This window comes from Mesorhizobium sp. WSM4313 (genome assembly GCF_002294725.1).
GTDB lineage: Bacteria > Pseudomonadota > Alphaproteobacteria > Rhizobiales > Rhizobiaceae > Mesorhizobium.
Map to the genome: position 1 here is coordinate 167218 of NZ_NSFT01000001.1, position 56944 is coordinate 224161.

The window sequence follows — 56944 nt, forward strand, 5'->3', positions numbered from 1 at the left end:
ACCCTGGCGCTCGGCGTCTTCTTCGCCTCGGCCGTGTTCTTCTTCAACTATTACAATGTGCTGCGCGGCGATATCGGCACGTTCCTCAATGCCTTGCTGACGGTGATCGCCATGGTGTTCTGCGTCAACCGGCTGACCAACGCTGCGCTAGAGCCGCGCCTGCCCAATTGGCGCCTGATCCCGGTCGCGACCGGTTCCGCGCGCTGGCTCGTCGGACTGACGACCGCCATGGCGCTGGTACTCGGGTTCAATTACTTCCTCTCGGTCGTCAACGAGAAGATGGGTTCGCCACTTTCGCTGACGATCGCGAGGGGCGTTGTCGCCAGCATCATCGTCGGCGTCATCCTTGTGCTGATGGGGTTGCTGCGGCCGTTCAGGGCGGCCGACGGCTCATGGCGCCCCTGGCCGGCCTGGCTTCGTTTCATCGCCATCGGGCTCGGGCTGTTCACCATCGCGGCGGCGCTGCTTGGCTATATCGGCCTGGCGCTTTTCGTCTCGTTCCAGGTCGTGGTGACCGGCACGGTGCTGGTGACGGCCTATATCGGCTTCCTGTCGGCACGCGCGATCGGAGAGGAGGGCGGCTTCGCCGACACTTCGGTCGGGCGATGGCTTTCGGAAAACTCCAGCTACGAGGATACCGCCCTCGACCAGCTCGGCCTGGTGGTCAGCATCGCCATCAACCTCATGATCGTGGTGGTGTTCCTGCCGCTGATCCTGTTGATGTGGGGCTTTCAGCCCGGCGATATCGAGGCCTGGGCCTACAAGCTGGCAACCGGCGTCACGATCGGTTCGGTGACCATCTCCTTTCTCGGCATCCTCAGCGGCATCGTCGTATTCGTCATCGGCTATTTCCTGACGCGCTGGTTCCAGGGCTGGCTGGACGGATCGGTGATGGCGCGCGGCAAGGTCGATGCCGGCGTGCGCAACTCGATCCGGCTCGGCGTCGGCTATGCCGGCGTGGCGGTCGCCGGCCTGGTCGGCATCTCGGCGGCGGGCATCGATCTTTCCAATCTGGCGCTGGTTGCCGGCGCGCTTTCGCTGGGTATCGGCTTCGGCCTGCAGAACGTCGTCTCGAATTTCGTTTCGGGCCTGATCCTGCTTGCCGAGCGGCCGTTCAAGGTCGGCGACTGGATCGTGGCGGGCGACGTCAGCGGCACGGTGCGGAAGATCAGCGTGCGTGCCACCGAGATAGAGACCTTCCAGCGGCAGGCGGTGATCCTGCCCAACTCGAACCTCATCAACAATGCGGTCGGCAACTGGACGCATCGCAACAAGCTCGGGCGCATCGACATCAAGGTCGGCGTTGCCTATGGCAGCGACGTCAAACGCGTCCATGCCGTCCTGATGGATATTGCGCGCGCCCATCCGATGGTGCTGAAGAATCCGGAGCCATTCGTTCTGTTCGCGAATTTCGGGGCGGCCGCGCTCGAATTCGAGATCCGCGTGTTCGTCGCCGACATCATGAATGGCAGCGTCGTCCAGAACGATATCCGCTTCGCCATCTTCGATATCTTCGAGCAGGAGCAGATCGAGATACCCTCGACGCCGCGCGCCGTGGTCGAGAGCAAGAAGCACGAAGCCTGGCCGATCGACGACGACAAGATCGAAGCCGAATTCGCGGAGCGCGAGAGGCTGGAGGCGGAAGCCGCGGCCGAGCGGGAACGGCTGGCCAAGATGAAGCGCAAGGGCCGCAAGCCGGACCCCGGCTGAGGTGCGTTGATATTCAGGTGAGGCCGGCCTGCAAATGGCCACACGCTGCGTTCATCCGGCGCCGAAACCGATTGTGGCATGAATGCGGCATTCAGTTGCGGTTCAGGTAACATCTCATATAAGCTTCGATGCAAAGGGCGAGAATGCCTTGCAAATTTGAACAGAGGCGGTGTGCGAAACACCGGAATTGCAATGTGGAAGTCTGTCGTTGCCGCCATCGCTTTGCTGGCCCTGGGCGGTTCGGCTTTCGCCGCCAGCGCGATCAACAGGGACGCTCAGACGCGGACCCTGGTCGTGACCGAAGGCGGCGCCAAGAGCGAGCTGACGCTTGCCGCCGGCGAGACGGTGGAGTTCTGCTCGAGCGGCTGCTTCGTCACTCTGCCCAATGGTGACCTCGAAGCCCTGACCGGCTCGGAAACGGTCGAAATCTCGGGCGGCGCGGCCCGCATCAAGTAACTCTCGCCACAGAGAGTGGCGCCGCAGGATTGGCAAAGGCCGGACCGATGTCCGGCCTTTTATCGTTTCCGGTAGCCGACACTTAACGACGATGGCGAAAAACCGGTAGGACAATGCTCTGCAACCGGACGTTTTAACGTTCGCTGCGTCATGACCCGCTATATCCGACCCGAGGACGCCGGCATACGGCGTGGGTTGAGTTGGCGCGTGATCTTTCCGTGATCGGAGTTTTGGGATCCGCGCTCGATCGGGGCAGGGCAATGGACGCGAGGTCGGACAGGAACGCAATTCCGCTTGCGGTCGATCTCGACGGTACGCTGATCGCAACGGACCTTCTGTGGGAAGGCCTGTTCATCCTGCTCAAGAAGAACCCGCTCTATGTCTTTCTCCTGCCACTCTGGCTGATCGGCGGGCCGGCCCGGCTGAAGCAGGAAATCGCCGGCCGCATCGACATTGACCCGGCCTCGCTGCCTTACCGCCAGGATCTGCTTGACCGGCTGCGCGCCGAGCATCGGGAGGGTCGCAAGATCGTGCTGGCGACGGGAACGCCGCGCAAATTCGCGGAGGCGATCGCGGCGCATCTCGGCATTTTCGATCATGTGCTGGCGACCGACGGTCCGCACAACATGACCTCCGGCAGGAAATGCGCGGCACTTGTCGCCGCCTATGGCGATGCGGGCTTCGACTATGCCGGCAACAGCCGCCACGACCTCAAAGTGTTCGATGCAGCGCGCAACGCGCTCGTGGTGGCGCCCGACCGCAGCGCCCGGCGCTGGCAGGCGGCGCATCAAACCGATGCCATGCCCGCACCGAGGCCGGCGCTGAGGACCTACGTCAAGATGCTGCGCATGCATCAGTGGCTGAAGAACGCGCTGATCGCCGTGCCGATGGTGCTGTCGCACGAATATTTCAACCCGAACATGATCTGGGAGTGCCTGCTGGCGTTCGTTTCTTTCAGCGCCGCGGCGTCCGCCATCTATATCCTCAACGACTTCTTCGACTTGGCGCTCGACCGCAAGCATCCGACCAAGCGCAACCGGCCTTTCGCCAGCGGCGCATTGTCGATCCCATTCGGTCTCGGCGCGATCGCCGCGCTGCTTGCGATCGGCATCGCCGCCGGCCTCTTCCTTCCGATCGAATTCCTTGGCGTGCTTGCCGGCTATCTGGTCGTCACCACCGCCTATTCGCTGTCGTTCAAGCGCATGCTTCTGATCGATGTGCTGACGCTCGCGGGCCTCTACACGATCCGCGTGCTGGCGGGCGCGGCCGCCACCGGCGTCGACGTGTCCTTCTGGCTGCTTGCCTTCTCGATCTTCTTCTTCCTGTCGCTGGCGCTGGTGAAGCGCTTCGTCGAGTTGCGCACCACGGCCATCCCGCCCGGCGAGCGCATCGCCGGCCGCGGCTATCGCACCGAGGACCAGGAGATCGTCGCCCAGGCAGGCATGGCGTCGGCTTTCTCCTCGGCGCTGGTCCTGGCGCTCTATATGGACAGCCCGGCGGTGCGCGAGCTCTATCCGCATCCCTGGCTGATATGGCCGCTGGCGCCGATCGTGCTTTACCTGACGATGCGTGTCTGGATCCTCGCCCGCCGCGACGAGATGCATGACGACCCGGTCGTCTTCATCATCCGCGACTGGCGCAGCCAGATCGTCGTCGCCATCGGCGCGGTCTTCCTCGTCGCCGGAGGCTGGTGATGAGGCACGAGCGCTTCGCCAGCTTCGGACTGGCGACGCCGCCGGCGCGCAAGGCGATCCCGGCGGACGAGGCGATCGCCCTGCTTAAGCGCGGCGAGGCGAAGACCGGGTCGCTGCTCGGATACGGCAATGGCCGCTCCTACGGCGACAGTTGCCAGAACGATGCCGGCATGGTGGTCGACATGCGGCCGCTCAACCGCATCCGTTCCTTCAACGCCGAGACCGGCGTGCTCGAGGCCGATGCCGGCACGCTGCTTTGCGATATCATCGCTCATGCCGCGCCCTACGGCTTCTTTCCGGCCGTGGTTCCAGGTACCCAGTTCGTGACGCTGGGCGGCGCGATCGCCAACGACGTCCACGGCAAGAACCATCATCGGCGCGGCACCTTCGGCTGCCATGTCGAGGCTTTGACGCTGCTTCGGTCCGACGGCCGGACCTATCGCTGCTCGCAGACCGACAATGTCCGATTGTTCGGAGCGACGATCGGCGGCATGGGGCTGACCGGGCTTATCCTGTCGGCATCGATCAAGCTGATGCGGGTGCCCTCGCTCGACATAGTGGAAAGGGCGACGCGGTTTCGCGATCTCGGCGAATTCTTCGATCTTGCCGAGGCTGCCGACCAGGCCAACGAATATGCCGTCGCCTGGATCGATCAGCTTGCCAGCGGACATGGGCACGGTCGCGGGCTGTTGTTCACGGGCAACCATGCCGAACACGGCTCGCACGCGGCGGCGCGCGCCGGCAGCCGGTTCTCCGTGCCGGTGCAGCTACCATTCAATGTCCTCAATCGGCCCTTCCTCACCGTCTTCAACGCGGCCTACCGCTGGAAGAAGGGCAAGTCCCAGGCTCCGCACCAGGCAGGCTATCAAGGCTTCTTCTTTCCGCTCGACGGGGTCCGCGACTGGAACCGGCTCTACGGGCCGCGCGGGCTTTTCCAGCACCAAAGCGTGGTGCCGGAGGCGAATGCACGCCGCATCGTGCCCGTGCTGCTCGACGCCGCAAGGCGGGCAGGGCAGGGGTCGTTCCTCACAGTGCTCAAACGCTTCGGCGATGTCCGCTCGCCGGCGCTGCTGTCGTTCCCGGGGCCCGGCTACACGCTGACGCTCGATTTCCCCAACCGGGGCGAAAGGACGTTGCGGCTGCTCGCCGAACTCGACCGCATCGCAGTCGAGGCGGGCGGCGCGGTGAACCCCTACAAGGACGCCCGCATGGGACCTGAGACATTCGCCGCGTCGTTCCCGCAATGGCAGCAGCTGGAGGCGCTTCGCGACCCTGCTTTTCTGTCGAGCTTCTGGATACGGACGGCAAAAAGACTGGATGCAACGAAAGGTGTTTTTGAAGCCGAAGAATAGATAAAGGTCAGATAAATCATGGTGAATGAAAGGTTATACCGTGATTTACTCAAAGCATCGTCGAAGCTTCACGAAATCTTTGTGGATTTGTAATAGGACCGCCCAAGAGGCGGGGTGGCAACAATGAAATACATAATATTCATTATCTTCACGGTCATGACCAATGCCGCAGCGCAGCTGATGCTGAAGCAGGGCATGATGTCGATGGGGCCGGTCTCCTTCGAGGGCGTCAATCCGCTCGTCAAGCTCTTGCAGATCGTGTTCAGCCCCTGGGTGTTCCTCGGCCTGTGCACCTTCGTCATCTCGATGGCATCGCATCTCTACGTGCTGTCCAAGGTCGAGCTCAGCTTCGCCTATCCGTTCCTCAGCCTCGCTTATGTCGCCGTGGCGATTTTCGCCTATTTCGTCTTCCGCGAGGACCTCAATGGCTGGCGCATCGCCGGCATCGCCTGCATCTGCGTCGGCACGGTGCTGATCGCGCAAAGTGGCCGGGAAATGGGTGGGCGCGGGCATGAGGACCAGACAGCATCCATCAATCCCGACAAGATCGGCATAAGCGAGATCGTTCGATGAGACATGTGATTTTCGGCGGCGACGGCTTCGTCGGCCGCCACCTTGCCCCCAAGCTCGCCGCCGATGGCGAGACCGTCGTCGTCGCCGATATCGTCAAGAGCGACCTGCCGCATTACCGCTCCATGCGTTTCGTCACCTGCGACGTCACCGATCCGGTCTCGGTCGCGGCGGTCGGCCTCAGGACCGACGACATCGTCTACAATCTATCGGCGAAGATGCTGTCGCCGATCCAGGTGCGCGCCAAGCGGCACGATTTCTTCTTCCCGGTGAATTTCCACGGCACCGAGAATATCATCCAGGCGATGGACAGGGCCGGCGCGCAGAGGCTCGTCCACTATACGACCGACATGATCTACGGCCACACGGTTATGCTGCCGATGACCGAAGATCATCCGGTGGCGCCGCTCGGCGAGTACGGGCTGTCGAAGCTCAAGACCGAGGAGCTTGCCGCCGAATGGCGCAAGCGCGGCATGTCGATCTCGCTGTTCAGGCCGCGCCTGATCATCGGGCCCGGCCGTCTTGGCATCCTGGAAAAGCTTTTCAAGCTGATCGACTGGAACCTGCCGGTGCCGATGATCGGTTCGGGCCGGAACCCCTACCAGTTCATCTCGGTGTTCGATTGCGCCGAAGCCGCCCGCGCGGCCTGGAAAGCCGGCGTGCCGAACGAGGCCTACAATCTGGGCTCGCTCAATCCGCCGCCAGTCAAAAAACTGCTCGGCGATCTGATCCGCCATGCCGGCTCCAAGTCGATCCTGCTGCCGACGCCCGGCTGGGCGGTCAAGCGCACGCTCGACCTGCTCGACTGGTTGAACATGCCGATCATGGATCCGGAACAGTATCTGATCGCGGACGAGGAATGCGTGCTCGATGTTTCCAAGGCCGAGCGTCAGCTTGGCTGGGTGCCGCAATATCGCGACGAGGACATGCTGATCGCCGCCTACAACGAATATCGCGCCAAGATGGACGGCCACGCCGTCGCCACCAGACAGGTTCCCGCCGAATAGAGCGCGAAGGGGAGATTTTTCAGATGACCGTCATGGCCAAGCCGGAACATACCGGAACACGCACGCTGGTCGACGCGCCGGCGCTTTCGCCCACAGCAATCGCCAAGCCCGATCTGATCAGCGTCGAGCAGGCCAAGGCGATGGACGTCGCCCGCATCACCGACCTGTTCAAGGCTCATCTCAACCCTGGACAGCTGCATTTCATGAAGCTGCTCGGCTTTCACAAGGTCAAGATCGAGCACGCCGAGGGCATGTTCTATATCGACCAGAACGGCCGCAGGATCCTCGATTTCTTCGGCGGCTTCGGCTCGCTGGCCTTCGGCCACAACCACCCGCGCATTTTGGAAGCCCGGAAGAAATTCCAGGAGGAGAAGCGCCAGGAGATCGCCATCGCCTTCATGTCGCAATATGCGGCAGCGCTTGCGCACAACATCGCCAAGTGCTCGCCCGGCGATCTCGACATGGTGTTCCTGGGCTCGTCGGGTTCTGAGGCCATGGAAGCGGCGGTGAAGCTCGCCGAGCGCGCCGCGGGCCCGAAGCGGCCGAAAATCGTCTATGCCGAGAATTCCTTCCACGGCAAGACCAAGGGCGTGCTGGCGATCACCGACGGCCAGCTCTACCGCGCCGATTTCAAGGTCGCAGACAATGTCGTGCGCGTTCCTTTCGCCGACATCGACGCGGTCGAGCGGCTGTTCAAGAGCAATCCGGAGATCGGCGTCATCGTGCTGGAAACCATCCAGGGCGGCGGCGGCATCATCCAGGCGCCCACGGAGTACTGGCAGAAGCTGCGCGCGCTTTGCGACCGCTATGGCGTTCTGTGGGTCGCCGACGAAGTGCAGTGCGGCTATGGCCGCTCGGGCCGCTTCTATGCTTTCGAGCATTACGGCGTGGTGCCGGATGTGACGGCGCTGGCGAAATCGCTGGGCGCCGGCAAGGCGGCGGTCGGGGCGATGATCGCCAGGCGCGACATCTACATGAAGGCCTATGGCACGCCGAAGACGGCGATGATCCACGCCATGGCGACTTTCGGCGGCATGGGCGAGGCCTGCGTCACCGCGATCGAGGGCGTCAACGTGCTCTATGACGAAGGGCTGATCGACAACGCCGCTTCGACGGGCGACTACCTTCTGCAGCGGCTGCAGGCGCTGAAGGAAAAATACCCGAAGATCATCAAGGACGTGCGCGGCAAGGGTTTTATGATCGGGCTTGAGTTCCACGACTTCTCGCAGACCCTGCCGATGGTGCTCAGACCGGTGGTGAGCGTGCTTGACGACAAGCTAAAAGGCTCGCTGTCGGGCTTCGTCGGCTCGCTGCTGTTGCGCGACTATGACGTGCTCGTCGCCTTCACAGAATACAACCGCAACGTCATCCGGCTCGAGCCGCCGCTTATCTGCCAGTCCGAGCATGTCGACCGCTTCGTCGACGCCTTCGACAGCCTGTTGTCGCGCGGCATCGTGGCGATCGTGAAGGACTTCGTGAAAAGCCAGGTCGGTAAATAGAGGCCGCCGAGGATGCTGACCAGGCCGTCCGCTCCGACCAATCCGCTGGAACGATTGACCGGCGCCGGCCTGGCGTGGGGCGAGGGGATTTATGCGCGGTGGGCCGCAACGATCGGGGCGATTGCGTTTTCGCTCTATATCCTGCTGACCGCCGCAACCGCCTGGTTCATGCCCGACGCCAACTGGGACATGCTGCCCTATCTGGCGATCGCCGAGGAAGGCGCCTATCCCGATCCGCAGGCTCTGCACGACTATGCCTACGGCACGGTCAAGGCCGGCGTGGCGGCCGGCGATTACAAGGCGCTGACCGACGACGGCGCCGGCTTCCGCAGCCATATGGCGCAGAATGCCGCCGATTTCCATTCGCTGCTCGGCATGTACCGGATCAAGTTCCTCTATGCCGAAATTCTTTCCGGCCTCAGCCATGTCGTCTCGCCGGTCGAGGCGATGCGGCTGGTGCAGGTGGTTTCCGTGCTTCTGTTCGGCGCCATTACGCTCGCTTGGCTGCGCGCCGCGGACGCGCTGGCGCTGGCGCCTGTCGTCGGCGCCTTGCTGATCATGGCCGATTTCGGCGATGCGGCGCGGGCCTCGACGCCGGACCTTCTGTGCTCGGCACTATTCCTCGGCGGTGTCTTCGCCTATGTGCGCAAGCGCGAGGCGGCGACGGCGGTCCTGCTGTTCCTTGCTTTCCTAGCCAGACCCGACAACATCGTCTTCCTCGCCATTTTTGCGGCGCTGCTCGTCGCTTTCCGTGAGAGGGCATGGGGCGCGCTGGCAGGCTTCGCGGCCTCCTTCATTGCTTATTTCGTCATTTCGCATTGGGCCCAGCATCCCGGCTGGTGGCCGCATCTTTGGTTCTCCCGCATCGAGCAGCATTACAAGATGGACGGGTTCGAACCGCCGTTCTCGGTGACGGCCTATCTCAAGGCCTTCGCCGCCTCGGTGGTGCGTGCCATCAACGTCAACAGCTGGGTCGGCGTGTCGGTTCTGGCACTGGCCGGATGGTACGGCTTGAGCCGCGCCGGTTTCCGGCTCGACCGCCGCGCCGGCATCCTGCTGGCGGCGCTTGTGCTCGGCGTGCTGGCGAAATTCGCCGTCTTCCCGATCCACGACAGCCGCATCTACTTCCCCAATCTTCTGCCGCCCTTCCTGCTGCTTGCCGCGCCGCTGATGGCGCTGTGGGCATCGGCAAGCCAGGGCAGGCACCGCGCCGCGCTGCAGGTCATTCCCGGAGACAAGTCATGAACTCGCTTTCCAGTCTCGCGCGCGTTCTTCTGTCGCTCGGCCTTCCGGCCGGCCTGCTCGATCGCGGCCCCTCTCTGCATGGCACGAAATTCCTCGCCAAGGCGGCGCTTAAGGCACGGTTCGGCGGCAACGGCCGGCCGTTCCAGATGGTCAATGTCGGCGCCTGCGACGGCGCGCTGTTCGACGACGTAACACCCTGGCTGCACCGGATCCCCGGAGCGTGCGCGATGCTGGTCGAGCCGATCCCGTACAATCAGAAGCGGCTGCGCGCCAATTATCCGGATGCCAGCCGCTTCGTCATAGAGCCGGTGGCGGTGACCAGGACCAAGGGCACGATCACGGTCCATACATTCGATGCCGCGGCGCTTGAAGCCGGCACGCTGCCGATCGAGTTCATCGGCTGCTCGTCGGTCACCGACACCAATCTGATGTCGGGCAAGAACGCCTGGGGCGAGGCCGACGGCAATTTCAACAAGTTCGCGCCGCACTTGAAGGATATCGAGGTGCCGTCCGAAACCTTGCAGACTTTGCTCGACCGCAATGGCATCACCCACATTGACGCTTTCCTGGTCGACTGCGAAGGCGCCGACTGGATGGTGTTCGAACAGCTTGACCTTGGCCGCTATCGTCCGGGCATGATCAAGATCGAGGTCGGCGCGCTGCCTGCGGCCGAGATCGGCCAGGTCGTGGTAAAACTGAAGACCGCGGGCTACCAGGTCGGCTTCCAGGCAGAGGACGTTTGGGCATTCGCCTGAGCGTCACCGCATCCGGTGTTGCGCTTGCGCGCCGGGTCGCGCCGTACCTGCGGCGTGTCGCAAACAGGCGGTAGCTCAATCCGCGTCCTCTGCATATTGTGCGCCATTCGAAGGGCGCGCAAACGCGCCCGTCCATCATTCCGGAGTCGCGGGCAATGGCAGAGTTTCCGAAAAAGGCGAAGGTCGTCATCGTCGGCCTGGGCGGTATCGTCGGCGCTTCGGTCGCGCATCATCTGATCGAGCGCGGCTGGGACGACATCGTCGGCATCGACAAGTCGGGCATCCCGACCGATATCGGCTCGACGGCGCACGCCTCGGACTTCTGCTACACGACCAGCCACGACTTCCTGTCCTGCTGGACGACGCTCTACTCGATCGATTTCTACGAGAAGATGGGCCACTACGCCCGCGTCGGCGGCCTCGAAGTGGCGCGTGTCGGCGACGACGCCCGCATGGACGAGATCAAGCGCAAGATCGCCTCGGCAAAATCCTTCGGCACCCGCGCGCGGCTGATCGAGCCGGCCGAGATCAAGGAAAAATTCCCGCTGATCGAGGAACATCTGGTGCAAGGCGGGCTGTGGGATCCGGATGCCGGCCTCGTCATCCCGCGCTCGCAGACGGTTGCCGGCAAGCTTGTCGACCAAGGTGTCGCGGCCGGCAAGCTCCAGGCTTTCGCGAACACCTCGGCCAAGGAGCTGGTCGTCGAGAACGGCCGCATCAAGGCTGTGGTGACGGAACGCGGCACGATCGAGGCCGACTATGTCGTGGTCTGCACCGGCATTTGGGGCCGGCTCACCGCGGCGCTGGTTGGCGAGGACCTGCCGGTCATGCCGATCGACCATCCGCTGACATTCTTCGGCCCCTACAACGAGTTCGCCGGCACCGGCAAGGAGATCGGCTGGCCGCTGCTGCGCGACCAGGGCAACTCTGCCTATATGCGCGACACCGGCGACCCGAAGACCGCCGAGGGCGGCCAGATCGAATGGGGTTATTACGAGGAGACCAATCCGCGTCTGTGCCATCCGCGCGATCTTCTCGAAAAAGACCAGGCGCGGCTCTCGCCGTCGCAGCGCGACCTCGACATGGAGCAGATCATGGCGCCCCTGGAGCGCGCCATGGAGCTGACGCCGATCCTCGGTGAGCTCGGATATAACGAAGGCCATTCCTTCAACGGCCTGCTGCAGGTGACCACCGATGGCGGTCCGTCGATGGGCGAAAGCCAGAAGGTGAGGGGGCTGTGGTATGCCGTCGCCATCTGGGTCAAGGACGGCCCGGGCATGGGCAAGCTGATCGCTGACTGGATGACCGACGGCCGTACCTCGATCGACCATCACGCGATCGACTATTCGCGCTTCTATCCGCACCAGACCAAGGAACAGTTCATCTGGGACCGCTGCACCGAGACGGCGATGAAAGTCTACAATCCGGCGGTGCATCCGCGCGAGCCCTTCTCCAAGGGCCGCAACATCCGCCGCTCGCCGTTCTATGAGCGCGAGAAGGAACTCGGCGGCTATTTCATGGAGTTGGGCGGCTGGGAGCGCGCCCATGGCTACGCGGCCAACGAGCATCTCCTCGAGAAGTATGGCAACCGCGTGCCGGTGCGCGAGAACGAGTGGGACAATCGCCATTTCTGGCGCGTCTCGAACGCCGAGCACCTGGCGATGAGCGATGATTGCGGCATCGTCAACCTGTCGCATTTCTCGATGTATGACATCGAAGGGCCCGACCATGTCGCGTTGCTGGAATGGCTGTGCGCGGCCAAGATCGGCGGCGACAACAATATCGGCAAGGGCATCTACACCCACTTCCTCGACGAGGAGGGCATGGTGCGTGCTGACTTCACGGTGATCCGCATGGCCGATCGCTGCCGCGTGATCGACGGCGCCGACGCCGGCCCGCGCGACTTCCGCTACATGCAGCGCACCGCGCAGGACAAAGGCTTCGACGTCACCGTCACCGACGTGACGGAGAAATACGTCACCATCGGCATCTGGGGACCGAATGCGCGCACGACCCTGCAGAAAGTGGTCGAGGATCCGAACGGGCTGACGCCGGAGAATTTCCCGTTCGCGGCAATCAAGCCGATCCGCATCGGCGGCAAGGACGTCACCGCCTTCCGCATCTCCTATGTCGGCGAGCAGGGCTGGGAATTGCATATGCGCTACGAGGATGGGCTCGCCGTCTGGGACGCGCTGCGCTCCACCGGCGTCATGCCGTTCGGTGTCGAGACCTATGCCAACACGCGCCGCATGGAAAAGAGCCTGCGGCTGCAGAACGCCGATCTGCTTACCGAGTACAATCTGCTTGAGGCCGACCTCGCCCGCCCGAAGGTCAAGGACAACGACTTCTGCGGCAAGGCCAAGCATCTGGAGTATCGCGCCCGCGAGCATCAGCCGGCGATGCTGTGCACGCTGGTAATGACCGACAACAAGGACGCCAAGGGCGTCGCGCGATATCCGGTCGGCACCATGCCGGTCCTCGATCCCGCCACCGGCGAGACGCTGGTCGACGAGCTCGGCCGCCGCTCCTTCACCACTTCGGTCGCCTACGGCCCGACCATCGGCAAGAACATCGCGCTCGCCTATCTGCCCTGGGACTATTGTCAGGAAGGCCGCAAGCTCAACGTGGAATATTTCGGCGAGACCTATCCGGTCGAGGTGGCCGGTGTCGGCTACAAGCCGCTCTACGACCCGGAGAACCTCAAGCCGCGGAGCTGACGACCGGCGCGATAGCGGCAACTGATCGGAAAGCATTGGCCTTCCCTCGGAAGGCCTTCATGCCTGGCTTGATGTGCGCCAGGCCAACAGCTTATGTGGCCCATCAGAGCCCGCGAAAGCCACACGCCCCATGCGCATCCTGTCCGACGCCTTCATTCCCGAACTGCCCAACCGCTACAATGGCAAGGTGCGCGAAAACTACGATCTGCCGGACGGGCGCCGCATCATCATCGCCACCGATCGTCTGAGCGCGTTCGACACGATCCTGGCCTCGATCCCGTTCAAGGGGCAGGTCCTCACCCAGACGGCGCGCTACTGGTTCGAGGAAACAGCCGACATCTGTCCCAATCACGTGCTGGAATATCCCGATCCCAATGTCGTGGTTGGCAGGCGGCTCGACATGCTGCCGGTCGAGATCGTGGTGCGCGGCTATCTGGCGGGGACCACCAGCACCTCGATCCTGACCAAATACAGGAAGGGCGAACGGAGCTTCTACGGTCACACCTTTCCCGATGGGCTGCGCGACAATGAAAAGCTGCCGCAAGCAATCATCACCCCGACCAGCAAGGCCGCCAGCGGCGGCCATGACGAGCCGCTGTCGGAAGCCGAGATCATCGAACAGGGGCTGCTCACGCAGGCGCAGTGGGACACCGTATCGCGTTATGCGCAGCAGCTGTTCGCCCGCGGCCAGCAGCGCGCCGCCGAACGCGGCCTGATCCTGGCCGACACCAAATATGAATTCGGCACCGCGCCGGACGGCGCCATCGTGCTGGCGGACGAAATCCACACGCCCGACAGCAGCCGCTACTGGATCGCGGCGAGCTACGATGAGGCGTTCGAAAGCGGCGGGCGGCCGCAGAGTTTCGACAAGGATTTCATCCGGTCGTGGGTGTCGGCGCGCTGCGATCCCTACACGGATCCGATCCCCAAAATTCCCGACGAGATCGTCAACCAGGCCTCGGCGGTCTATATCCAGGCCTATGAAGCGATCACGGGCGCGAAATTCGTGCCCGACCTTTCCGGTGACAGCGTCCTGGAACGCATCCGTTCGAATCTCGCGCGGTATTTTTGAGCGGTCCCGCGGCGGCGGAATCCGATGCCTGGATTCCCGGCTTTTGCGCGCGGCGATTTTCGCCTAACCTTGCTCCATGTCTGCTTATGCCCGTGCAAGGCATATTTTTTCAGGCAGTGCCGCGCTGGCGCTGGCGCTCTGGCTGACACCGGCAGCTTCTCCCGCCGAGCCCGTCGATGTCGAACTGGTGCTGGCGGTCGATGTTTCGCTCTCGATGTCGCCGGCCGAGCTTGAGATCCAGCGTCATGGTTATGCCGCGGCGCTGACGCATGACAATGTGCTGAAGGCCATCGCCGACGGCGCCTACGGCAAGATCGCGATAACCTATGTCGAGTGGGCAGGCACGACCTGGCAGCGCGTCATCGTGCCGTGGACGGTGATCGCCAATCGCGCCGATGCCGAGAAGGTGGTGGCGCAACTCGATGCCCGTCCGCCCGACAGCGCTCGGCGGACCTCGATTTCCGGCGCGCTGAGCTTCGGCAGTGACCTGTTCCCCGAGAGCGGATTCCAGGGAACCAAGCGCGTCATCGACATCTCCGGCGACGGGCCCAACAATCAGGGCGCGCCGGTCGACCTCACGCGCGACGAGGTGGTCAGGCAAGGCATCACCATCAACGGGCTGCCGTTGATGACGCGCGGCGGTTTCAGCGGCGCCTTCGACGTTGAGAACCTCGACCGCTATTACAGCGACTGCGTCATCGGAGGACCGGGCGCCTTCATGATCCCGGTCAATGACTGGACGCAGTTTCCCGAAGCGATCCGCCGCAAGCTGGTGCTCGAGCTTGCCGGTCCCGCTTCGCTGCAATGGGCGGCGCAAGAGGCGGCGCATCCGCCGGTCGTGCTCGCCGACGACGGGCCGGCCGCGGATTGCCTGGCGGGCGAGAAAATGTGGCGCAACCGCGGCTGGGGCACGCCGTGAGCAATCGAGAAGCCCCTCAACAAGGTCCGCCGGCGGGCGTCGGATTGGACCATCGTCGAGTGCGGCTTCTGCTTCATTGACAAGCCTTTTGGGGTCTGTGAGACAATTCGCGCTCACCGCAAAAAGGGGAACCACAATGGTAAGAACCACCATTTTCGCGGCGGCGCTGACGGCGGCCGCCGTGCTCAGCGCGCCGGCGATGGCGGCGACGTCGCTCACCATCGGCATCAGCGGCTGGACCGGCTTCGCGCCCCTGACCTTGGCCAAGCAGGCCGGGCTTTTCGAAAAGCACGGGCTCAACGTCACACTCAAGAAAGTGCCGCAGGCGAGCCGTCCGCTGGCCATCGCCAGCGGCGACCTGCAATGCGCGGCAACCACGGTCGAGACCTGGATGGTGTGGAACGCCAGCGGCGTCACCACCAAGCAGATCTTCCAGCTCGACAAATCCTATGGCGCCGACGGCATCGTCGTGCGCAACGACATCAAGACCGTCGCCGATCTCAAGGGCAAGAACGTCGCCTCGTCCGCGCCTGGAACCTCGCCCTATTTCCTGCTCGCCTGGGTGCTCAACAAGAACGGCATGTCGACCAAGGACGTGACAGTCGTCAACCTGGAGCCGGACGCGGCGGCGCAAGCCTTCCTCGCCGGCCAGAACGATGCCGCCGTCACCTACGAGCCCTTCATCTCAGCCGTGCGCGACAAGGCCGACCAAGGCCACATCCTGGCGACCACGCTCGATTATCCGATGGTGATGGATACCGTCGGCTGCACGCCGGACTTCCTCAAGGCCAATCCCGATGCCGCCAAGGCGCTCGCCGACAGCTATTTCGACGCGCTCGACATGATCAAGAAGGATCCGCAGAAATCCTACGAGATCATGGGAGCCGACGTGAAGCAGTCAGCCAAGGAGTTCGAGGACTCGGCCAAGTACCTGAAATGGGCCGACAAGGCCGAGAACAAGCAGTTCTTCACCAAGGATTTTCAGGACTTTTCCAAGACCGCGGCAGAGCTGCTGCTGCAGATGGGGCTGATCAAGGAAGCGCCGGATGTGTCGACGCTTGCCGACACCAGCGCGATCGCCGACTGATCGCCTGTCGCCCGATCGGCGGTGTCACGCCGCCGATCCTTTCTCTCAAGGACTTTTCCTGATGCTGCGCCCCTTGCATCCCGTTGCGCCGGGCACGCGAACCGTGCTCGGCGTCGCCTTCTTTGTCCTGTTCGTGGCGTTCTGGGCGTGGATCACGCTCGGCGGCCATGTGAACCGGATCTTTCTTGCCGATCCGCTGTCGATGCTGAAGGATGGCTGGCGGCTGCTCGTCGAAGACCGGTTCTGGCTCGATATCCTGATCACTATCTGGCGCGTCTTCGGCGGCTTCGTGCTGGCGTCGATCGTCGCGGTGCCGATCGGCATCGCCATGGGCGCCTGGAAGCCGGTCGAAGCCTTCCTCGAACCGTTCGTGTCCTTTGCGCGCTACCTGCCGGCGTCGGCCTTCATTCCGCTGCTCATCCTGTGGGCCGGCATCGGGGAACTCGAAAAGCTCCTGGTTATCTTCGTCGGCTCGGTGTTCCAAATCATCCTGATCATCGCGGTCAAGGTCGGCGGCACGAGGCGGGATCTTGTCGAAGCCGCCTACACGCTGGGGGCGACCGACAATGGCATCGTCAAGCGCGTCATCATGCCGGCCAACGCGCCGGAGATTGCCGAAACGCTGCGGCTGGTGCTCGGCTGGGCCTGGACCTATGTCATCGTCGCCGAGCTGATCGGCTCCTCGTCTGGCATCGGCTACATGATCATCAACAGCCAGTCGCGGCTGGCGACGGGTCAGATCATCTTCGGCATTATCGTCATCGGGCTGATCGGGCTGTTGTCCGATTTCGCCTTCAAGGCGCTCAACCGCTGGCTCTATCCATGGAGCCTGGCGTGAGCAAGCTTCTGATCGAAGGCGTCTCGCGGACCTTTGCCGGGGTCAGGGGCGGGGTGCCGGTGCAGGCGCTGCAGCCGGTTGAGCTGTCTGTCTCGGCGAATGATTTCATCACTATCCTGGGACCGTCGGGCTGCGGGAAGTCGACGCTGCTGAGGATCGTCGCCGGGCTGGAGGCGCCGAGCACCGGCCGCGTGCTGCTCGACGGCAAGGCGGTCACAAGGCCGGGGCCGGACCGCGGCATGGTGTTCCAGTCCTACACGCTGTTTCCCTGGCTGACGGTCGCCGAGAACATCGGTTTCGGCCTGCGCGAGCAAGGCAGGCCCGAGCGTGAGCGCAACGAAGTCGTCGCCTCCTATATCGATCTCGTCGGTCTGAAGGGTTTCGAGAACCATTGGCCGAAGCAGCTGTCGGGCGGCATGCAGCAGCGCACGGCGATCGCGCGCGCCTTGGCCAACGATCCCGCGATCCTGCTGCTCGACGAGCCGTTCGGCGCGCTGGACAACCAGACGCGCGGACTGATGCAGGAACTGCTGCTCGGTATCTGGGAGCGGCGCAAGAAGACGGTGCTGTTTGTCACCCACGACATCGAGGAGGCGATCTTCATGGCGTCGCGGGTGATCGTGATGAGCGCACGGCCCGGCCGCATCAAGTCGGATGTCCCGGTCGACCTGCCGCATCCGCGGCACTACACGCTGAAGACCAGCCCGGAATTTTCCGCGCTGAAGGCGCAGCTCACCGAAGACATCCGCATCGAAGCGATGCGGACCGCGCAGACGCAGTCCGCCTAGACGACTTCGCCTCTGCCTCCTTAAGCTGCCAGCAACTGCTTGCGGTCGACGCGCTCCTGCTGCGGCGAGCGGGCGTAGAGCTCGCGGTAGCATTTGGAGAAATGCGAGGCGGAGACGAAGCCGCAGGCCACCGCCACTTCGACCACCGGCAGCGACGACTGGATGAGCAGGTGCCTGGCGCGGTCGAGTCGGATCTCCAGATAGTAGCGAGCAGGCGAGCGGCCCATCTCGGTGCGGAACAGGCGCTCGATCTGCCGGCGGGAAAGATCGACATGGTCGGCGATCTCGATCAGCGACAGCGGTTCGGCAAGGTTGGCTTCCATCAGCTCGATGATGGTGAGCACCTTGGAATTCTGAACGCCGAGGCGGGCGCGCAGCGGCAGGCGCTGGCGATCGGTCGGGCTGCGCACGCGGTCGGTCAGCACCTGCTCGCAGACGCGGTTGACGAGGCTTTCGTCGAAATCGTCGCCGATCAGCTTCAGCATCATGTCGAGCGCGGCGGTGCCGCCGGCGCAGGTATAGACGTTCTGGTCGACCTCGAAGAGGTCGGCAAAGACATTGGCCTTCGGGAATGCCTCGGAAAAGCCCGGCAGGTTTTCCCAATGGATGGCGCAACGCTTGTTGGACAAGAGGCCGGCGGCGGCCAGGATATGCGCGCCGGTGCACAGGCCGCCGACGGCGACGCCGCGATTATACTCCTCGCGCAGCCAGGCGAAGGCCGATTTGTTGTGGTAGCGCTCGACATTGATGCCGCTGCAGACGATCGCCATGTTCGGCCGATCCGGCCCGGCCATCTTCTTGCGCTCTTCCTCGAGCGAGGTGTTGACGGCGCATTCGACGCCGTTCGAAGCGCGCACCGGTTTGCCGTCGATGCTGGCCAGCCGCCAACGATAGGCTTCGTAGCCGAGCATCCGGTTGGCCGAGCGCAGCGGATCGAGCGCCGTCGCAAAGGCGATCATGGTGAAATCGGGAATGAGGAAGAATACAAACGATCTCTTGATCGGATGCTTTACGGCATTCACGGGAAACCTCACGCAGCCATGACGCGAACAGGATGTCGCGAACAGCATAGCGACATCAGGAAAAATCATTCCTGTCAATCGGGTAGGCGGCTAAGTGAAGATTAAATTTGCGACATGGGTCGCAAATGGGCAATTCAGCTGGGCATAAAGCTCCATCGCCCGGGCAATGCAACGTCAACGCACATGAAAACGCCGCCTCGGTTCAACCGGGCGGCGTTGAATTCAGCTTTGGATGCCGATTGCCTCAGGCGACGAAGCCGAGACGGGCAGCATTCATGGCGCCGGTCTGGCCGGGCATGGTCTTGGCGAGACGCTGACGCTCGAGAGCGGTCGTCAGGTTCATTTTGCGGCGGGTGAACAGGCGGGCAAAAAGCTTCATCATCATCTCCATTCGGTTGCTCAGACGGGTCGCCTTCGCTTGATGGAGTGGGGCAGCTCGTTTGCTGGCGTGGATATAGGCTCGCTTCAGCAAAAACTAAATCGCAAAAGCGAAGCGCTTGTTATGAAAAGCGACATCATTTGTGACTTTTTTAGGCGGTGTGCTCAAAATTTCCGATAATTTACAGCGGCTTAATTCGAAAATTAACCCGCTATGCGACTTGTTCATATGCGTCATGCAGCGGCCGCATGGCTGGAAAAGTCATTTGAATGCAAATAAAAAGGCTCTAAACAAACGAAGGCCTGCCGAGCTGATCCGGCAGGCCTTCAGAACTCCATACACACTTGATTACTTCGCTCCGGCCCAGCTTCCAACACCGAGGCGCAAGCCGGTCTTGGCATCGGCGGCTTCCGGCCAGCCGATATCCTTCTGCAGTTCGATCGGCAGGGCATGGATCGCGCGTTCGGTCTGGTAGCGGGCGCGGGCCGCGCTGAATTCGGTCGCAAGCCGACCGATGGACGACAGGATAGACATTTCTTTCTCCTCTATGCGGGCAGGGAGGCGCCCGTCACTGCGTTAAGTCAGGTCTGTTTCAGCTTCATTTCACGTCGATTGCAGGACTGTGTCAGGGTCGTTTCATGGCTGCTTTTGGCAGCATCCTGTATCGATCGAGTTGACTATGCGCCTGGAGTGATGTTCAATCAAACGAAATGGAATGATCGATTGCATCAGAAAAATTGAAGGCAGACTGCCATGAACGCCCCGCTTAATCATCCCTTGCCGCTGCTTGACCTCGATGTGCTGCGCACCTTCGTGGCGATTGCCGAGACCGGCAGCTTTACCACCGCCGCCAATGCGGTGTTCCGCACGCCGTCGGCCGTCTCCATGCAGATCAAGAAGCTGGAGGATATCCTCGGCCGTTCCGTCTTCGCGCGCGACGCGCGTTCGGTGACGCTGACCACGGATGGCGAGATGCTGCTCGGCTATGCGCGCCGGCTGTTGTCGATCAACCGCGAGGTGGTGTCGAAGTTCATCATTCCCGACATTGTCGGCGTGGTGCGGCTCGGTTCCCCGGACGACTATGGCGAGCGCGTGCTGCCGCATGTGCTGAAGCGTTTTGCCCAATCGCATCCCTCGATCGCCGTCGACGTCACCATCGACCAGAGCATCAATCTGCGGCGCCGCATGGACGATCGCGCGCTCGACATCACGCTGCTCACCAATTCCTACAAGACCAGCGCGATCGGCGCGGAGGTGCTTTTGACCGAGCCGATCGTGTGGGCGGGCGCCAAGGGCGGCTGCGCGCATCTGCGCGAACCGCTGCCGGTGTCGCTGTGGGAAGAAGGCTGCGCCTGGCGGGCGGGAGCGCTCGAAGCGCTCGGGCGCGAGGGCCGCAACTACCGCATCGCCTATATGAGCGCACACACGGCCGGCCAGCGCGCCGCGATCATGGCCGACCTCGCGGTGGCGCCGCTGCCGAAGTCCTTCCTCGGCGACGACATGGTCTCGCTGGGCGCCAAGGACGGCATGCCCGAGATCGGCACCTACAATCTTGCCATGGTGGTGGCGCCTGATGCGAGCGCGCCGGTGAAGGCCGTGGCCGACCATATCCGGGCGACGTTCGAAGTGTTCCGGGAAACCGGCAAGTTCTGAGCTATTCGGCCGCGGGCGCGGAGCGGGCTGCAAAAGCTGCTTTCGTTCTGAGTCGAGCGCGGGCTCGGGCTGGCGCCGGAACGCTGAGAAAGTCGACGATGCTGTCGCGAGCGCGGCGCGCCTCGGGCATCTCGATCAGCGGCCAGACGTGGAACATGCCTTCCTCGTAGACCAGGTCGACCTCGACCCCGGCAGCGCGCGCGCGTTCGGCGAAGATGAGATTATCTGGCGTCAGCATGTCGCGTGAACCGGTCAGCAGCAGCGTCTTGGGCAGCACGGACAGGTTGCCGTAGAGCGGGCTGATGTGCCAGTCGGTGCGGTCGAAACCGGCGCTGTAGAGCCGCACCGCTTCCAGCCCACCCGCAATACCCAGCCACGGATCCTGCCGCTCGGCCTCGAAGACTTCGGGATTTGCAAGCGAAACGTCGAGACCGGGCGAGATCAGCACATGGCGCGACGGTGCCGGCAGCCCCTCCTCGGCGGCCATCATGGTCAGCACAACGGCCATGTTGCCGCCGGCGGAATCGCCCATGAAGACGATGTCTTGCGCCTCAGTCTCTTCGAGCATGCGCCGGTAGACGTTGCCGACCATGCCGAACATGTCATGGAAATTGTGCTCCGGCGCGATGGGATAGACCGGCACGGTGATGCCGAAACCGAGACGCTCGGCCATTTCGGCGATCAGCCCCCAATGGTAGGACGTGATCTGAAAGACATAGGCGCCGCCATGCATGTAGAGGATGCGCCGGCTTTCGCCCGCCTTCGGCGCGATCTCATAGACGGGAAAGCCGTCGATCTCGGTCTCGGTGATGTCCAGCCGTGCCCTGAGCAAGGCAGGCGGATGATAGTCCTCGGTCTTGCGGGCGTAGGCGATCCAGCGCTGCAGGTTCTCGGGACTGGAAAACGCCTTCTTGCGGCTGTGCCTGAGAACGAACGAAATGAGATGGCTTTTCAAACTGGGCATGCAGATACACGCGCTTCGGCAGAGCCGACTAAGAGAATTCCCCCGCTCTGCGAAGATTGTACCTCAGTTAAAAATGTCAAGGATCACGCTGGCACATCGGCGTGATCGGATGGTGCCGGTTCTTTGTTTGCGCGATTTCGGGCGGAAGGCTACGGCGAATTGCCGAGCCTAACCGCTGCGCACTTTCCTGGAATTGCTCTAGCGCCGCTTCGACAGCAGCGCCGCGCGCAGTCTGTTGTCGACGTTCGCCGAGGCCGCGTCGCGGCCCAGGCGCTTGCCGAGCAGCTTGCATTTATCGGCGAAGGTCATCAGCGCGGCGTGCCCAGAAGCAGCGCATGAAGGGCTGCCTGAGGGTCGCTCGGCGGCGAGGCCGGCCAGCCGATATCCTTCTGGACATGCGCAGGCAGGCTGTTCAGCGCGCGGATCGCCTTGTTCCTGGCATGAGCCTGCCGGATGGTGACACCGAAGCGGCTGAGATTATCGTACATCGACATTTTCATCTCCCTTTGAAGAACCAGCGGCAGCCGAGGATCTGCTTTCATGCATGTCGTTTCCCAAAAACACTTTTGGGCGACATGCACGTCGGCCGCCGTTCGATGCGCGTTAAATGCGTCCCGCATGTATCGGATCGATTTCGCGAAAACAGCGTTTTGGTTTCCGGATCGCGCGAATCCGGAAACATTTGCATACAAATGAATTGACCATGCCGGCGGGCCCGTTTCGATCCGATAGCTGCCATCGGCGGTTGACAGAGGCGAGCAGCTGCATTGTTATTGTGCAATGCGGCGTGGGGCGTGTGCATCGCAGCATGATGCGATCGGATCAAGGCATCGTGACGAGCATCCATAGTGTCCAATATCTGCGCGGCCTCGCCGCCTGCGCGGTGGTCTTCTTTCATGTCAGCGAGCAGTTCGGCGGTCCGTTCAACGTCGGGGCGGCCGGCGTCGACGTCTTCTTCGTCATCAGCGGCTTCATCATGTGGGTGACGACGACCGCCGGCAGGCCGGCTGATCCTTGGCGCTTCATGGGGCGCCGGATCACCCGCATCGTGCCTCTCTATTGGATCGTCACGCTGCTGACCGCGGCCGGCATCCTGATCAAGCCGCAGTTCTTCTACGGCCATTTCTTCAGCGTCCCGAATTTCGCTGGTTCGCTGTTTTTCCTGCCGGTTCTGCAGGAGAACGCGCTGCATCCCATCGTCATACAAGGTTGGACGCTCTGCTATGAAATGATGTTCTATCTCGTTTTCGCGCTTGTCCTGTTCCTGGGCGAGCGGTGGCGGTTCGGCGTTCTCACCGGCGCGCTTGTCGCCATCGTCGCGCTGCATTTCGTCCTTCCGGCCGGATATGCGCATGCCTTCACCGATCCCGTCGTGATCGAGTTCGCGGCCGGCGTCTTTGTGGGGCGCATGTGGCTCCAGGGCGCCAGGCTGCCGCTCGGGGTGGGACTGGCGATGGCTGGCGCGGGATTTCTTCTGCTTGCGGCCGGCCTACTATTCGATGCCGATTTGCCGCGGGCCTTGCGCTGGGGACTCCCGGCCGCATTGATCGTGGCGGGTGCGGTTTTTGCCGAACGGTCGCGGCCGTTCAAGCCGGCTGCCTTGCCCACATTTCTCGGCGATGCGTCCTATTCGATTTATTTGTGGCATGTCGTGGTCGGCGTCCTGACGACTGGCGTCGTCCTGAGGACCGGCCTGCCGGCAGCGATGCAGCCGGCGACGATCCTGGTCGCCACGCTGGCGCTCTCGGCGATGCTATATCTGATCGTCGAAAAGCCATTGATCAGGCTGCTGCATCCGCAACGTCCCAAGGGCGCCGTCAAGGCAGTCAATGCCGCGGCCGCGGGGGCAGCGGAATGAACTGAAACGTTAGTCCCGACCGCGCCGTGCAGCACGCTCCTCGCGTGAACGCCGGCGTGGGGTAGCGTCACCGGCGGTGCCGTCCTCGCTCATCGCCTTGCGCGGCGGCAGCTTCACCGCGGCCGCCAGTTTCGGGAAGGGGTCGACCTTGTTCGGCAGCGCCATGGCGTAGACGAAGTGCTCCTGGAATTTCGGCTCAAGCGCCGTCTCGATCTTCTCGATCCTGCTCACCGTCTCCTCGATCTCGCGCCGGTAACCGCGATTGAGCAGCGCCATGCGCGCGCCGGCGCCGGCGGCGTTACCGACGGCCTGGACCTTGTCCAAGTCGCAATCCGGGATCAGGCCGAGCACCATGGCGTATTTCGGATCGATGAAAGAGCCGAAGGCACCGGCGAAATGGATGCGGTCGACATGGTCGGTGTGCTGCTTTTCCATCAGAAGCTTGGTGCCGGCATAGAGCGCCGCCTTGGCAAGCTGGATGGCGCGCACGTCGTTCTGGGTGATGGTGATCTTGGGCTCGCCCTCCTTCAGCACGTAGGAGAAGGTGCGGCCGTTGGGCACGATGCGCGGCGAGCGCAGGCCGAGCGATCCGTCGACGACGCCATCCTCCGAGATGATGCCGGCGAGATACATCTCCGCCACCACTTCGATGATGCCGGAGCCGCAGATGCCGGTGACGCCGGTGGCCTGCACGCTGTCGGTGAAGCCCGGCTGATCGGACCACAGTTCCGAGCCGATGACCCGATATTTCGGTTCCAGCGTTTCGGGATCGATGCGAACGCGCTCGATGGCGCCAGGCGCCGCGCGCTGGCCGCCGGAGATCTCCGCGCCTTCGAAAGCCGGGCCGGTCGGGGAGGAGGCTGCCACCACGCGCGTGGAGTTGCCGAGCACGATCTCGGCATTGGTGCCGACGTCGACGATCAGCATCATCTCGTCCTGGCGATGCGGGCCTTCCGACAGGGTGACGGCGGCCGCGTCGGCGCCGACATGGCCGGCAATGCAAGGCAGCATATAGAGGCGCGCGCCCTGGTTGAGCTTCAGGCCGATGTCGGAGGCCTTGATGCGCACCGCGCCGGAGACGGCAAGCGCGAAAGGCGCGCCGCCCAACTCGGTCGGATCGATACCGAGGAACAGATGATGCATGATCGGATTGCCGACAAAGACGGAATCCAGGATGTCGTTGCGCTGGACATTGCCTTCGGCGCAGACCTTGTCGACGAGGCCGGAGATCGCCTCACGCACGGCGACCGTCATGCCTTCGCGACCGTCCGGGTTCATCATCACATAGGAGACGCGGCTCATCAGATCCTCGCCGAAGCGGATCTGCGGATTGGACGTGCCGGAGGACGCAGCAACGCGACCCGACAGCAGCGACACCAGATGCATGGCAATGGTGGTCGAGCCGATGTCGCAGGCAAGGCCGTATGCCTCGTTCTTCAGGCCGGGCCACAGTGCGATGACGCGCGCGATGTCGCTGTCGGCGTCCTTGTGGATGGCGGCGGTGGCGGTCCAGTTGCCCTTGCGCAGAATGCCCTGCACCTGCGGCATGAGATAGAAGTCGAATTCGAGGTTCTTGAAACCCCAGTCCTTCATCAGGGCGATTTTCAATCGGTCGAGGTCGCCGAGGGGCTTGTGCATGTCGGGTTCTTCGATCTCGACATAGCACATGCGGATCGCCGTATCGCGGGCGATCACCCTGGTATCTGCGTCCTTGCGGATGGTCTGGGCGTTGATGACCGTGTCCTGCGGCACGTCGATGACGAGGTCGCCGAGGATCTGCGTCGAGCAGGAGAGGCGACGCCGCTCGGGCAGGCCGCGCACGCGTTCGTAGCGCTCTTCCTTGGCGCCCTTGGGCGAGATGTGGTCGTTGGACGAGACGATCTTGTGCTTGGCGAAATTGCCTTCCTGCACTTCGATCTGGCAGCGGCCGCAGGTGGCGCGGCCGCCGCAAACGCTTTCGACATAGACGCCGAGCTGGCGCGCGGCATCGAGCACCAGCGTTCCGATCGGGAACCGGCCGCGCTTGCCGGACGGCATGAACAGCACGAGCGGATCGGTGATGTTGGGGGGAGGATTCATGCTGGCACGTGTCTCGATGGCAATCGCCGATGCCGTTTAACGGATCGTTTTACTATTGGGCGGAGAGTCCGTTGGTCCAGGGGCCAACCATGTCGGATCTGCTGCTCTCCGCCATCTTCACCGCGTTCACCGTTGTGCGCGTGATCAAGGGCTCGTGGCTGCGCAACCCGCAATATCTCGCCACCGGGATCCTCGGCGCGATCGTCGGCGCGCTGCTGCTGCACGCGTTCTGGCCCGCCTATGATGATGATCTCATCGTCGGCGGCGTTACAGGCATTTTCGGATCGTGGGCGGGAATGGCGTTGTTCGACGCCATATTGGGCGTGGCCTGAACGCAAAGCAGAGCTGTCCGGCCGCATCCACGATGCGATCGGACCAGCCTTGCTTGCGGTGCGGCTCACGATTGCGCGCTTATCCTCTGGCCATGCGGGCTTCGCGGCCGCCGCGGCGCCGGCCGCCATTGCCGTTACCTTCGCCCGGCGCATTGACGGCCGTCGGAGCCGCAACCGCTTGGCCGCCTTCGGCCGGCTTATAATCCTTGTAGGTGCGGATCCAGTTGGTGCAGTTCTCGTCGGTGCCGTTCAGCACATTGGCGCCGCGCACGGCTTCCATTTCCTGCGGACGGACCGGGTTCATGATTGCCGAGGTCATGCCGGCGCCGATCACCATCGGGATGAAAGCGGCGTTGATGCCGTGGCGGTGCGGCAGCCCGAAGGAGATGTTGGAGAGGCCGCAAGTGGTGTTGACCTTGAGCTCTTCGCGCAACCGGCGCAGCAGCGCGAACACCTGGCGGCCGGCATCGCCCAGCGCGCCGATCGGCATCACCAGCGGGTCGACGACGACGTCATGCGCCGGGATGCCGAAATCGGCGCAGCGCTCGACGATCTTCTTGGCGACGGCGAAGCGGACGTCCGGGTCCATCGAGATGCCGGTCTCGTCGTTGGAGATGGCGACGACCGGAACGTTGTATTTCTTGACCAGCGGCAGGATGGCCTCGAGCTTTTCTTCCTCGCCGGTGACGGAGTTGACCAGGGGGCGGCCCTTGGCGACCTTCAGCGCGGCTTCGATCGCGGCGCTGACCGAGCTATCGATCGACAGCGGCAGGTCGACCAGGCCCTGCACGATCTCCAGCGTCTGCACCAGAAGCGCCGGCTCGGTCGCATTGGGGTCGACGGCGGTGACGCCGGCATTGACGTCGAGCATAGTGGCGCCGCAGGCGGCCTGTTCCAGCGCATCCTTGATGACGGTCTCGAAATTGCCGGCCACCATTTCGGCGGCCAGCTTCTTGCGGCCGGTCGGGTTGATGCGCTCGCCGATCACGCAGAAGGGCTGATCGAAGCCGATGACGATTTCTCGGGTCGCCGAGGCGACGATGGTGCGGGTCATGCGATCTCTCCGTCGGGATATAAAGACTTCTTTATATCGTTATCTGATTTGGTTCAAGTGAATGCGTGCCGTCCGCGCTCTTAGGCTCTAGGTTCATGTGTGTCGTTGCCCAAACCGGTTCCCACTTTGGGGCGACATACATCAATGCGCGGTCTTCACCATATCCACCTGGGTTTCGGTAATCTCGTCATGCAGCAGGTGGTCGAGCCGGTCGGCGACCAGCTGGTCGTCGCGGCGGATCTCCCGCTTCCAAGGCTGGCGGCCTTTCAGCACGCCGGATTCATCGACGATCTCGGCGACATATTCTTCTTGGCGATAGGCCATCACATGGATGCCGGCGACGCCCGGGATTTCCTTCACCTCGTTGATGATGTCGATGCAGAGCTGCTTGCCTTCCTTCTTCTGATCCTGCGCGCCCTCCAGCCGCTTGATAACCGCATCGGGGATGTGGATGCCCGGCACGTTGGAGCGGATCCATTTCGCGGTCTTGGCGGAGGCGAGCGGGCCGACACCGCAGAGCAGGAAGAGCTTTTCGGTGTGGCCGAGGTCGCGCGCCTTCTGCATGAAGGTTCTGAACATCGGCACGTCGAAGCAATACTGCGTCTGCGCGAACTGCGCGCCGGCGGCGATCTTCTTGCCGAGGTGGATCGGGCGGAAGTCGTAGGGCGGTGCGAAGGGATTGACCGCGCAACCGAGGAAGACCTGCGGTGGCGTCGTCAGCTTGCGGCCGGACAGGAACTTGCCATTGTCGCGCATGATGCGGATGGTTTCGAGCAGCGACATGGAATCGAGGTCGAATACCGGCTTGGCGCCGGGCTGATCGCCGGCCTGCACGCCGTCGCCGGTGAGGCAGAGCATATTGGCGACGCCCATCGCGGCGCCGCCCAGCACGTCACCCTGGATGGCGATGCGGTTCTTGTCGCGGCAGGCGATCTGCATGATCGGCGCATAGCCCATGCGGGTGAGCAGCGCACAGATGCCGACCGAGGACATGTGGCAGTTCGCGCCCGAGGCATCGACCGCGTTGATGGCGTCGACCCAGCCGTCGAAGATCTTGGCGCGGTTATAGACGTCTTCCGGATCGGCGCTGTCTGGCGGGTTGAGCTCGGTCGTTACCGCGAACTCGCCGCGGCGCAGCACGCGCTCCAGCCGGCCGCGCGACGTGTGGCCGGGCAGGGGCTCGAGCGGCAGGTGGATGCCGGCCGGGTTCTCGTCGATCTGGCGGATGGTCATGCCGAAGCTCCGGGATTCTTGGCCGCTTCGCGCGCGGCGGCGGCCTGCGCGGTCACGCGGAGCCAGGCCGAGGTTTCGCGCAGCGACTGATCGACCGGCTTCTGCACGGTCAGGATCTTGTCGCCATGCACCATGTTGCGCGAGCCTTCCCAGGCCTTGACCCAGACGCAAGGCATGTCCGGCTCGACTTCGCAATTGCCGTTGGCGCGCACGCCGCCGCAAGGGCCGTTGCGAAGCTGCTTCGGGCAATTCATCGGACACGACATGCCGGTGGAGGAGAGCACGCACTGGCCGCACATGCGGCAGTCGAACATGAAGCCCTTGACGCGCTTCTCGATGAATTTCACCGGGGCTTCGACCCGGCTGTAGCCGATGCCCTTCCACAGAGGGTGCAGGAGCAGGAAGGCGTCGGCGAACCGGCCGTAGAACCATTCGAGCAACCGCGAGTGCCGGATGGACCAGAGTCTGACGGCAAAAGTGCGCTGGACGCGCCGCTGCGGCGACACGTCGGCAGGCTTGTAGTCGGATTTCGGCGCTGCCTTCTTGACCAAGGTGGCCTGGGTGACCGCCGGGTGTTGCTCAGACATTTTCTTTCCCGCCAGCCTTGACCAGAGCGACCAGCCGCTCGCGGTCATATTTCGTGTCGAGTTCCTGATAGGCCTTCTCGACCTCGGCCTCGATGTCGTCGCCGACCGGAACCGGGTCGGCCTTGCGCCATTCCGCCAGATAGTCGTCGGTGCCGCCGGCGCCGGTGCGCATGGCGCACATGTCTATCGCCTCAGTGAAGCGCAGCGGCAATTCGCGCTTGGCGTTCTGCCGGCCCTTCTTGACGATGACCTGGGCTGGGATGTCGCGCCAGTAGACGACGATCAGATCGGCCATGAATTCTCAACTCCTCGAAGTCATGGAGCATTGCCGCATGCGTGGTTGAGCCGCTTGTTATGGGACGACGCGCGCGCCTTCAAAAGCGACGCTGGCGATGGCGCAAAGCGAATGCTGAAATCCGTTGCGACTGATCACCAGACGCGCTTGGTCAGGCCGGTCCAGAGATAGAACCAGATCGTCGGGTGATACCATTGCTTCGATGGCAGGCCCGTATCGATCGTTTCCAGTCTGCCGGCCAGCGCATTGCCGACCGCCTCGACGCAGATATCGCGCGAAAAGGCTGCCTGCCGCAGCGCGTAGCTGGCGATCGTATCGCCGGTCTTGGGCCTGCCGCGCACCTGCTTCAGCACGCCGCCGGTGTCGACGCCGGCATCGACCAGGTGAACGGTGGTGCCGAAATTCCCTTGATCGCCGCAGGCCAGCGCCCAGTAGCCGCCATTCATGCCGCGATATTTCGGCGCGGTGCCGGCATGGTAGTTGAGCACCGGGCAAGGCATTCTTGCCAGCGTTTCCTTCGACAACAGCCTGCAGCCGGCAAGCAGCACCACGCCCGGATTGATCCTGGCGACCGCCTCGAGGCATTCGGGCCCGTTGGCGGATGGCACATGGATGATCACCTGACCTTGCCGCGGTTCAGTGTCGAGCTTCTCCTCGGCGATCAGCCTCTCGGCATGACCGGCGAGGAACCGCTTGCCGAGCCTGGTCAGCACCATGGTGCCGAGCTGGCCTATGGCCGAGATCCAGCCCTGACGTCGCGCACGGCGGATGAGCAGGCGCTTTTTGGATTCGGCGGATTCGAGGATGACGCTGACGGGACCGACGCGGTCGGCAATCGCATTGACGATGGCCCAGATATGCGGGCCACCTTCGGTGACGACCACGATCGGTCGCGTATTCGAGTCCGACGCTGCCACGGCACCCACCCGCTTGAAATTGCGCGCATGCTATGCGGAGCAGGTTAATCCTTGGTGTGACGGCGCCGTTTCAACGAGGCAGCAGAGGACGGGTTCAGCGCTTGAATTCCATGATGTCGAGCTTCGATTCGTAATAGGGCGCGGGGAATTCGATGCGCCATTCGCTGGCGCTGTTGCGGAAGGCGTAGCCGACCTGGTCGCTTTCGAGACCGCTGCCATAGGGCTTGGCCTTGTCATCATTGACCGAGAACGAGCCGAGATAGATGGCGCGTTTCTCGCCGTCGTCGAAGAAGCGGCCGGCGGTGCGCTGCGAACCGCTGATCTTGGCGAGGCGCCAACCGGAGCCGTCGTCGGTCACCTTGCACTTGAACCAGCCATAGATGATGAGCGGGCTCAGGCCGCCCACCTTGATGGTGCGGCACTTCCAGTTGCCGGTGAGATCCTTGTCGGAGAAGGCGACGAGGGGCCTGGCGAGCAGTTCGTCCAACTGCTTGACCTCGGACGGATCGCCGGCTTTTGCCGCCTCGAGAGCCGCCTTGCGCGTATCGCCATATTTGTCCAACCGCGCCTTGTCGGCTGCCGTGATCAGCTTCTGCACCTCGCCGTCGGCAAGGGACGGCAAAGTGAGGGCTACGAGACCGAGGGCGGTAAGGAACAGGCGAGGCATCATGAACGTGTTTCCTCAAATCAATTGCTGGAACAAAGTTCTTTCTATCGCTGGCGCACAACTTACCGGTTCGCGCTCACCTGTCATCCGTGCTTTACAGCGTGAGCCAGAGCCGGATGATTTCAGGTCGGGTCGACCTGAAATCTGAATCCGGCTCCAAATCAAAGAGATAGAGCATGATGTCGTCCGAAAACCGCTCCACACTTTTCGGCATCATGCTCTAGAAAATGGCGGTTGATCGATGCGAATCTTGCTCACGGGATCGTCCGGCTGGTTGGGCGGCATGCTCAAGCCGAGGCTTGAAGCGCTCGGCCATGAGGTGGTCGGTCTCGATCCGGTTGCCTCGGCGCGCACGCAAGTCGTCGGCTCGATCGCGGATCGCGATCTTGTCCTGAAGACCGTCCGCGAGAACAGCATCGAAGCCATCATTCACAGTGGGGCGCTGCACAAGCCGAATATCGAGCATCATGAGAACACGGCCTTTATCGCCACGAACGTGCAAGGCACGCTCAATCTGCTCGATGCTGCCGTGGCCTGCGGCGTGCAACGCTTCGTCTTCACCTCGACGACATCGCTCATGATCTCGCAGGCAATCCGCGCCGGCTTCCAGGGCGGCGCGCGTAGGGCCGCCTGGCTGACGGAAGAGATGTCGCCTGAGCCGCGCAACATCTATGGCGTGACGAAACTCTCGGCCGAGCATCTCTGTCGCCTCTACCATATCGAGCATGGACTGCCGGTGGTGGTGCTGCGCACGGCACGCTTCTTTCCCGAGGCGGACGACATGGCGCATGCCATCGAGCAGTCCGATGCCAACACCAAGGCCAACGAGTTGCTGTTCCGGCGACTGACGGTGGAGGATGCGGCGGAAGCCCATGTGGCGGCCCTGGAGAAGGCGCCGAGCCTTGGCTTCGACATCTTCATCATCTCGGCGCCGACGCCGTTCCGGCCGCAGGATTGCGCCGAGCTGATCGCCGACGCGCCGACGGTCGTCGCGCGCTATTTCCCGGATTATTCGAGGCTCTATGCGAGGAAGGGCTGGACGATGTTTTCCTCGATCGACCGCGTCTACGATCCGTCGCGGGCGAGGGAGCGGCTGGGCTTCGTCTGCAGGACCAGCTTCGCCGATGTGCTTGCAGCGCTGGAACAGGCGTGACGGCTAGCCGTCTCGGGCGGCGCCCTGTGCCGTCCGCGCCAGCTCGCCGGTCAGGTCGCCATAGCCGGTCGAGCGGCGCTCATAGGCGAGGCCAAGCATGGCGGCGGCTTTCTCGGCGACCTTGTCGAGCTCCGGATCGTCGGTCTGGGCGAGATAGATCAGCTTCTCGTAATTGCCGAAATAATCCTTGATCAGCTCGGGATGCCGGTCGAGGCCGAGCGGCTTGATGAAGAAGGCCTCGAACTGGCGGCAGAGGAAATCAGTCATGTAGAACGACATCATGTCGTCGTCGGCGACCTTGGCGTAGGCGTCCATGCCCTGGTAGAAGGCAAAGCAGTGCGGCCCGGCCATTCGCTCGACGCCGTGCTTCTGGATGACGCGATCGAGTAGGCCGCCGGTGCCGCAATCGGCATAGCCGACGAAGATGTGCCGGTAGCCTTCCGCCTTGGCCTTCTCGATCGCCTTGTCCATCGCCGGCGCGATGCGGTCCGGATAGAAATGGAACTCGGCCGGCAGGCAGGTCAGATCGAGATGGTCGAGCTTTAGCTGTTGCTTGACGGCCAAAACTTCGCGCGCAATCATCCCGCAGGCGATGACGAGCAGCCTGTCTGTTTGATTCGGTTCCGTTTTTTGCGTCTTGACCAAGTCGAGCCGGCTTTCGCTGCGGGGCTTAATATCTGTCGAGGGAGACACCGTCCATGAAACTGTTACGCATCGCGCCGATCGCCATCCTGGCCTGCGCGCTTGCACTCACGGCCTGCGCCAACACCATCCGGGGCGTCGGCAAGGACGTCAAATCGACGGCAAGGGCGGTCAAAGACACCGTCAACTGATCGGCAGCCTCGCCTATCATCTGGTACAAAAAAGCCGCGCTGCAAGGCGCGGCTTTTCTTGTCGATCCATCCTGATGCCTTGGGTCAGGCGGAAGCGCGAACGTTGTGCTTGCGCTTCATGAAGTCCTTGGCGGTCTCGACCGCCACCGCAGCATCGCGGCAATAGGCGTCGGCGCCGACGGCCTTGCCGAATTCCTCGTTGAGCGGCGCGCCGCCGACCAGCACGACATAGTCGTCGCGGATGCCCTTTTCCTTCATCGTGTCGATCACGACCTTCATATAGGGCATGGTGGTGGTGAGCAGCGCCGACATGCCGATGATGTCGGGCTGGTGCTGCTCGATGGCGTCCAGGTATTTCTCGACGGCGTTGTTGATGCCGAGGTCGATGACGTCGAAGCCGGCGCCTTCCATCATCATGCCGACCAGGTTCTTGCCGATGTCGTGGATGTCGCCCTTGACGGTGCCGATCACCATCTTGCCCTGCTTCGGCGCGCCGGTGGCGGCGAGCAAGGGGCGCAGGATGGCCATGCCGGCCTTCATCGCGTTGGCGGAGAGCAGCACTTCCGGCACGAACAGGATGCCGTCGCGAAAATCCTCGCCGACGATGCGCATGCCTTCGACCAGCGCCTCGGTCAGCACCTTGTAAGGCGCCCAGCCGCGCTCGAGAAGGATGTTGGTGCCTTCCTCGATCTCTTCCTTCAGGCCGTCATACAGGTCGTCGTGCATCTGCTGCACGAGCTCGTCGTCGGAAAGCTCGGAAAGGATGATCTCGTCGTCGGACATTTTCTCGGGCTCCTTGCTGCTCGGAATGACTGCGGCAGCCTAAAAATCAATGCGCCAATACCTAACCCGCGAGGGCAAGCTAGCCATAGCTGATTTGCGACTTCCCGCAAAAGGAAAGCGACTGGAAAGTTGGCGCTTTTCTTGTCGATTTTGCGACAGGCGTTGGCGCTGGCGGGCCGTTTCCAATAGGGTGCATGGTTACGATCCGGCGAGAAGCGGCGGTTACGGGCCGCGAGCCAATCCAGACCAGGTTTTATAGGAAGCACGATCATGAGCGAGAACGCGGCAGTCGACCAGGAAGCGTCAAACGCACGGCGCGGGCGCGGTGCCAGCGGCGGCGCGGCGGCCCGGCGCGCGGCGCGCTCGGGCGGCGGTCCGGGCACACAGCTCACCTATATCAAGCGCAAGATCAATGTCTACGAGGTCCTCAACGAGGAAGGCCTGGCGCTGATCGAGAAGAATACCGACACTGTGCTGGAAGAAATCGGCATCATTTTCCGCGACGACGCCGAGGCGCTGGCGCTTTGGAAGGAAGCGGGCGCCGACGTCAAGGGCGAGCGCGTGCATTTTCCGAAAGGTCTTTGCCGCTCGCTGTTGAAGACCGCGCCTTCGATCTACACCCAGCATGCGCGCAACCCGGAGCGCTCGGTGCAGATAGGCGGCAACGCGACCGTATTCGCACCGGTCTACGGCCCGCCCTTCGTGCGCGACCTCGACGGCAACCGCCGCTACGCGACGATCGAGGATTTCCAGAATTTCGTGAAGCTCGCCTATATGGCGCCCTCGATCCACCATTCGGGCGGCACGGTGTGCGAGCCGGTGGACGTGCCGGTCAACAAGCGCCACCTCGACATGATCTACTCGCATATCCGGTATTCGGATAAACCGTTCATGGGCTCGGTGACGGCTCCGGAACGGGCCGAGGACACGGTGGCGATGGCCAAGCTCGTGTTCGGCGACGACTTCGTCGAGAACAACACGGTGCTGACCAGCCTGATCAACGCCAACTCGCCGATGGTGTTCGACGAGACCATGCTAGGCGCGCTGAAAGTCTATTCGCGCCATAACCAGGCCTGCATCGTCACGCCGTTCATCCTGGCCGGCGCGATGAGCCCGGTAACCGTCGCCGGCACGCTGACGCAGGTGCTGGCCGAAGTGCTCGCCGGCGCTTCGTTCACCCAGCTGATCAGGCCTGGCGCGCCGGTGCTGTTCGGCACCTTCGCCTCGTCGATCTCGATGCAGTCCGGCGCGCCGACCTTCGGCACGCCGGAGCCGTCGCTGGTTTCCTACGGCGCCGCGCAGCTCGCGCGCCGGCTCGGCCTGCCGTTCCGCACCGGCGGCTCCCTCTGCGCCTCGAAGGTCCCGGACGCGCAGGCAGCCTATGAGAGCGCCAACACGCTCAACTCGACGATCCTTGCCGGCACCAATTTCGTCCTGCATTCGGCTGGCTGGCTCGAGGGCGGTCTCGCGTCCTGCTACGAAAAATTCATGATGGATATCGACCAGCTCGGCATGCAGCAGAAGTTTGCCGAAGGTGTCGACCTGTCGGAAAACGGCCAGGCGATGGACGCCATCCGCCAGGTCGGTCCGGGCAGCCACTATCTCGGCTGCGACCACACGCAGGCGAATTTCCAGACGGCCTTCTACCGTTCCAGCATCGCCGACAACAATTCCTACGAGCAGTGGCTGGCCGAAGGCGAGAAGACCGCCCCGCAGCGCGCCAACGAGCTCGCACGCCGCTGGCTGGAAAGCTACGAGGCGCCGCATCTCGATCCGGCCATCGACGAGGCGCTGAAGGACTTCATCGCCAGGAAGAAGGGCTCGATGGCCGACGCCTTCACGTGAAAGGAGCCCGAGTCAGGCCGGGCTAAAGTGGCCGACATCATCCACAAGGAAGTCTGGCGGAGCGCGTTCTCCGACCCGGACCGGAAGGGATGACTTTTTTCCGCGGCACGGTCGAGGAGATTGCGGCCGCACTCGCGGCCAACGGCCTGATTCTCCGCGGCGGTTTCAGCTTCGGTGACGATGAGGTGGCGCCAGCCGGGCCTTCCGGCGCGCCGGCCAAATCCGTGCTGCTTGTCGGACAGGCGGGCGCGGCGCCCTGGCCGCATTTCCAGCGCTGGCGGGAACGACAGGCGAGGGACATCGCCAACCCACTCGACAGTTGGTCGCGCGAGGTGATCGGCGCGGTGGCGAAAGAATTCGGCGCCCGCGCGGTGTCGCCTTCGGACCGGCCCTATCTGCCGTTCCAGAAGTGGGCGATGCGGGCCGAAGGGCTGAAGCCGTCGCCGCTCGGCATCCTCATGCATCCGACCTATGGACTTTGGCATGCCTATCGCGCCGCATTGCTGTTCGAGGACGAGATTTCTCTTCCGGAAGCTCATCAGCCGATTCACCTTTGCGACGCATGCGTCGAAAAACCCTGCCTGAAATGCTGCCCGGTCGGCGCATATTCGGTGGATGGCTTTGCGCACGGGGCGTGCCTGGTGCATGTGCGTGGCACGGATGGTGCGCCCTGCCGCGCCGGCGGCTGCCTCGACCGCAACGCCTGTCCTTACGGCGCTGAGTATCGCTATCCGGCCGATGTCCAGGCTTTCCATATGGCGGCGTTCGCCGGACTGTAGGCATTCTTCCGAACCGCACGGAAACTTGACCGCGATCGAGAGGTTGCGGCTTGCCCTGCCGGGCGGTGCGGATATCTATCGCCTGGCAACCGGCGGAGCGCGCAATGACGAAGCAGGACATCAAGATCAAGACCCTGGACGGCACGGCGAAGGCACGGCTGTTTCGTCCAGCCGCGCCGGCCAAGGCTGGCGTCATACTCTATATGGATATTTTCGGTCCGCGCCCGGCGCTCGACCAGATGGCCGAGCGCCTCGCGGAGCATGGCTATGCCGTGCTGGTGCCCGATCTCTTCTACCGCTATGCGCCCTATGGTCCGTTCGATCCCAAAACCGCCTTTGCCGAGGAAAAGACCAAGGCCCTGCTGTTGATGCTGAGCGGCGGCACGACGCAGGGCATGACCATCCGCGACGGCAGCGCGTTCCTCGATGCTCTGGCCGCCGAGGGGATCGCCGGACCGACTGGCGTCGTCGGCTACTGCATGGGCGGCGCGCGGGCGCTAAACGCGGCGGCGAGCTATCCGGACCGGATCGTTGCCGCGGCAAGCTTCCATGGCGGCAATCTCGCCAGCGACGCGGCCGACAGCCCGCACCGCAAGGCGTCCTCGATCAAGGCGCGCGTCTATGTCGGCGTCGCCGGCGTCGACCGCAGCTTCCCGCCGGAGCAGTCGGCGCGGCTGGCAGAGGCGCTCAGGGTGGCAGAGGTTGACCACGTCATCGAAAACTATGTCGGCGTCGACCACGGCTGGTGCGTCAAGGACCACAGCGTCTATGACGAGGCGGGCGCCGAGAGGCATTGGAAGCGGCTGACGACGTTTTTCAAAGAGACGCTGGGTTAGCCTTCTTTCGCAGATCGCGGAGGGGGCGTCGTGCAGCGCGAGCCTTCGAATGTTCGCGCTGCCCCTCATCCGCCCTTCGGGCACCTTCTCCCCGTGAACGGGCAGAAGGAAATGCGCCTCCGCAAAAAAATCTTTCCATCGCCCCAAGGATTGGCCATTAGCCTTCGTCCAACAGGCAAATGATGGCGATGATGCTGGACGACGGCGAAGCCTCCGATGCCGAACTGATCGGGCGGGCGAGGGGCGGAGACAGGGGTGCTTTCGGCAGATTGCTCGAAAGGCATTACGGCTTCGTCTATCGCGCCGCCTTTCGCTGGTGCGGCCGCAAAGCCGACGCCGAGGACATCGCCCAGGACGTCTGCGTGCGGCTCGGCCGCGCGATCCGCGATTATCAGGGCAGCGGCGCCTTCACGACATGGCTCTATGCCATGACGCTGAACGCTTCGCGCGACATGATGCGCAAGCGCGCCCGCGACACCGCCAAAACCGATGCCTACGGCGCCTATGCGCTGATCGCGGGCGACGCGTCGGCGGAGATCGACGATCCGGCCGAGGCGCTGTGGGCGGCGGTGCGGATGCTGCCCGACAAGCAACGCGACGCGGTGCTGCTGGTCTATGGCGAAGGTCTCAACCACGCGGCGGCGGGCGAGATCATGGCGATCTCGGAGACGACAGTGTCCTGGCACATCCATGAAGCGAAGAAACGGCTGAAGCTGCTGATGCGCTCAGCCGGGGAAGTGTGACCATGGTCGACGACAACGAACTCGAAAGGCTGCGCGATATCGCGGTACCGGCGCCGGACGGCGAGGCGAAGGCGCGCGCGTTCGCCGCCGCGATGCAGGCTTTTGACCTCGACGAAAAAATCTCGCCTGTTCGCCAAGGAACGTTCGCAGGCCTTCGTCTCACGGAGCGAGCAAGAATGCTCTGGAGAGACATCATGCAACGGAAACTCATCGCCACACCGGCCATCACCGCGCTGGTCGCGCTGCCTATCGCCGGCTATGCCGCTTTCGAGATGCTGAAGGACCACCCGCCCGTCGTCGGCGGCAACGGCACGGTCACCGAGACCTTGGCCGACAAGCCGGCGGCGCAGAAGCCTGCGCTGGAACAGCCCGCGATTAACGAGCCGCTGGCAGCGGCGCCGGCCAAGGAGAAGAAGACAGACGCCGACGCCGAGACTCGGGCCAATTCACAAGTGGCGGCGCCGAAGCCGGCGACAGAGGTCGACGGCCTGCTCAAGCAGGAGGCTGCGCCGGAGAGCAAGCGCGCCCTGCAGCCTGCGCCGGCGGAGAGCGGCCAGCTCGCGGCCGGCGACAAGGACGGGTCGTCAAACAGAGTGATCATGTCGATGACACCGCCTAGCGTCGATGAGGCTGAGCGGGCCGACAAGGCGCCGGCAGGCGGCGCGGCCGCCGTTCCGGCGTCTCCGCCCGCCGTTCCGGCGTCTCCGCCCGCCGTCGCCGATTCCAAGCTGATGGTGCAGCCCGCGCCCATGCCGGTCGACCAACTGCAGCCGCAGGAGGAAAACCGCGATCGCGTCGAGAATTTCAAAACCAATCCGGTGCATGAAACAGCCCAGGATCCGGTCTCGACTTTCTCGATCGACGTCGATACCGCCTCCTATTCGTTCGTGCGGCGCTCGCTCAAGGAAGGCAGTCTGCCCGAACCGGACACGGTCCGCGTCGAGGAGATGATCAACTACTTCCCCTATGACTGGAAGGGACCGGATTCGACCAAGACGCCGTTCAACTCGACCGTCACCGTCATGCCGACGCCGTGGAACGAGCATACCAAGCTCATGCATGTCGCGATCAAGGGTTTCGACGTTAAGCCGGCTGAGCAGCCGAAGGCCAATCTGGTCTTCCTGATCGACGTCTCGGGCTCGATGGACGAGCCCGACAAGCTGCCGCTGCTGAAATCCGCCTTCCGCTTGTTGGTGAGCAAGCTGAAGCCAGACGACACCGTCTCGATCGTCACCTATGCCGGCAATGCCGGCACGGTGCTGATGCCGACCAAGGGGGCGGAAAAGCAGAAGATCCTTGCGGCAATCAACAATCTGGCGCCCGGCGGCTCGACGGCCGGCGAAGAAGGCATCCGCGAGGCCTACAAGCTTGCGCAGCAATCCTTCGTCAAGGACGGCGTCAACCGTGTGATGCTTGCCACCGACGGCGACTTCAATGTCGGCCAGACCGATGACGACGACCTCAAGCGGCTGATCGAGAAGGAGCGCAAGACGGGCGTGTTCCTCTCGGTGTTCGGCTTCGGCCGCGGCAATCTGAACGACCAGATGATGCAGATCATCGCGCAGAACGGCAATGGCACGGCGGCCTATATCGACACGCTGGCCGAAGCCGAGAAGGTGCTGGTCGAGGATGCCTCCTCGACGCTGTTCACCATCGCCAAAGACGTCAAGATTCAGGTCGAGTTCAACCCAGCCACGGTCTCCGAATACCGTCTCGTCGGTTATGAGACCCGCGCGCTGAAGCGCGAGGATTTCAACAATGACCGCGTCGATGCCGGCGATATCGGCTCGGGCCATTCGGTGACCGCGGTCTATGAGATCACGCCTAAAGGCAGCGGTGGCGAGCAGGTCGATCCGCTGCGCTACGGCCAGGCCAAGGTCGACAATGGCGGCGTCGCCAATGCCGGCGAATATGCCTTCGTCAAGATCCGCTACAAGCTGCCGGACGAGAACGTCTCGAAGCTCATCACCACGCCGGTGACCGCCGCCAATGAGGTCTCGTCCTTCGATGCGGCCGGCGCCGACCAACGTTTTTCGGTTGCCGTCGCGGCCTTCGGGCAGAAGCTGCGCGACGAGGATCAGACCGCGAATTTCAGCTATGACCGCATCGCAGAGATCGCCAATGCCGCGCGCGGCGCCGATCCATTCGGCTATCGGGCGGAGTTCCTGTCGCTGGTGCGGCTGGCCTCATCGCTGGGCGGCAACAAGTAGGCCATTGCGGATTGAAGGAAAGGCCGGCGGGACAGATCCTGCCGGCCTTTTTTCGATCGTTAAATTGCACGGCTTTTCCGGAACCTCGCCGCAACGAGCTTCTGTTAGTCGGTGCTGACAAGGGTTTGAGGGATCAGCAGTGCATATCACGACAAGGGGGAACGTGAACTCGACGACGGCCAATGCCCCGGTGCGCGGACCGTCCGCTGCTTCAGCGGAAGCCGCGCGAATCAGGAACGATGTCGACGCGGCGCGCAACACAGCGCTTTCGGCCCTCAACAACGACCGTTTTCGCTCGATGCTTGAGCAGATCAGCGACCCCGGCGCATCGAGCGCCCTGATGACGATGGGCGCCGACAACCAGGGCAGTGCCGGCACCGATCTCAATACTGCGCTGTCGCGCTACGCTGAAAACAGCAAGTAGAAAACGTATCAGGCGCGGCTGCGCCGGCGCTCGCGGCGGGCTTCGCTGGTCTCGGCGGTGTTTGCCGTCGCCGCCTTGTTGCGCATCGGGCCGATGCGCTCGACGATCGTCTCGACGGTCGGGCGGGTCGACTTGGTGTGCGCGTCCAGCGCCTTGCGCATGGCAGCAAGGTGCGCGAACGAGGTGCCGCAGCAGCCGCCGACAATCTTGGCGCCGGCATCGACCGCCAGCCGCACATAATCGGACATCAGCTCCGGCGTGCCGGAATAGTGGATCTCCGCGCCGCGGAACTCCGGAATGCCGCAATTGCCCTTGACGATCACGGTCGCATCGGGCTTCGCCTCGGTCATGTCGAGCAGCGACGCCAGGATATCGGAAGCGCCGACGCCGCAATTGGCGCCGACGCCGAGAGGGGCCTGCGACAGGCCATCGGCGACGGCGTGGATATCCTTCGGCAGCAGGCCCATCATGGTGCGGCCGGCCGTGTCGAAGGAACCGGTGTAGGTATAGGGCAGGCCGACCCGGATGGCGGCCTCAGCCGCGGCGCGGATCTCGTCCGGCGCCGACATGGTCTCGATCCAGGCGACTTCGGCGCCGCCGGCCTTCAAGCCCTCGATCTGTTCGGCGAAGGCCTCGACCGCCTCGTCATAGGTCATGGCGCCAAGCGGCACCAGCAATTCGCCGGTCGGGCCGACGGAGCCGGCGACGATCACCTTGCGGCCGGCCTTGTCGGCGACGGAGCGGGCAATCTCGGCGGCGCGCTTGTTCAGCTCGTGGACGCGATCCTGCGCGTGATGCAGCTTCAGCCTGTGGCGAGTGCCGCCGAAGGAGTTGGTGAGAATGATATCGGCGCCGGCGTCGACAAAGTTCTGATGCAGGCTGGCGATGGTCTCGGGCGCCGTCTCATTGAGCAGCTCAGGCGCTTCCCCGGCCTCAAGACCCATCGCGAACAGATTGGTGCCGGTGGCGCCATCGGCCAAAAGCACGCCTTTTTCGGCAAGCAGTGCGTCAATCGGGTTGGTCGCGGTCATGGCCCTGAATTTCCTGCGTGGAATGGCTTTCGCGTTCAAATTTAAATAACGATATAAAGAAGTCTTTATGTCCAGTCAACGAATTTGCGGCCGCGAAAGGCCACGGGTTTCGCTGGAACGATCAGGGGCAGCCAAGATGATATCGATGCGCGCGATCAGGCAGAGCCTGATGGGAAGGACATTGCGGCCAGCTTTTGCGCAAAGCTCGCGGCCTCGTGCGCGTTGATGTCGGCGGCCCGGATCAGGTTGTCGAAATGGCTGGTGAGCGTGCGGATCGGCTGAGTGGCGCTCAACACGATATACATGTCGCCGACATAGATCGCGGCGCGATAGGGGCCAAAGATCGTATAGGGGATCGAATAGCGAATGCGGCCGTCATAGAGGAACAGGCGAAAGGTCGGATAAAGGTCGTCAAGCAGCGCCGCCATGTGCAGCAATTGCTTGCGCCGTTCGGCCTCGGGGAAACGATCCCAGACACCGAGGCCGCGCGCGAAGATCTCCAGCGTGTGGCGCGGCATGCAGACTTCCATGTCGGTCTCCGGCCGACGGTTGTAGTCGATGCGATATTGCGTTTCGCCTGCCTGCGCCTCACGGCTCTTGTTGGCAATGCCGGCCTCATATTCCACCAGTGCCTCGGTCCGCAGAAGGTCGGGAATGCCGGCGGGCACATAGCGGATCTTGGTGCCGGCCGCCTCGGCATGCCATTTGGCCAAAAGCGTACGGTCGAAGCCGTCGGGCGCCTCCTCGATCTCCAGGCTTTCTCTGATTTCGCCGGTGACCCCTTCGTCCTGGCTCAGGCCCAGCAGCCAGTCGAGCGACACTTTGAACTCGGCGGCGATGTTGAGGAGGGTCTCGGCGCGGCGCAGGCGAGTCGAGGCGCCGGAGAGGAGCTGCGACAGCGCCGAACGGTCGATGCCGACCGCCGTCGCAAAGGCCGACTGGTTCAGGTCGGACCGTGTCAAGAGCAATTTCAGGCGCTCCCGAAAGGTCGTCGACAGATCGCGCTTGTCCATCACGCTGCTTCCGTGTCGGAGAGGAAAAATTTGCGCCGGAGCCGTTCTGAACGGGGTTCAGGCGGAAATGAATCCCGATGTTTGTTTACAATGTATAACATATGCCGCCAAAAATGCGCATTCGCAACGGTTTGTGCGCATTGTCGCGTTGATGTAACGGCAGGCTACTGACACAATGTTGTCAGGAATCGAGTTGGTTCCGGCGACTGAGGGCAGTGGTCGAGAGCATGGCAAGCGTGAATACCGGCACGAAAAAGAGACGTAGCAGCACACCGGCTGTCGAATGGCCGACAGTCTCCCTCACACTCTTCTGCTACGGCGCATGGCTCGCCACCGGTTTCCTTGTCTGGCCATCCCATCCGCTTCTGGCGCTTGCCGTCCTGCCCTTTATCCTGGCTCTGCAATCGTCGATCATGCACGAAGTGCTGCACGGTCATCCGACCCGCAACGCCAGGATCAATGAAGCCTTCGTCTTCCTGCCCATCGGCATGGTCTGGCCGTTCCGCCGCTTCAAGACTATCCACCTTCGCCATCATGCAGACGAGCGCCTGACCGATCCGCTCGACGATCCGGAGAGCTACTATCAGGCGCTCTGGATGCATGAGGGCCTGCCGCCGACAATGAAGCTTCTGCTCAAGATCAACAACACCATGGTTGGCCGCCTCGTCCTCGGTCCGTGGTTGTCCTCTGTCGGTTTCTTCATCGACGATGCCAAGCAGATCCTTGCCGGCGACGAAGCGATCCGCAAGGCCTGGGCGCTGCATGCCGTCGGCCTCGCGGTTGTGGCGCCGATCGTCACGTTCGGCTTCGGCATCCCGCTGTGGCTCTATATCCTGGTGCCGGTGTGGCTCGGCCAGTCGCTGATCTCGATCCGCACCTATGCCGAGCACCAGTGGTCGGAGCATCCGGAGGGGCGAACGGTGATCGTCGAGCGCTCGCCGCTCTCCTTCCTGTTCCTGAACAACAATCTGCATTTCGTTCATCACAAGAGCCCGACCATTGCCTGGTACCGGCTGCCGAAGCTCTTTCGCGAGCGCCGCGGGGAATGGCTGCGGATGAACAACGGTTATGCCTATCCGAACTATTTTGCGATGCTGAAAGCCCATGCGTTCAGGGCCAAGGAGCCGATCGTCCATCCGGTGCTGCGGCGCACGCCGGAACCGGGCCGCGCCTTCAAGCCGCGCGTCAGGGCGCGCAATGTCAGCGGACTTGGCACGGCGCCGGTTCCCGCCGAGCCGCCGAAGGAGTAATTCGACTATCCCGCCCCTTTTTTCGCGGCGGAACGCAGGCGCCGAAGGCCGCTTGCTTTTGAAAGCTATTCGACATGAGCAAGTTCGTTGCGGCCCTGCCTATGTATGATTGGTCCGAAGCGCGGGGCGAGGTCGACGCGCAATGGGCGCGGCTCCGTGACGCTTTCCGGCAAAGGGGCATCGATGCGCCGGAGGCGGTCGTGCGCAGCAATCGCGAGCTGCCAGGGGTTCCCGGCGGGATACTCGACGGCGCCGGCAAGCCGATTGCGCCCGACCCGGCGACGCTGCCCCCGGAAGAGTTGGACTTTCACCAGCTCTGGCTGAGCCCGGCGCTGCTCTTCGGGCAAACCTGCTGGGGGCCGATGGAACTCGGCCTTGCGCGGCATGTGCAGGTGATTGCGCAGCCGAGCTACGATGCGTTCGAGGGCGGGCAGGGAGAGCTCTATTCCAGCGCGCTGGTGATGCCGGCGGATGGCGGACCGGGGATTGCCTCGCCCGTGGACGGCAAGGCCCTCATCCCGATCGACCTTCTCCGTGGCAGGCGCTTCACCTTCAACAATCCGGATTCGATGTCCGGGCTGATCGGCCTGCAGCGCGACCTGGAGGCGATGGGCGAAAGCCTGGACATCTTCGCCTCGCGCGGCGAAAGCGGCGGCCACCGGTCGTCGATCGTGGCCGTCGCGGAAGGCAGGGCCGACGTCGCGGCCATCGACTGCGAAAGCTGGGCGCTGGCGCAACGTTTCGAGCCGGCGGCGAGAGGCGTGAAGGTGGTCGGCTGGACGGCGCGGCGCAAGGGCCTGCCCTATATCACCGCCCGAACGACGCCGGAAAAGATCGTTGCCGCGATGCGCGACGCCGTCGCGGCTATCGAAGGCGGATCAGAGCAGCCGCTCGTCCAGCTTGTAGGCTGAAAGCTTCTCGTTGCCGGTTTCGGTGATCAGGATCTGCTCCTCGATCTTGACGCCTTCGCGCCCGCCAAGCCTGCCGATATAGCTTTCGACGCAAAGCACCATGCCGGGTTCGAGCACGCCGTCCGGCGTGTCGTCGGTCCAGTCGCCGGCATGCGGCAGCGTCGGATATTCGTCCGCCAGGCCGACCCCATGATAGAGCACGCCGTAGCGCGTCGGATAGCAGTCGTCCGGCGGCACCGCCGAGCGCTCGACGAGATCGCGAAAGGAGATGCCCGGCCGCATCAGTTCGGTGTTATGAGCGATCTGACCGGCGGCGATGCGGAAGAGGTCGTGCTGCTCGTTCGACGGCTTTCCGTCGCCGCAAAGCCATGTGCGCGAAAGATCGGCGCAGAACCCGTAGGGTCCGATCAGGTCCGTGTCGAAGGCGACGAGGTCGCCATCCTCGATGACGCGCGAGGAGCATTCCTGGAACCAGGGATTGGTGCGCGGTCCCGATGACAAAAGCCGCGTTTCGATCCATTCGCCGCCGCGCGCGATGTTGCCGCGATGCAGTTCCGCCCAGAGCTCGTTTTCGGAGATGCCGGGCTTCAGCGCTGTCTCCATCTCGCCAATCGCCGCCTCGCAGGCGACGATGGCGCGGCGCATGGCGAGGATCTCGTCCGGCGATTTGATGAGGCGCGCATTCTCCATCACCGCCTCGCCATTGCCTATCGCGATGCCGCGGCGGGCGAGTTCCTCAACGCCTTCCGGATTGATGCGGTCGACGGCAATGCGGCGGTTGCCGCCGCCATGCTCGGCAACGAGCTCGGCGATACCGGCACCCCAGCGCCGGACTTTCTGCTCGGTGAGCTCGCCGCTGTAGAGATATATCCACGATACCGCAGGGCGCACCTCGTCGACGACGCCCGAATGGTCGGACAGGTGCTCGCAGGAGAAATAGTCGAACAGCACCACCGGCCCTTCCGCGGCGACGAAACAGTGGCGTGTCGAATTGTGCGCGACCCAGAGCTGCATGTTGGTCGAGTCCGTCGCGTAGCGGATGTTGACCGGGTCGTAGAGCAGGGCGCCGGCATAGTCGCGGCGTTTCAGCTCGGCGCGGATGCGGTCCAGCCGGTATCTGCGCATTTCGGCCAAGTCCGGCGCGGCGACGCCCGCCGTCGCCCACTCGGCTTCGGTAGTCGCGCCGTAGCCCAGCAGATGCTGGTTGAGCGAGGCCGCCTTTTCACGCGAGGCCTCGCGCAGCGCTTCGACCGAGCTTGGCTCGAAGGGCATGATCTTGCGATGGCGGCCGAAGCCTAGCTTGTCCATTCGTCCCACCTGAAGCTTACTGCGCGGGCTTCTTGCGCAGTCTGGTAATCGTGACCTTGCGGGGCGGAAAGCCGAGTGCCTGCGGCACTTCAATTGTGCGGTGGATGGTGTCCATCACGTAGCCGACCTTCGCCAACTCCTCGAAAACCTCCGAGGACGATTCCCTGTCATCGGTAAGCACGAGCACCGCCGGCTCGCGGATCGACCTGGCGAAGTCCGGCGTCTCGTCATCGAGCGCGATGAGGTCGGCATCGACCAGGCGCAGATTGCCGACCCAGAACCAGCTCGAGACCACGGTCTTGACCGGTCCATCGGCGTTGATCTGGTCGTAAAGCGAGCGGTAATCCATGCGCACGATGCTGCCGCGGCTGTCGCCGCCGTGCAGATGCATGTACCAGCTCAGCGGCAGCACCAATATGGCAAGGAGAGCGCTGACGAAGACAATGGTGGCTTGCGTCTTTCGGCCTTTCTGGCCCATGGCGTCGAAGCGCATGGCGAGCGCCGCGGGCAAGAGGATGAAGATCGGTAGCATCCAGCGGTCGCGAAACTGGGTGATGCCGGCCGCCAACACGACTGTGACCATGACCACAAAACCAAGTACGATCGCCCGCCACAACAGCTTTTCCGGCCACCGTACCGGCTGAGGCGGATCCGTCCGTTTTCTTGTCGCCAGGGCGTAGGCGACGGCAAAAATCACGACCGGCAGTCCAGCGAAATTGACGATCGCGTTGACCAGTCTGCGGATGCCGAGAAGCGCCGTTTTCGCAACGCTGCCGCCTTCGGCGACGCCTAGGCCCCCTTGGTGCGCGAGCAGGTCTTCCAGATGTGTCAGGCTCCAATAAAGCGTCGGCAGGCAGGCAAGGACCGCCACCGCCACGCTGATTGCGAAACGGCGGTCGAAGATCGCCTCACGCGTTTCGCGAACCGAGAGAGATGCCAGGAACAGGGCGGCAAGGAAGATGACGATGTTGTATTTCGACAGCATCGCGGCCGCCGTCGCCAGGCCGAAAAACGCATAGGCAACGGCCGATCGCCGCTTCTCCACCTCGACCAGCGCCAGAAGCAGCACCGAGGTGAAACAGAATATGGCGACCGAGTGGGTGAGGGCGTGCTGCATCTCCCAGAAGATCTGAGGAAACAGCAGCAATCCGAACATGCCGGCCGCCGCGGCGCGGCTCGAGTAGCCGAGGCGGCGTATAGCGGTGAAATAGGCGACCAGCCCCGCGGCCAGCAGGCCGTATTTGACGATCTTGAAGGCAAGGACGCTGGTTCCGACCAGCGAGGCCGCAAGCGTCGCCAGCCAGGTGTATAGAGGCGGCTGCGAGCTGCCGTAGCCGGCGGCCAGGAATCGCATTTCCGTCAATTGCTCTGCATCGTCGACACCGACGCCCGTGCCTGCAACATGGGACAGCAGGGCCATCATGACGATCTGGGTCAGGCAGTAGAGGAGGACCGACGCAACCGCCGCGCTGAATGGACCGACCCGTTCATCGCAGAGCCAATCGGTCCATTTCTCTAGTTGCCGCAAGGGGACGGTCTTCTCATGCTGATGCGCCGGTAGTGGGCTCGGACCATGCCATAGCTACCAACGCAATCCAACAATTCGTGGGGCCTCAGGTTCGCATCTTCTCGCCGCTCGGGTCGAAAGGCGGCTCAACATTGATGCGGGCGGGGCGGCGGTGGCCGAGAATCTCGATCTCGAACAGGCCGGCGCTTTCGTCCTCGGCAAGGGCGGCCGGCACATAGCCCTGCGCCATCGACTTCTGCACGTAATGCGCGTAGCCGCCCGAGGTCACCCAACCGACGACGCGCCATTCGCCGTCGACGATGCCGCGCACGGCCGAAGCGCCTTCGGCGGCCTTCGAGCCGCGCACTTCCTTGCCTGATGTGTCGAAGCGCGGCGCGCCGTAGCCATGCGGCTTCTCGACCGTGCCGTAGTCCTTGCCGACCTTGGCCCAGATCGGCTCGTCGCCCATCACGTCGGCATCGGCAGCGTCGACGATGAAGGAGACCCGGCGCAGCTTCGGCCCTTCGGCATGCTCCTTGGCGGACGCCTCGCGGCCGATGAAGTCGTTCTTCTCCAGCTTGATGAAGCGGTCCATCGAGCCTTCGAACGGTCCGTAGATCGGACGCAATTCACGGAACCAGGTCGGAAAATTCTTTTCCAGGCGCATGGAGAGCAGCGCACGCATGCCGAAATCGACGATGCCGAATTCCGCGCCGGCTTCCTTGATCGCCTTGTAGACGAGGCGTTGATAGGCGGGCGCCATCCAGATCTCGTAGCCGAGATCGCCGGTGTAGGTGATGCGGTTGACCATGCAGGGCGCGCCGCCAACGGCCATCTCGCGGAAGTCCATGAAGCGGAAGACCTTTGTCGAGACGTCGACATCGACGAGCTTCTGCAGCAGGTCGCGCGATTTCGGCCCGGCGATCGAGAGACCGACCAGCGTCTGGTCGAAGCGGTGGATGCGCACCGAGCCATCCTTCGGCAGGTGCTTCTCGAACCAGCGCATGTGATATTTCTGCGCTGCGGACGAGCCCCAGATCATGAAGCGGTCTTCTCCATTCCTTGGGCCGGCCTTGGCGATGGTGAAGTCGCCGATCAGCTTGCCGAATTCGTTGACCATCGGGGTCAGCACGATACGGCCGACCTTCGGCATGCGGTTGGTCATCAGCCGGTTGAGGAAATCTTCCGCGCCCGGACCGGACACCTCGTATTTGGCGAAGTTGGCGATCTCGGTGACGCCGACCCTATCGCGCGTGGCGCGCACTTCCTCGCCGATCGGGCCGAAATCGTTGGAGCGGTGGAAGGAGACGATGTCCTTCGGCTCGGTGCCCTTCGGCGCGAACCAGAGCGGCGTTTCCAGGCCCCACGAATCGCCCATGACGGCGTTGTTGGCGAGCATGGTGTCGTAAAGCGGCGTGGTCTGCGCGGGACGGGCGGCCGGCAGCTCCTCGTTCGGGAAGCGGATCGAGAAGCGCCGCGAATAGTTCTCGCGCACCTTGGCGTTGGTGTAGCGCAGGCTCGCCCATTCGCCGAAGCGGGCGACGTCCATGCCCCAGACGTCGAAACCCGGATCGCCATGTACCATCCAGTTCGACAGCGCCAGGCCGACGCCGCCGCCCTGGCTGAACCCGGCCATGACGGCGCAGGCGCACCAGAAATTGGTCAGGCCCTGCACCGGGCCGACCAGCGGATTGCCATCGAGCGCGAAGGTGAAGGGGCCATTGATGATCTGCTTGATGCCGGCCTTCTCGATGCCGGGGAAATGCTTGAAGCCGATTTCCAGCGACGGAGCGATGCGGTCGATGTCGGGCTGCAGCAACTCATGGCCGAAATCCCATGGCGTGTTGACCGGCGACCACGGCTTGCAGGCCTTCTCGTAGGTGCCGAGCAGGACGCCGTTGCGCTCCTGGCGGGTGTAGATCTCGCCCTTGAAGTCGAGCACGCCGATCATCTCGCGGCCGGTCGACTTGTTGAATTCCTCGACCTCCGGCATCGGCTCGGTGAGCAGATACATATGCTCCATCGCCAGCACCGGCAGCTCGAGGCCGACCATGCGGCCGATCTCGCGCGCCCACAGGCCGCCGCAATTGACGACGTGCTCGGCATGGACCGTGCCCTGCTCGGTGACGACGTTCCAGGTGCCGTCCGGCTGCTGCGTCAGGTCGACGACGCGGTTGCGCAGCACGATCTCGGCGCCGAGCTTTTTCGCCGCCTTGGAATAGGCGATGGTGGTGCCCGAAGGGTCGAGATGGCCTTCGACCGGATCCCACATGGCGCCGACGAAGTTCGTCTCGTCCATTAGCGGGAACATCGCCTTGGCTTCCGAGGGCGTGATCAGCTCGGTATCCATGCCGAGATAGCGGCCCTTGGCATGAGCCAGCCGCAGGAAGTCCATGCGCTCGGGCGTATCGGCCATCATCACGCCGCCGGTCAGATGCAGCGAGCAGGACTGGCCGGAGAGTTCCTCGATCTCTTTATAGAGCTGGACCGTATAGGCCTGCAGCTTGGCGACGTTCGGGTCGCCGTTCAGCGTGTGGAAGCCGCCCGCCGCATGCCAGGACGAGCCGGAGGTCAGCTCCGAGCGCTCGATCAGCATGATGTCGGTCCAGCCGGCCTTGGCGAGGTGATAGAGCACCGAACAGCCGACGACGCCGCCGCCGATGACAACCGCTTTTACGTGGGATTTCATGCAGATAGATCCGTGTTTGAAAATGCTGAATCGAGGGATCGAGGTGTGAAAACAAAGCGGAGATCGGATGCCGCGATGTTTTCGGCCAGCCTGCCGTCGAGCGCGGCGAGGATGGTTTCACAGACGGAAGCACGATGTTTCAGGACGTCATGGTTCCAGAAGCGCAGGATCGAGTAGCCCTGAGCCTGCATGAAGTGGTCGCGGCGGCGGTCATATGAACTGTCGGCGTGTTGGGATCCATCGACCTCGACGACGAGCCGACGCTCGCGGCAAGCGAAGTCGGCGAAGAACGGTCCGATGGAAAACTGGCGCGTAAAGCGATAGCCGCCGAGCTTGCGTGACTTCAGTTCAAGCCAATGCAAGGCTTCCGCTTGATTGCCGGCTTGCCGCAGGTTTCGGGCTCGCTTGGTTGTGCCTTGTTTGCGACGGCTTCGCGTTTGAGCAGCGCCTTCCCCCACTCCGTCGCCGCTTCGCGGCGCCACCTCTCCCCCCTCCGGAGGGAGAGGAAAGGAGCCAGCTGGAATCGCCTCGCGCCTTTCCTCTCCCCCGTCGATCGGGGGAGAGGTGTCGAGCGAAGCTCGACGGAGTGGGGGTCGACTGTGCACCAAATCCGTTTGATTTCCGGCTTGCTGGGTCGTGCCCTGTTTGCGACGGCTTCGCGTTTGAACAGCGCCTTCCCCCACTCCGTCGCCGCTTCGCGGCGCCACCTCTCCCCCCTCCGGAGGGAGAGGAAGGGAGCCAGCTGGAATCGCCGCGCGCCTTTCCTCTCCCCCGTCGATCGGGGGAGAGGTGTCGAGCGAAGCTCGACGGAGTGGGGGTCGACTATTCATCCTCAACACAGATGGTCAGAAATCCGTCGGCGCGCCGCCTTCGGCGCGGCGTTTCTCGACGAAGTCGTTGAGCTCCTCGCGGATGGCCGGATCCATATAGGGCTCCTCGTAGGAGGCAAGGCGCTCCTTCCAGACCTTGTTGGTCCGCTCCATCGCCGTCGGCGAGCCCGCCTCGGTCCAGGTCTCGAAGTTGCGCCAATCGGAGACGATCGGCGAGTAGAAGGCGGTCTTGTAGCGCTCCTGCGTATGCTGGGTGCCGAAGAAATGGCCGCCGGGGCCGACCGACTGGATGGCGTCGAAGCCGAGCGCGTCCTCGGAGAGGTCGAGCGGGGTGAGGAATTCGGCCACCATCTGCAGAAGGTCGATGTCGAGGATGGTCTTTTCATAGGAGCAGCGCAGGCCGCCTTCCAGCCAGCCGGCGCCGTGCATCATCAGATTGCCGCCGCCCTGGATGGCGCCCCAGAGCGAGAACACGCTCTCATAGGCAGCCTGCGCGTCGACCGTGTTGGCGGCGCAAGTGTTGGAGGTGCGGTAGGGGATGTTGTAGCGACGGGCGAGCTGGCCGCCGACGAGCTGCGCCTTCATATATTCGGGCGTGCCGAAGGCCGGCGCGCCGGACTTCATGTCGACATTGGAGGTGAAGCCGCCATAGCCGACCGGCGCGCCTTTCTTGACCATCTGCGCGAAGGCAATGCCCGAGAGCGCCTCGGCGTTCTGCTGCACCAGCGCGCCGGCGACGGTGACGGGCGCCATGGCGCCGGACAGCGTGAAGGGCGTGACGATCACGGCCTGGCCCATGCTCGACATCTGGATGATGCCTTCCATCATCGGCACGTCGAGCTTGAGCGGCGAATTGGTGTTGATGATGGTGAAGACCGACGGTTCCTGCATCAGCTGCTCGCGGGTGATGCCGCGCGCGATGCGAGTGATCTCGATGCCGTCGACGTTGCGTTCCTTGCCGAGTGAATAGATGTGGAAGACCTTGTCGGTCAGCATGGCCAGGTCGCGAATGCATTCCAGGTGCCGCACCGACGGATGGATATCGATCGGCTCGACCGGATAGCCGCCGGTGGAGTGCAGGATGTTGTGCATCTGCGCAAGGCGCAGGAAGTTGCGGTAATCGGCCTGGTTGCCGGGCCTGCGGCCGCGGTCGAGGTCGGAGCAGTTCGGCGCCGAAGCCATCATCGACAGGATGACGTTGTTGCCGCCGAAGCGCAGATTATGCGCCGGGTTGCGGGCATGCAGGGTGAATTCCGACGGGCAGTGCGAGACAAGCTCGAGGATCATGTCGCTGTCGAAGCGCACGCGCTCCGAGCCTTCGCGCACGTCCGCGCCATGCGCCTTCATGATGCGGCGGGCCTCGTCGTGCAGAACGTCGACGCCGATTTCCCTCAGCACGCGCAGTGAGGCGAGGTGGATTGATTCCAATTCGTCATCGGACACCAGCCTGGTCGGCGTCAGCGGGTTCTTCAATTGCCGGAAGGCGGGCTGCTCGAAGGCGGCCGAACCGCCGGCGCGCTTTCCCGCGCGGCCGCCACGGCGGGCGCGATCGGTTGCCAGTGCCGGCTCGGCAGGATGAAGGGCGGCAGTCATGAGAAGCCTCGTGAGGATGCGAATTTGGCCGGCATAATGGACTGGCAACAATGCAGCCGGTGAGGAGGCGGCGACCACTAGGGCGAGGGAAGCGACATGACGGAAGGGGAGGCGGCTGAAGGCGATCGGCCGCTCGGCTGCCTGCCGTCATCGTCGGGCTCGATACGTTGCTGGGTGCCGCTACCTTGTGCTGATCCTGGCAGCGCCAGCGCTCCTGACAGGGACTGGCTGGAGCATGCGCTTTAGCCGCCGTTGGCCCTTACGGCTGTCGCCGGTAGCGGCTAAGGCTCCGAACGATTGGAGCGGCATTGATGGCGCTGGCGGGCTCGGAAAGCGACGAGACGGTGCAGTGGGCCGCGATCACCGGCGTGATCGCGACGGTTTCCGTCTTCGCCATAGCGCAAGGACTTTCCTATCCGCTGCTCAGCTTCATCCTGCAGCGGCAAGGCATTTCGCCGGCGATGATCGGACTGTCGGCGGCGATGACGCCGGTCGGCTTCATCCTGTCCTCGCCGCTGATCCCGGGATTGGCGCGCCAGTTCGGGGCAGGGCGGACCGCGCTGACCTGCGCGGCGCTTTCGGCGCTGGTACTGGCGCTGATCGGCTGGACGCAAAATGTCTATCTGTGGTTCCCACTGCGCTTCCTGATCGGCGTGGTGACCAATCCGCTCTATGTCTTGAGCGAAATCTGGGTGATCGCTCTGGCGCCGCCGGCGCGGCGCGGCCGCGTCATGGGCATCTATTCAACCATCATCTCGGCGGGCTTCGCGGCCGGGCCGCTTTGCCTGCTCGGCGTCGGCACCGAAGGCTGGCCGCCTTTCCTTGTCGGCATTCTTGCCTTCCTCTTCTGCGGCGGCTGCCTGGCCGTGGTGGTGAAAAGGCTGCCGAAGGTCGACGAGACCGAGAACAAGGTTTCGGTGCTGGGCTTCATACCAATGGCCTGGCTGCTTATGTCGGCCGTGATCGTCGCGGCCGGGTTCGAGCAGGCGATACTGGCGCTGCTGCCGGTCTATGGGACGCATCACGGCATTCCCGAAGCGCGCATGTCGGCGCTGCTTTCCGTGATGATCGCCGGCAACATCGCCATGCAGGTGCCGCTCGGCCTGCTCGCCGAAAGGCTGACGGCGCGCCTGGTGCGGTTCGGCTGCGTGGCGGTGACCGTCCTTGGATGCGTGGCTTTGCCGGCGCTGATCGAGACGCCGCTGATCTGGGCTTGCGTCTTTATCTGGGGCGCCGTTTCCTACGGCATCTACACGATGTCGATCATCGAGCTCGGCGAGCGCTTCACCGGGTCGGCGCTGGTTGCCGGCAATGCCGCCTTCTCGCTGATGTGGGGTTTTGGCGGCATCGTCGTGCCGCCGCTCACTGGCGGCGTCATGGATGTCATTGGCGCCGCCGGCCTGCCGGTCACGCTTGGCGCCATCTGCGCGGCGCTGGCGGCGGCGACAGTTGTTCGACGGCGCGTTTTATGACCGGCCCCGAATGGCTCTTGAATATCAAGGCAGCGAACGCGATGTAGGCGGGGCCGCCGGATGGAGACCTGTGACCAGCACGATGACCAAAACCCAGCTCGAATTGACCGCCGACGATCCCTACCTCTGGCTTGAGGATCGCAACGGCAAGGAAGCGCTGGAGTGGGTTCATCGCCAGAATGCGCTGACGGTCGCCGAATTGCAGGGCGATCCTTCCTACCAGGCGACCTTCGAGATCGCGCTCGACCTGATGACGGCCGAGGACAATATCCCAGTCGGGGCTGCGCTTGCCGGCTATGTCTATAATTTCTGGCAGGACAAGACCAATGCGCTGGGTCTCTGGCGGCGCACGACGGTCGCGTCCTATAAGACCGACAAGCCCGACTGGGAGACGATCATCGACTTCGATCAGCTTTCCGCGAAGGAAGGCGTGAAGTGGGTGTTCGGCGGGGCGAGCCGGCTCTATCCCGATTTCAACCGCTGCCTGCTCTACATGTCGCCCGATGGCGGCGATGCCAGTGAGATGCGCGAATTCGACATCGTGACGAAATCCTTCGTCGAGGACGGGTTTCGCGCGCCCGCTTCGAAGTCGGGCTTTTCCTGGCTGGACGAAAATACCGTGATCGTCTCCGCCGCTTTCGAGGAAGACGACAAGACGCAGTCCGGCTACCCGCGCGTGATCAAGCTGTGGCGGCGCGGCGCCAAGCTCGAGGACGCCACGCCGATCCTCGAAGGCGAGAAACAACATCTCGCGGTCGGCGGCGGCGTCGAATATGACGGCGACAAGCGGCACGTGCTGCTCGGCAAGACGCTCGACTTCTTCACTTCGCACAGTTTCCTGCGGCTGGCTTCGGGCGAGAACCGGCGCATCCCGCTGCCCGACGACGCCACGGACACCGTGGTCTTCAAGGGCCAACTGATCTTCGGCGTGCGCAGCCCCTGGACGGCGCCGGACGGCACGCGCTGCCTGCCCGACGGGCTCTATTCGGTCGATTTCGATGGCTGGATCGAGAACGGTGCCTTCGGTCCGTTCCAGACCGTGCTCGAGCCGGCGCACCGCGTTTCGATCGCCGGCCTCGCCAGGACGCAGGACCGGCTGTTCATCAACCTGATGGACAATGTGCGCGGCAAGATCATCGCCTGCGACCGCGCCGCAGAAGGCTGGTCGCTGAAGCGGATAGCGCTGCCCGACAACGGCAATGTCGGCATCAGCCATGTCGAGCATTTCGGGTCGAGCGTCTCCTTCTCCTTCACCGATTTCCTGACGCCGAGCTCGATCATCTGGTCGGATGACAATGGCGAGACGCTTCAAACGGTGAAGTCGCAGCCGGCCCGCTTCGACGCCTCGCCTTATATCTCGGAGCAGTTCGAGGCGCGCTCGAAGGCCGGCACGATGATCCCGTATTTCGTGGTGCGGCGGCGCGACCAGAAAGGACCGGTGCCGACGCTGCTATACGGCTATGGGGGCTTTGAAGTGCCGCTGCTGCCCGGCTATGCCGGCATTCGCGGCAGGCTCTGGCTGGACAGGGGCAATACCTATGTCCAGGCCAATATCCGCGGCGGCGGCGAGTTCGGTCCGGCCTGGCATCAGGCGGCGCTGAAGGGCAAGCGCCAGAACGCTTTCGACGATTTCGCGGCCGTGGCCGAGGACGTGGTCCGGCGCGGCATCACCACGGCGGCGCAGCTTGGCATCCAGGGCGGTTCCAATGGCGGCCTGCTCACCGGCACGTCGTTGACCCAGCGGCCGGAATTGTTCGGCGCCGTCATCATCGACGTGCCGCTGCTCGATATGCTGCGCTACACCGACCTGCCCCCCGGCGCCTCGTGGATCGCCGAATATGGCGATCCGTCGAAGCCGGAGGAGGCGGCCTGGCTCGGCGCCTATTCGCCCTACCACCATGTCGCGGCCGATGTCGCCTATCCGCCGGTGCTCCTGATGACGTCCACCGCCGACGACCGCGTCCATCCCGGACATGCGCGCAAGATGGCGGCGCGGCTGCAGGAGGCAGGTCACGGCAGGACGCTGTTCTTCGAGGAGACCGAAGGCGGCCATGGCGGGCGCGGCGACCGTCGGCCGCAGGCGGCGCAGACGGCGATGCGCTATGTTTTCCTGCAACGGGCGCTGGGTAAGCCTGCCTCATAGGCATGGCTTGAATTCTAGGCCTCAGACGGCATAAGCTGCTGCCATGATCCGCTTCAGCACATCAGGCGCCTTCGGGGTCGCGGTGACGCCGTCACCGCGCACGCTGCGCGCCGAGCTGTTGCGGCTGTGCGCCCGCATCGGCTATTCGCCGCCCCGTTTCCTCTGACGAATCCGCCCCGGCCGCTGCCGGATTGATTCAAGAGGAAAGATCAAATCCATGACCTATCAGAATTATTCGCTGAAGCAGCTTCAGCAGATCGATGCCGCGCATCACCTGCACCCCTTCACCGACCATAAGGAGCTGCGCGAGACGGGCTCGCGCATCATCACCCATGCCAACGGCCCGTTCATCTACGATGCCGACGGCACCGAAATCCTCGACGGCATGGCGGGCCTGTGGTGCGTCAATGTCGGCTATGGCCGCGATGAGCTGGCTGAGGCTGCCTACGCGCAGATGAAGGAGCTGCCTTACTACAACTCCTTCTTCAAATGCTCGACGCCGACGCCGGTGCTGTTGTCGAAGAAGCTGGCGGAGCTGGCGCCGACGCATGTCAGCCAGGTCTTCTACGGTTCGTCCGGGTCGGAGGCCAACGACACGGCGCTCAGGCTCGTGCGCCACTATTGGGCGCTTGAAGGCAAGCCCGAGAAGAACCGCGTCATCTCGCGCAAGTCGGCCTATCACGGCTCGACCGTCGCCGGCACGTCGCTGGGCGGCATGGAGCCGATGCACAAGCAACTCGGCGGCGCGGTGCCCAACATCGTCCATGTGATGATGCCCTATGCCTATGAGCTCGCGTTGCCCGGCGAAAGCGACCATGATTTCGGCATCCGCGCGGCCAAGG

53 protein-coding genes (2 of these 53 running past the window's edge) are annotated in these 56944 nt (G+C 63.5%); 32 read left to right on the plus strand and 21 right to left on the minus strand.

The features are described from left to right. From CK219_RS00880 to CK219_RS00950, 15 genes are all read left to right on the plus strand, one after another. Window positions 1-1710 carry the 3' portion of a mechanosensitive ion channel family protein gene (locus CK219_RS00880; RefSeq protein ID WP_095764910.1) on the plus strand. It extends 780 nt beyond the left edge of the window, so only the last 1710 of its 2490 coding nucleotides appear in the window; its start codon lies off the left edge, out of view; its stop codon occupies window positions 1708-1710. A 192-nt stretch (window positions 1711-1902) separates the two neighbouring features. After that, entirely contained in the window at window positions 1903-2166 is a 264-nt protein-coding gene (locus CK219_RS00885; protein WP_095764911.1) for a hypothetical protein, read from the plus strand. Between the two features lie 260 nt (window positions 2167-2426). Then, the gene (locus CK219_RS00890; protein ID WP_095764912.1) at window positions 2427-3860 is read left to right on the plus strand and encodes a UbiA family prenyltransferase; all 1434 of its coding nucleotides are present in this window, start codon (window positions 2427-2429) and stop codon (window positions 3858-3860) included. Continuing rightward, window positions 3860-5212 (plus strand): FAD-binding oxidoreductase, encoded by a 1353-nt coding sequence (locus CK219_RS00895; protein WP_095764913.1) that lies wholly within the window; start codon window positions 3860-3862, stop codon window positions 5210-5212. Before CK219_RS00890 ends, CK219_RS00895 begins: the two co-directional genes overlap by 1 nt. A gap of 123 nt (window positions 5213-5335) precedes the next feature. Beyond that, window positions 5336-5785, plus strand: a complete 450-nt coding sequence (locus CK219_RS00900; RefSeq protein ID WP_095764914.1) for an EamA family transporter — start codon at window positions 5336-5338, stop codon at window positions 5783-5785. Then, window positions 5782-6789 carry an NAD(P)-dependent oxidoreductase gene (locus CK219_RS00905; protein ID WP_095764915.1) on the plus strand — a complete coding sequence of 336 codons (1008 nt, stop codon included), beginning with the start codon at window positions 5782-5784 and terminating at the stop codon, window positions 6787-6789. Before CK219_RS00900 ends, CK219_RS00905 begins: the two co-directional genes overlap by 4 nt. Window positions 6790-6812: 23 nt before the next feature. Continuing rightward, the gene (locus CK219_RS00910; RefSeq protein ID WP_095764916.1) at window positions 6813-8288 is read left to right on the plus strand and encodes an aspartate aminotransferase family protein; all 1476 of its coding nucleotides are present in this window, start codon (window positions 6813-6815) and stop codon (window positions 8286-8288) included. A gap of 12 nt (window positions 8289-8300) precedes the next feature. Further along, a complete protein-coding gene (locus CK219_RS00915; protein ID WP_095764917.1) occupies window positions 8301-9533 on the plus strand; it encodes a hypothetical protein in 1233 nt (410 codons plus the stop codon). Then, window positions 9530-10288, plus strand: coding sequence for an FkbM family methyltransferase (locus tag CK219_RS00920; protein ID WP_095764918.1), 759 nt, complete (start codon window positions 9530-9532; stop codon window positions 10286-10288). Before CK219_RS00915 ends, CK219_RS00920 begins: the two co-directional genes overlap by 4 nt. Before the next feature lie 155 nt (window positions 10289-10443). Beyond that, window positions 10444-13005, plus strand: coding sequence for an FAD-dependent oxidoreductase (locus CK219_RS00925; RefSeq protein ID WP_095764919.1), 2562 nt, complete (start codon window positions 10444-10446; stop codon window positions 13003-13005). A 130-nt stretch (window positions 13006-13135) separates the two neighbouring features. Next, complete coding sequence (locus tag CK219_RS00930; RefSeq protein WP_095764920.1) at window positions 13136-14077, plus strand: phosphoribosylaminoimidazolesuccinocarboxamide synthase; 942 nt, start codon at window positions 13136-13138, stop codon at window positions 14075-14077. Between the two features lie 76 nt (window positions 14078-14153). Then, window positions 14154-14996 (plus strand): DUF1194 domain-containing protein, encoded by an 843-nt coding sequence (locus CK219_RS00935; protein ID WP_095764921.1) that lies wholly within the window; start codon window positions 14154-14156, stop codon window positions 14994-14996. A gap of 136 nt (window positions 14997-15132) precedes the next feature. Further along, window positions 15133-16083, plus strand: a complete 951-nt coding sequence (locus CK219_RS00940) for an ABC transporter substrate-binding protein (protein WP_095764922.1) — start codon at window positions 15133-15135, stop codon at window positions 16081-16083. A 61-nt stretch (window positions 16084-16144) separates the two neighbouring features. Continuing rightward, entirely contained in the window at window positions 16145-16921 is a 777-nt protein-coding gene (locus CK219_RS00945) for an ABC transporter permease (RefSeq protein WP_176476899.1), read from the plus strand. Beyond that, a complete protein-coding gene (locus tag CK219_RS00950) occupies window positions 16918-17709 on the plus strand; it encodes an ABC transporter ATP-binding protein (RefSeq protein ID WP_095765546.1) in 792 nt (263 codons plus the stop codon). Before CK219_RS00945 ends, CK219_RS00950 begins: the two co-directional genes overlap by 4 nt. Window positions 17710-17729: 20 nt before the next feature. On the opposite strand, the gene CK219_RS00955 is transcribed toward CK219_RS00950, so the two are convergent. From CK219_RS00955 to CK219_RS00965, 3 genes are all read right to left on the minus strand, one after another. After that, entirely contained in the window at window positions 17730-18668 is a 939-nt protein-coding gene (locus CK219_RS00955; protein ID WP_263482302.1) for a GlxA family transcriptional regulator, read from the minus strand. Between the two features lie 307 nt (window positions 18669-18975). After that, window positions 18976-19110 (minus strand): hypothetical protein, encoded by a 135-nt coding sequence (locus CK219_RS32525; RefSeq protein WP_095765548.1) that lies wholly within the window; start codon window positions 19108-19110, stop codon window positions 18976-18978. 348 nt (window positions 19111-19458) lie between these two features. Next, the gene (locus CK219_RS00965) at window positions 19459-19644 is read right to left on the minus strand and encodes a hypothetical protein (RefSeq protein WP_095764923.1); all 186 of its coding nucleotides are present in this window, start codon (window positions 19642-19644) and stop codon (window positions 19459-19461) included. A gap of 219 nt (window positions 19645-19863) precedes the next feature. Between CK219_RS00965 and CK219_RS00970 the strand changes: the two genes are divergently transcribed. Continuing rightward, window positions 19864-20763 carry a LysR substrate-binding domain-containing protein gene (locus tag CK219_RS00970; protein ID WP_095764924.1) on the plus strand — a complete coding sequence of 300 codons (900 nt, stop codon included), beginning with the start codon at window positions 19864-19866 and terminating at the stop codon, window positions 20761-20763. Between the two features lies 1 nt (window position 20764). On the opposite strand, the gene CK219_RS00975 is transcribed toward CK219_RS00970, so the two are convergent. Both CK219_RS00975 and CK219_RS00980 read right to left on the minus strand, forming a co-directional pair. Continuing rightward, window positions 20765-21727, minus strand: coding sequence for an alpha/beta hydrolase (locus tag CK219_RS00975; RefSeq protein WP_095764925.1), 963 nt, complete (start codon window positions 21725-21727; stop codon window positions 20765-20767). 308 nt (window positions 21728-22035) lie between these two features. Next, window positions 22036-22221, minus strand: a complete 186-nt coding sequence (locus tag CK219_RS00980) for a hypothetical protein (protein WP_095765549.1) — start codon at window positions 22219-22221, stop codon at window positions 22036-22038. Between the two features lie 338 nt (window positions 22222-22559). Here CK219_RS00980 and CK219_RS00985 point away from each other — a divergent pair, with 338 nt between their 5' ends. Continuing rightward, window positions 22560-23585, plus strand: coding sequence for an acyltransferase (locus CK219_RS00985; protein WP_245340358.1), 1026 nt, complete (start codon window positions 22560-22562; stop codon window positions 23583-23585). 9 nt (window positions 23586-23594) lie between these two features. On the opposite strand, the gene CK219_RS00990 is transcribed toward CK219_RS00985, so the two are convergent. Next, window positions 23595-25664, minus strand: coding sequence for an ASKHA domain-containing protein (locus CK219_RS00990; RefSeq protein ID WP_095764926.1), 2070 nt, complete (start codon window positions 25662-25664; stop codon window positions 23595-23597). Between the two features lie 89 nt (window positions 25665-25753). On the opposite strand from CK219_RS00990, the gene CK219_RS00995 reads away from it, so the two are divergent. Continuing rightward, a complete protein-coding gene (locus CK219_RS00995) occupies window positions 25754-25996 on the plus strand; it encodes a hypothetical protein (RefSeq protein ID WP_245340359.1) in 243 nt (80 codons plus the stop codon). A 79-nt stretch (window positions 25997-26075) separates the two neighbouring features. Here CK219_RS00995 and CK219_RS01000 read toward each other — a convergent pair whose 3' ends face one another. The 6 genes from CK219_RS01000 to CK219_RS01025 all read right to left on the minus strand — a co-directional run bounded on the left by CK219_RS01000 (window position 26076) and on the right by CK219_RS01025 (window position 30752). After that, on the minus strand, window positions 26076-27050 hold the full coding sequence (locus CK219_RS01000; protein WP_095764928.1) for a methyltetrahydrofolate cobalamin methyltransferase: 975 nt from the start codon (window positions 27048-27050) through the stop codon (window positions 26076-26078). 141 nt (window positions 27051-27191) lie between these two features. Beyond that, entirely contained in the window at window positions 27192-28283 is a 1092-nt protein-coding gene (locus tag CK219_RS01005) for a methylenetetrahydrofolate reductase (protein ID WP_095764929.1), read from the minus strand. Further along, window positions 28280-28870 (minus strand): methylenetetrahydrofolate reductase C-terminal domain-containing protein, encoded by a 591-nt coding sequence (locus CK219_RS01010; RefSeq protein ID WP_095764930.1) that lies wholly within the window; start codon window positions 28868-28870, stop codon window positions 28280-28282. The genes CK219_RS01005 and CK219_RS01010 overlap by 4 nt, the downstream gene beginning before the upstream one ends. Next, the gene (locus tag CK219_RS01015) at window positions 28863-29165 is read right to left on the minus strand and encodes a virulence factor (RefSeq protein ID WP_066999671.1); all 303 of its coding nucleotides are present in this window, start codon (window positions 29163-29165) and stop codon (window positions 28863-28865) included. Before CK219_RS01015 ends, CK219_RS01010 begins: the two co-directional genes overlap by 8 nt. Window positions 29166-29299: 134 nt before the next feature. Continuing rightward, the gene (locus tag CK219_RS01020) at window positions 29300-30082 is read right to left on the minus strand and encodes a formyl transferase (RefSeq protein WP_095764931.1); all 783 of its coding nucleotides are present in this window, start codon (window positions 30080-30082) and stop codon (window positions 29300-29302) included. 94 nt (window positions 30083-30176) lie between these two features. Continuing rightward, window positions 30177-30752: a DUF4893 domain-containing protein gene (locus CK219_RS01025; protein WP_095764932.1), complete on the minus strand. Its 576-nt coding sequence runs from the start codon at window positions 30750-30752 to the stop codon at window positions 30177-30179. Between the two features lie 238 nt (window positions 30753-30990). Here CK219_RS01025 and CK219_RS01030 point away from each other — a divergent pair, with 238 nt between their 5' ends. Continuing rightward, on the plus strand, window positions 30991-31902 hold the full coding sequence (locus tag CK219_RS01030) for an NAD(P)-dependent oxidoreductase (RefSeq protein WP_095764933.1): 912 nt from the start codon (window positions 30991-30993) through the stop codon (window positions 31900-31902). Window positions 31903-31905: 3 nt separating this feature from the next. On the opposite strand, the gene CK219_RS01035 is transcribed toward CK219_RS01030, so the two are convergent. Next, entirely contained in the window at window positions 31906-32547 is a 642-nt protein-coding gene (locus CK219_RS01035) for a DUF1638 domain-containing protein (protein WP_095764934.1), read from the minus strand. A 53-nt stretch (window positions 32548-32600) separates the two neighbouring features. Here CK219_RS01035 and CK219_RS01040 point away from each other — a divergent pair, with 53 nt between their 5' ends. Continuing rightward, window positions 32601-32735 (plus strand): entericidin A/B family lipoprotein, encoded by a 135-nt coding sequence (locus CK219_RS01040; protein WP_041003961.1) that lies wholly within the window; start codon window positions 32601-32603, stop codon window positions 32733-32735. A gap of 84 nt (window positions 32736-32819) precedes the next feature. Here the strand turns inward: CK219_RS01040 and CK219_RS01045 are convergent, their stop codons facing one another. Continuing rightward, entirely contained in the window at window positions 32820-33518 is a 699-nt protein-coding gene (locus CK219_RS01045; protein WP_095764935.1) for a B12-binding domain-containing protein, read from the minus strand. Between the two features lie 270 nt (window positions 33519-33788). Between CK219_RS01045 and CK219_RS01050 the strand changes: the two genes are divergently transcribed. The 6 genes from CK219_RS01050 to CK219_RS01075 all read left to right on the plus strand — a co-directional run bounded on the left by CK219_RS01050 (window position 33789) and on the right by CK219_RS01075 (window position 40355). After that, on the plus strand, window positions 33789-35363 hold the full coding sequence (locus CK219_RS01050) for a trimethylamine methyltransferase family protein (RefSeq protein ID WP_095764936.1): 1575 nt from the start codon (window positions 33789-33791) through the stop codon (window positions 35361-35363). A gap of 89 nt (window positions 35364-35452) precedes the next feature. Next, complete coding sequence (locus CK219_RS01055) at window positions 35453-36142, plus strand: 4Fe-4S dicluster domain-containing protein (protein WP_095764937.1); 690 nt, start codon at window positions 35453-35455, stop codon at window positions 36140-36142. Window positions 36143-36246: 104 nt separating this feature from the next. Beyond that, entirely contained in the window at window positions 36247-36978 is a 732-nt protein-coding gene (locus tag CK219_RS01060; RefSeq protein ID WP_095764938.1) for a dienelactone hydrolase family protein, read from the plus strand. A 182-nt stretch (window positions 36979-37160) separates the two neighbouring features. Further along, a complete protein-coding gene (locus CK219_RS01065; protein ID WP_095765551.1) occupies window positions 37161-37721 on the plus strand; it encodes an RNA polymerase sigma factor in 561 nt (186 codons plus the stop codon). 2 nt (window positions 37722-37723) lie between these two features. Next, complete coding sequence (locus CK219_RS01070) at window positions 37724-39931, plus strand: VWA domain-containing protein (RefSeq protein WP_095764939.1); 2208 nt, start codon at window positions 37724-37726, stop codon at window positions 39929-39931. Window positions 39932-40094: 163 nt separating this feature from the next. Next, window positions 40095-40355: a hypothetical protein gene (locus CK219_RS01075; protein ID WP_245340360.1), complete on the plus strand. Its 261-nt coding sequence runs from the start codon at window positions 40095-40097 to the stop codon at window positions 40353-40355. A gap of 8 nt (window positions 40356-40363) precedes the next feature. Here the strand turns inward: CK219_RS01075 and bmt are convergent, their stop codons facing one another. Continuing rightward, window positions 40364-41386, minus strand: coding sequence for a betaine--homocysteine S-methyltransferase (bmt, locus tag CK219_RS01080; RefSeq protein ID WP_095764940.1), 1023 nt, complete (start codon window positions 41384-41386; stop codon window positions 40364-40366). A gap of 155 nt (window positions 41387-41541) precedes the next feature. After that, entirely contained in the window at window positions 41542-42399 is an 858-nt protein-coding gene (locus tag CK219_RS01085) for a helix-turn-helix transcriptional regulator (protein WP_095764941.1), read from the minus strand. Window positions 42400-42626: 227 nt separating this feature from the next. Between CK219_RS01085 and CK219_RS01090 the strand changes: the two genes are divergently transcribed. Continuing rightward, complete coding sequence (locus CK219_RS01090) at window positions 42627-43649, plus strand: fatty acid desaturase (RefSeq protein ID WP_095765553.1); 1023 nt, start codon at window positions 42627-42629, stop codon at window positions 43647-43649. A gap of 74 nt (window positions 43650-43723) precedes the next feature. Continuing rightward, complete coding sequence (locus CK219_RS01095; RefSeq protein ID WP_095764942.1) at window positions 43724-44560, plus strand: PhnD/SsuA/transferrin family substrate-binding protein; 837 nt, start codon at window positions 43724-43726, stop codon at window positions 44558-44560. Here the strand turns inward: CK219_RS01095 and CK219_RS01100 are convergent. The 5 genes from CK219_RS01100 to CK219_RS01120 all read right to left on the minus strand — a co-directional run bounded on the left by CK219_RS01100 (window position 44528) and on the right by CK219_RS01120 (window position 52487). Next, on the minus strand, window positions 44528-45868 hold the full coding sequence (locus CK219_RS01100; RefSeq protein WP_095764943.1) for a Xaa-Pro peptidase family protein: 1341 nt from the start codon (window positions 45866-45868) through the stop codon (window positions 44528-44530). The genes CK219_RS01095 and CK219_RS01100 overlap by 33 nt on opposite strands. Before the next feature lie 16 nt (window positions 45869-45884). After that, window positions 45885-47291 (minus strand): glycosyltransferase family 39 protein, encoded by a 1407-nt coding sequence (locus tag CK219_RS01105; RefSeq protein ID WP_095764944.1) that lies wholly within the window; start codon window positions 47289-47291, stop codon window positions 45885-45887. Window positions 47292-47481: 190 nt separating this feature from the next. Continuing rightward, window positions 47482-50064: an FAD-dependent oxidoreductase gene (locus CK219_RS01110; RefSeq protein WP_095764945.1), complete on the minus strand. Its 2583-nt coding sequence runs from the start codon at window positions 50062-50064 to the stop codon at window positions 47482-47484. Continuing rightward, a complete protein-coding gene (locus tag CK219_RS01115) occupies window positions 50061-50522 on the minus strand; it encodes a DUF559 domain-containing protein (RefSeq protein WP_245340384.1) in 462 nt (153 codons plus the stop codon). The genes CK219_RS01110 and CK219_RS01115 overlap by 4 nt, the downstream gene beginning before the upstream one ends. A 387-nt stretch (window positions 50523-50909) precedes the next feature. Next, window positions 50910-52487 (minus strand): trimethylamine methyltransferase family protein, encoded by a 1578-nt coding sequence (locus CK219_RS01120; protein ID WP_095764947.1) that lies wholly within the window; start codon window positions 52485-52487, stop codon window positions 50910-50912. Window positions 52488-52798: 311 nt separating this feature from the next. Here CK219_RS01120 and CK219_RS01125 point away from each other — a divergent pair, with 311 nt between their 5' ends. The 4 genes from CK219_RS01125 to CK219_RS01140 all read left to right on the plus strand — a co-directional run. Continuing rightward, window positions 52799-53959 carry an MFS transporter gene (locus tag CK219_RS01125; protein WP_095764948.1) on the plus strand — a complete coding sequence of 387 codons (1161 nt, stop codon included), beginning with the start codon at window positions 52799-52801 and terminating at the stop codon, window positions 53957-53959. A gap of 82 nt (window positions 53960-54041) precedes the next feature. Continuing rightward, on the plus strand, window positions 54042-56102 hold the full coding sequence (locus CK219_RS01130; protein ID WP_095765554.1) for a prolyl oligopeptidase family protein: 2061 nt from the start codon (window positions 54042-54044) through the stop codon (window positions 56100-56102). 43 nt (window positions 56103-56145) lie between these two features. After that, window positions 56146-56268, plus strand: coding sequence for a hypothetical protein (locus CK219_RS01135; RefSeq protein WP_040969798.1), 123 nt, complete (start codon window positions 56146-56148; stop codon window positions 56266-56268). A 51-nt stretch (window positions 56269-56319) separates the two neighbouring features. Further along, window positions 56320-56944, plus strand: partial view of an aspartate aminotransferase family protein gene (locus CK219_RS01140; RefSeq protein ID WP_095764949.1) — the start only. Its footprint extends 755 nt past the window's final position; 625 of the gene's 1380 nt are visible here — the first part of the coding sequence; its start codon is at window positions 56320-56322; its stop codon lies beyond the right edge, outside the window.

Excerpts from the sequence above, each read along its gene's own strand:
- CK219_RS01095 (WP_095764942.1), top strand. The coding sequence starts at position 43,724 with ATGAGCAAGTTCGTTGCGGCCCTGCCTATGTATGATTGGTCCGAAGCG.
- CK219_RS01090 (WP_095765553.1), top strand. The coding sequence starts at position 42,627 with ATGGCAAGCGTGAATACCGGCACGAAAAAGAGACGTAGCAGCACACCG.
- CK219_RS00890 (WP_095764912.1), top strand. The coding sequence starts at position 2,427 with ATGGACGCGAGGTCGGACAGGAACGCAATTCCGCTTGCGGTCGATCTC.
- CK219_RS00970 (WP_095764924.1), top strand. The coding sequence starts at position 19,864 with ATGAACGCCCCGCTTAATCATCCCTTGCCGCTGCTTGACCTCGATGTG.
- CK219_RS01030 (WP_095764933.1), top strand. The coding sequence starts at position 30,991 with ATGCGAATCTTGCTCACGGGATCGTCCGGCTGGTTGGGCGGCATGCTC.
- CK219_RS01045 (WP_095764935.1), bottom strand. The coding sequence starts at position 33,518 with ATGTCCGACGACGAGATCATCCTTTCCGAGCTTTCCGACGACGAGCTC.
- CK219_RS00925 (WP_095764919.1), top strand. The coding sequence starts at position 10,444 with ATGGCAGAGTTTCCGAAAAAGGCGAAGGTCGTCATCGTCGGCCTGGGC.
- CK219_RS00980 (WP_095765549.1), bottom strand. The coding sequence starts at position 22,221 with ATGTCGATGTACGATAATCTCAGCCGCTTCGGTGTCACCATCCGGCAG.
- CK219_RS01000 (WP_095764928.1), bottom strand. The coding sequence starts at position 27,050 with ATGACCCGCACCATCGTCGCCTCGGCGACCCGAGAAATCGTCATCGGC.
- CK219_RS01125 (WP_095764948.1), top strand. The coding sequence starts at position 52,799 with ATGGCGCTGGCGGGCTCGGAAAGCGACGAGACGGTGCAGTGGGCCGCG.
- CK219_RS00930 (WP_095764920.1), top strand. The coding sequence starts at position 13,136 with ATGCGCATCCTGTCCGACGCCTTCATTCCCGAACTGCCCAACCGCTAC.
- CK219_RS01110 (WP_095764945.1), bottom strand. The coding sequence starts at position 50,064 with ATGAAATCCCACGTAAAAGCGGTTGTCATCGGCGGCGGCGTCGTCGGC.
- CK219_RS00900 (WP_095764914.1), top strand. The coding sequence starts at position 5,336 with ATGAAATACATAATATTCATTATCTTCACGGTCATGACCAATGCCGCA.
- CK219_RS01120 (WP_095764947.1), bottom strand. The coding sequence starts at position 52,487 with ATGACTGCCGCCCTTCATCCTGCCGAGCCGGCACTGGCAACCGATCGC.
- CK219_RS01100 (WP_095764943.1), bottom strand. The coding sequence starts at position 45,868 with ATGGACAAGCTAGGCTTCGGCCGCCATCGCAAGATCATGCCCTTCGAG.
- CK219_RS00915 (WP_095764917.1), top strand. The coding sequence starts at position 8,301 with ATGCTGACCAGGCCGTCCGCTCCGACCAATCCGCTGGAACGATTGACC.
- CK219_RS01070 (WP_095764939.1), top strand. The coding sequence starts at position 37,724 with ATGGTCGACGACAACGAACTCGAAAGGCTGCGCGATATCGCGGTACCG.
- CK219_RS00975 (WP_095764925.1), bottom strand. The coding sequence starts at position 21,727 with ATGCCCAGTTTGAAAAGCCATCTCATTTCGTTCGTTCTCAGGCACAGC.
- CK219_RS01010 (WP_095764930.1), bottom strand. The coding sequence starts at position 28,870 with ATGTCTGAGCAACACCCGGCGGTCACCCAGGCCACCTTGGTCAAGAAG.
- CK219_RS01050 (WP_095764936.1), top strand. The coding sequence starts at position 33,789 with ATGAGCGAGAACGCGGCAGTCGACCAGGAAGCGTCAAACGCACGGCGC.
- CK219_RS00885 (WP_095764911.1), top strand. The coding sequence starts at position 1,903 with ATGTGGAAGTCTGTCGTTGCCGCCATCGCTTTGCTGGCCCTGGGCGGT.
- CK219_RS00935 (WP_095764921.1), top strand. The coding sequence starts at position 14,154 with ATGTCTGCTTATGCCCGTGCAAGGCATATTTTTTCAGGCAGTGCCGCG.
- CK219_RS01130 (WP_095765554.1), top strand. The coding sequence starts at position 54,042 with ATGACCAAAACCCAGCTCGAATTGACCGCCGACGATCCCTACCTCTGG.
- CK219_RS01005 (WP_095764929.1), bottom strand. The coding sequence starts at position 28,283 with ATGACCATCCGCCAGATCGACGAGAACCCGGCCGGCATCCACCTGCCG.
- CK219_RS00945 (WP_176476899.1), top strand. The coding sequence starts at position 16,145 with ATGCTGCGCCCCTTGCATCCCGTTGCGCCGGGCACGCGAACCGTGCTC.
- CK219_RS01135 (WP_040969798.1), top strand. The coding sequence starts at position 56,146 with ATGATCCGCTTCAGCACATCAGGCGCCTTCGGGGTCGCGGTGACGCCG.
- CK219_RS00905 (WP_095764915.1), top strand. The coding sequence starts at position 5,782 with ATGAGACATGTGATTTTCGGCGGCGACGGCTTCGTCGGCCGCCACCTT.
- CK219_RS01025 (WP_095764932.1), bottom strand. The coding sequence starts at position 30,752 with ATGATGCCTCGCCTGTTCCTTACCGCCCTCGGTCTCGTAGCCCTCACT.
- CK219_RS01065 (WP_095765551.1), top strand. The coding sequence starts at position 37,161 with ATGGCGATGATGCTGGACGACGGCGAAGCCTCCGATGCCGAACTGATC.
- CK219_RS01040 (WP_041003961.1), top strand. The coding sequence starts at position 32,601 with ATGAAACTGTTACGCATCGCGCCGATCGCCATCCTGGCCTGCGCGCTT.
- CK219_RS00895 (WP_095764913.1), top strand. The coding sequence starts at position 3,860 with ATGAGGCACGAGCGCTTCGCCAGCTTCGGACTGGCGACGCCGCCGGCG.
- CK219_RS01085 (WP_095764941.1), bottom strand. The coding sequence starts at position 42,399 with ATGGACAAGCGCGATCTGTCGACGACCTTTCGGGAGCGCCTGAAATTG.
- CK219_RS01055 (WP_095764937.1), top strand. The coding sequence starts at position 35,453 with ATGACTTTTTTCCGCGGCACGGTCGAGGAGATTGCGGCCGCACTCGCG.
- CK219_RS00920 (WP_095764918.1), top strand. The coding sequence starts at position 9,530 with ATGAACTCGCTTTCCAGTCTCGCGCGCGTTCTTCTGTCGCTCGGCCTT.
- CK219_RS00940 (WP_095764922.1), top strand. The coding sequence starts at position 15,133 with ATGGTAAGAACCACCATTTTCGCGGCGGCGCTGACGGCGGCCGCCGTG.
- CK219_RS00955 (WP_263482302.1), bottom strand. The coding sequence starts at position 18,668 with ATGATCGCCTTTGCGACGGCGCTCGATCCGCTGCGCTCGGCCAACCGG.
- CK219_RS00990 (WP_095764926.1), bottom strand. The coding sequence starts at position 25,664 with ATGAATCCTCCCCCCAACATCACCGATCCGCTCGTGCTGTTCATGCCG.
- CK219_RS01015 (WP_066999671.1), bottom strand. The coding sequence starts at position 29,165 with ATGGCCGATCTGATCGTCGTCTACTGGCGCGACATCCCAGCCCAGGTC.
- bmt (WP_095764940.1), bottom strand. The coding sequence starts at position 41,386 with ATGACCGCGACCAACCCGATTGACGCACTGCTTGCCGAAAAAGGCGTG.
- CK219_RS01060 (WP_095764938.1), top strand. The coding sequence starts at position 36,247 with ATGACGAAGCAGGACATCAAGATCAAGACCCTGGACGGCACGGCGAAG.
- CK219_RS00995 (WP_245340359.1), top strand. The coding sequence starts at position 25,754 with ATGTCGGATCTGCTGCTCTCCGCCATCTTCACCGCGTTCACCGTTGTG.
- CK219_RS32525 (WP_095765548.1), bottom strand. The coding sequence starts at position 19,110 with ATGAAGCTTTTTGCCCGCCTGTTCACCCGCCGCAAAATGAACCTGACG.
- CK219_RS00965 (WP_095764923.1), bottom strand. The coding sequence starts at position 19,644 with ATGTCTATCCTGTCGTCCATCGGTCGGCTTGCGACCGAATTCAGCGCG.
- CK219_RS01105 (WP_095764944.1), bottom strand. The coding sequence starts at position 47,291 with ATGATGGCCCTGCTGTCCCATGTTGCAGGCACGGGCGTCGGTGTCGAC.
- CK219_RS00910 (WP_095764916.1), top strand. The coding sequence starts at position 6,813 with ATGACCGTCATGGCCAAGCCGGAACATACCGGAACACGCACGCTGGTC.